Genomic DNA, 57,671 nt, shown 5'->3' with positions numbered 1-57,671 from the left:
GTACGGAAACCGCGACCGGGAGGCCGGCCTGCCCGTCGAGGCCGACACCCTGTGGCGCATCTACTCGATGACGAAACCGATCACGTCGGTCGCCGCGATGATGCTGTGGGAGGAGGGCGCGTTCGAGCTCACCGACGAGGTGAGCCGCTGGATCCCGGCTTTCGCCGACGTACGTGTCTACGACAAGGGCAGCGCGCAGCGGCCGTTCACCGTCCCGACCACCGAGCCGATCCGGATCTGGCACCTGCTCACCCACACCGCCGGGCTGACGTACGGGTTCATGTACACCCACGTCGCCGACGCGCTCTACCGGGCGGCGGGCTACGAATGGAGTACGCCGCCCGGGGTCGACCTGGCGCAGGCGTGTGAGCGCTGGGCAAGTCTGCCGCTGCTCTTCCAGCCCGGCAGCCGGTGGGGGTACTCGGTCGCCACCGACGTGCTCGGCCGGCTCGTCGAGGTGGTGTCCGGGCAGAGCCTCGACGAGTTCGTCGCCGACCGCATCCTGAGTCCGCTGAAGATGTCGGACACCCGCTGGTGGGTCGACGCTGCCGACGCGGATCGCCTCGCCGCGCTGTACCTCCCCGACCCGGCCACCGGGCGGGCCGTACGCGAGGACCGGTTGTCGGCCGGCGCCCGTCGCCGGCCGACGATATTCTCGGGCGGTGGTGGTCTCATCTCCACGGCCGCGGACTACCACCGCTTCACCCAGATGCTGCTGCGCGGCGGGGAACTGGACGGGGCCCGGGTCCTCGGCAGCCGGACGGTGCGACTCATGACCGCCAACCACCTGCCGGGCGGCCTCGACCTGGGCCAGCTGTCGACCGGCGGCTTCGCCGAAAGCACCTTCGACGGCGTCGGCTTCGGGCTCGGCTTCGGCATCGTCCTCGACCCTGTCCCCGGCCGGACCCACGCCAGCCGTGGCGAGTACTTCTGGGGCGGTGCCGCCAGTACCGCATTCTGGGTCGACCCGGAAGAGGAGCTGACCGCGATGCTCTTCACTCAGCTACTGCCGTCCAGCACCCATCCGATACGGCCGCAGTTGCGGCAGCTGGTGTACTCCGCGCTGGTCGACTAAATCTAGGATCCTGTTTGGTAAAAGGCCCTTTTGTACGCCCTGAGCGCTGTCTGCGGCGATCTAGCCGCAGTTAGCCTCGGGCTCCATGACGACCTTTCGTTCCGTGTGGACAGTCAGAAACGCACCTCCCATGCGGAGTCGCCTGCGGGTACGTACGGGGCCGCGCCGCCCGCAACGGTTAGAACGCCGTCGAGGCCAGGGAGTGCAATGCCTTCGGCCGCTGGCACCCGAATGCGGTCAGGCCGCACCGACACCATGATGAGGCGACGCACCAGGGTCGGAAGATGGCCCTGAGAGTCACGCCGCCGCGACCACTCGTCTAGATCGGTGGCGGTGAGGTGTGCACTCAACTTGTGGCCTCCCCGCCTTTCGGTGCCAACCATGCCCAGCGACAACAATACCGACGCGCAAACGCGCCTGGTCGGACAGATTGCAGCGCCATTCCTGGAGGTGAAAGGCTGTGCGGTAGCCGCGATCGCGTACCGAGATCAAGTGCACTCATCTGGCCGCAGACACCGCGCGGCCAGCACTCCACAGCTCGCTACCTTGGGTAAGCAGCTGGCTTGGACCGACCACAGGCGGAAGTCGGCTTCTGGGTTGGCGCTAGACCCTCCTGGGGCCGCGATGTCGTGGTAGCGCTTAATCACCACTGCGGTCACGCACTGCGGTGCCACCAATGTGGACTGTTTAGTCGCATCCCACCGCTCGCCGGTCGAGGGAGTGTCTTCATTCCGACGGGTGGAATGCCGGCGACCTACACACCGACGATCAGAGGAAGCAGCGGACCTCCGAAGTACCCGCCGCAACAGCAGCAGAGGACGACGAACGCCGCTATCACCAGCAACGTAACCACGACCCGCGGGTCCTGCCAGGAGGTCCGGTCCGGCGGTCGGCTCCGTTTCAGGCTTACCCACCACGCGCTGAGCCAGATACCCATAACCACGGTCAGCACCAGCACCGTAACCATGATCAGGACGAGCGTCTTCGAGCTCACCAGCGCGGTCAGCGGCCCGCTCCGCTCGGCAAGACAGTACGGCCCGAACTCCGGCGAACAGGGCGTCGACACATCCGCGGTCCGGTTCGACAGCCAAAGGATGGCGACTATCCCGCCGGCAACCGCCACCATCGATGCGACCATCGCCAGCGCGAGAATGCCGGCGCTCCCGCGCGGCGGCAACGGGCGCGACGCCGGATACGCGGGCGCTGCCGGCTGAGGCGAATCCGGCTGAGGAGAATACGGCGCCCCGGCCGGCACGTTCGTCGCGCGCGACCGTGCGACCGCCAGAGACGTAGAACGAGCTACGTCTGACGATCGCATGGCTTCGCGGGTCGCCCACCAGCCAGCCGGGGCGGCCAACCACGGCCCTGCCACCGTGGCGATGGTCACCGCCGTGCTCCGGTCCAGCCCGGCGAGCGCCTCGCACACCCACCAGGCCACGGCAAAACACGCCGTACCAATCACGAAGGTGGCAAGCCACCGCAATGCCCGTGCCACCGTTGGTCCCTTCTGAACACTGCCGGCAGCCATACTGCACCACATCGATATATCGGCGACACCAGTCGAACCGGGGACGTCCCAGTTCCCGCTCGGCCACGCACCGTTCGTCGTTTCCGAGGACTGACCGGACCGCAAGGTTCCGTTCGGACAGGCTCGATGCCCGGGCGGCGTGTGCTCCACCGTTGCCGCCGATTTCGGCGGCATTTCATCGCGATTAATGCCACCCGGCGTCAGGCTCCCCGAACCGGCTACCTGAGCGCGGGGTACGCGTGCCCTATTGACAGGCCATGTTAACCGCCCCACACTTCCCCTCATGTGTCCACGGTTTTCCACAAAAACGGTCAGGCATGCTGCCGGCTGAGCGCCACGCCCGCATCACCGATGCGGTGCGGTCGGCGCGCGTGGTGAGCACGGAGGAGCTGGCCGCCCTGACCGGCGCGTCGGCGGAGACGATCCGCCGCGACCTCATGGCGCTGGAACTTCAGGGCCTGCTGAAGCGGGTGCACGGCGGCGCCACCAGCGCGCTGGCCTCGTCCAGCGAGGAGGCGCCGTTCCAGGAGCGGTCCTCGGCGAACCGGGACGCCAAGGCCGCGATCGGCCGCGCCGCCGCGGAGCTGGTGCAGCCCGGTCAGACCGTCATCCTCGACGTCGGCACCTCCGCACTCGAGGTCGCACGCGCCCTGCCCGGCACCTTCCGGGGCACGGTCGCCACCTGCTCGCTGCTGATTGCGGCGGAGCTGGCCGGCCGCAGCGGCGTGGAGGTACTCGTCTCCGGCGGCCGGGTCCGCAGCGGTGACCTGGCCTGCTCGAACGCGCAGACCGTGGCGTTCTTCGCCGACCTGCACGCCGACATCGCGTTCCTGGGCTCGGGCGGGCTGGACGCGACCGCCGGTCTGACCGACTTCCACCTCGACGAGATCGCCACCCGCCGGGTGATGCTGGCGCACTCGGCCCAGTCCTACGTGCTGGTCGACTCGTCGAAGTTCGGACGGGTCGCACCGCACCGCGTATGCGGCCTGGACGCGATCACCGGGGTCGTCACCGACGCCCGCCCGCCGAAGTCCCTGGCGCTTCACATCGAACGGGCCGGTGGCGTCACCGTCACCGGATAACCGAACACAACGAAACAAGTGGTCAGGCGACGCGGCAACGTCGCCTGACCAGGATCTTTCCCCGCCTGTCAGAACAAGGAGCCGACCCGTGTCCCAGTCTGTCACGCCGCCGCAGCGGCCAACCGAGTCGTCGCGTCCCCCCTTATCAACGACCGACACCGCAGCGGACAGCACCATCGCGCACGCCGGCTACACCCAGCAGCTGGCCCGTACGCTGGGCCGCTTCGAGTCCTTCGCGGTCGCGTTCTCGTTCATCTCGATCACCACCGGCCTGTTCAGCACGTACGGGACGGTGCTGGGCTCGGGTGGTCCGGCCGGTATCTGGACGTGGCCGATCGTCACCGTGGGCACGATCTTCGTGGCGCTCGTGTACGGCATGCTGGCCAACCGGATTCCACTGTCGGGCTACAGCTACCAGTGGGCCAGCCGGCTCGCGTCGCCGGTACTCGGCTGGTGGTTCGGCTGGGTGTCGTTCGCGTTCCTGGCCATCGTGGCGGTCGCCGTCGACTACGGGCTGACGCAGGTGGCGCTGTTCCCGCTGCTGGGCATCGAGTACACCGCCGGCCGGGGTGCCGTCGTGACCATGATCGTGCTGCTCGTGCAGATGGCGCTGATCATCTGGTCGACGCCGATCATCACGAAGATCAACAACTGGGCGGTCGGCGCCGAGGTGCTCGCCATGATCGGCCTGACCGTGCTGATCGCCGGCGCGGTGATGTTCACCGGCAAGGGCGACTGGGGCAACCTCACCGCGTACGGCTCGATCCCCTCGGACGGCTACTACGGCTGGCTCGGCCCGTTCATGCTCTCGGCCCTGCTCGGCGCGTTCACCCTGGTGGGCTGGGAGTCGGCGGCCAACCTCGCCGAGGAGACCCACAACCCCAAGAAGGTCGTACCCGCCGCCATGGTCCGCGCCCTCCTGGTCAGCGGCGTGATCGGCATGCTGTTCCTGATGGTCATCACCGCCGGTATCGGCAAGAACCTCGAGGCGATCAGCGGGAGCTCCTCCCCCGTGGCCGACATCATCCAGGGCACGGTCGGCGGCGCGGTCGCCAAGGCCATGCTGGTCGTGGTGTGCGTGGCGATCTTCGCCTGCGGTCTGGTCATCATGGTCAGCTGCAGCCGCCTGGTGTACGCGATGGCGCGCGACGGGCGCGTACCGGCGTCGAACCTGCTGTCCCGGGTGCCCCGCCCGACCGGCGGCCCGACGTTCGCGACCCTGCTCGCCGGCCTGACCTCGGTCGTGATCGTCCTCGCGTTCGCCTCGAACACCGACGCGCTCGCCCAGCTGCTCGGCGCGGCGACCCTGATGCCCGCGATCCTCTACGCCGGCACGGTGGCGCTTTACATCGCCACCCGCCACAAGTACACCCCGCGCGCCGACGACTTCAGCCTCGGCCGCTGGGAGAAGCCGGTCGTCGCCGGTGCGGTCATGTGGCTCGTCATCGAGCTGTGCATCTTCATGATCCCGGCCCAGTTCCGGGACGCACAGTACTACGCGCTGGGCACCCTCGCCGTCGGCGCGGTGCTGTTCGCCGTCGTGTGGTTCACCCGCCGAGCCCAGCTGACCAGCGAGCGCGGAGAGTCGGTCGACGCGCTGTGACCGTACTGGCCATCGACCAGGGCACCTCGGGCACGAAGGCGATCGTCGTCGACCAGGCCGGAAAGGTCCTGTCGATAGCGGAGGAAACCGTCCGCCCGGCATACCTTCCGGGTGGTGGCGTCGAGCAGGAGCCTGCGGACCTGCTGGCCTCGGTCCTCGACGCCGGCCGGCGAGCCATCGCGCTCGCCGGCCGGCCGGTCGAGGCGGTCTCGATCGCCAACCAGGGCGAGACCGTCCTCGCCTGGGACCCGCGTACCGGACAGCCGCTGTCGCCGGCGATCGTCTGGCAGGACCGGCGCGCCGAGCCGTTGTGCGCGGAGCTGTCCACGCACCGCGACTCGGTGGCTCAAAAAACCGGCCTGGTGCTCGACCCGTACTTCTCCGCGCCGAAGATGGCGTGGCTGCGCCGCAACGTCACCGCCGACGGCGTGGTGACGACCACCGACACGTGGCTGGTCCACCGGCTCACCGGCGAGTTCGTCACCGACGTCTCCACCGCCAGCCGCTCCCTGCTGCTCGATCTCGACGCGGTCGACTGGGATCCGGAACTGCTCGACCTGTTCGGCCTCGCCGGGGAGGCGCTCCCCCGGATCGTCGCCTGCGACGAGATCGTGGGCTCCACGACCGCCTTCGGCTCGACCATGAAGGTCGGCGGGCTCGTCGTGGACCAGCAGGCCGCGCTGCTGGCCGAGAGCTGCCTCGAGCCGGGCACGGCCAAGTGCACGTTCGGTACGGGGGCGTTCCTGCTCGCCAACACCGGGCCTACCGCGGTCCGCTCGACCTCCGGGCTGACCACGTCGGTGGCGTGGCGCGCCCGCGGCGAGACGCCGTACTGCGTCGACGGCCAGGTCTACACGGCGGCCTCGGCCGTGCGCTGGCTGCAGGATCTCGGTTTCGTCGGGTCGGCCGCGGACCTGGACCGGGTCGCCGCGGCAGACCCGCAGGGTGTCCTGTGTGTACCGTCGCTGGCCGGCCTCGCCGCACCGTGGTGGCGCCCGGACGCCACCGCCACCTTCACCGGAATGACCCTGTCCACCCGGCCGGAGCATCTCGTCCTCGCCGTCCTGCAGGGCATCGCCGCGCAGGTCGCCGAGATCGGGGCGCTGGTGGAGAAGGATCTGGGACAGCCGCTTACCCGGCTGCGCGTCGACGGCGGCCTCACCCGGAGCCGGACGCTGATGCAGGCCACCGCCGACCTCATGCAGATCCCGATCGACGTCTACCCGTCGACGCACGCCACCGCGCTCGGCGCGGCCACCCTGGCCCGGCTGTCGGTACACCCGCAGCTCACCGTCGCCGAAGCCGTCCCCGCCTGGGTGCCCGAAACAACGTACGAACCGGCGTGGTCGCTCGACCGAGCGTCAGAGCACCGCGCCCGCTGGCGTGCCGCCGTCGCCGCCGCCCTACCTCAGGAGTAACCACCATGAGCCACCCGGAGGCCACCGGGTCAGCCAACAACGCCGGGCCATCCAACAACGCCGGGTCAGGAAACAGCGCCGGGTCGACCAGCCAGCCATTCGACGTCGCCGTCGTCGGCGGCGGCATCGTCGGCGCCGCGATCGCCCGCGAACTGGCCGGCTACGAACTGTCCATCGCCCTGGTCGAGGCCCGCGACGACGTCGGCGACGGCACCAGCAAAGCCAACACGGCGATCCTGCACACCGGCTTCGACGCCAAGCCGGGCACCCTGGAGTCGCGCCTGGTCCGCCGGGGCTATCACCTGCTGGGCGAGTACGCGAAGCGGACCGGAATCCCGGTGGAGCGCACCGGGGCCCTGCTGGTCGCCTGGACCCCCGAGGAGTTCGACGCGCTGCCGAGCCTCGCGGAGAAGGCCCGGGCCAACGGGTACGAGCACTGCGAGATCGTCGACGCCGCCGAGGTGTACCGGCAGGTGGCCGCACTCGGCGAGGGCGCGCTCGGCGGTCTCACCGTCCCGGACGAGTCGATCATCTGCACGTGGACCACCAACCTGGCCCTCGCAACCGACGCGGTCGGCCGTGGCGTGCGCCTGCTGCGCAACCACCGGGTCGAGGCGGTCACCGTCGCCGAGGACGCGACGACGCTGCACACCTCGGCCGGTGACGTACCGGCGCGCTGGGTGGTCAACGCCGCCGGGCTCGGCGCCGACGTGCTCGACCGGTTGTTCGGCCACGACCGGTTCACGGTCACGCCCCGGCGTGGCGAGCTGCTCGTCTACGACAAGCTGGCCCGACCGATGATCGACAAGATCGTGCTGCCGGTACCGAGCAAGGTCGGCAAGGGCGTCCTGATCAGCCCGACGATCTACGGCAACGTCATGCTCGGCCCGACCGCCGAGGACCTCACCGACCGGACGGCCACCGGCACCTCCGAAGGCGGCTTCGAGTTCCTGCTCGACAAGGGCCGGCGCCTGATGCCGCGGCTGCTGGCGGAGGAGGTGACGGCCAGCTACGCCGGGCTGCGCGCGGCCATCGACCACGGCGACTTCCTCATCCAGGCCGACCCGACCCAGCGGTACCTGCTCGTCGGCGGCATCCGCTCGACCGGCCTGACCTCCGGTATGGCGATCGGCGAGTACGTCCGGGACCTGATCGCCGAGGCGGGCCTGACGCTCGTCCCGAAGGCCGAACTTCCCGACCCGCCCCGGATGCCCAACCTGGGCGAGGCGTTCCCCCGCCCGTACCAGCGGGCCGACCTCATCGCGGCCGACCCCGCGTACGGCAGCGTGGTGTGCTTCTGCGAGCGGGTCACCGCCGGCGAGATCCGCGACGCGTGCCGGTCGGTGATCCCGCCGGCGAGTCTGGAGGGCCTGCGCCGCCGCACCCGCGCCATGAACGGCCGCTGCCAAGGGTTCTACTGCGGCGCCGAGGTCAGCGACCTGTTCACGAACTCCCGCAACGAGGCGACCCGATGACCGACCCCAGCCTGCCCGTCCGCACGCCCGACGTCCTCATCATCGGCGGCGGCCCGGCCGGCCTCACCGCGGCCCGCACGCTCGCCCCCAAGGTTCCGGGGCAGGTCCTCGTCCTCGACCGGGAGAAGACCGCCGGTGGCATCCCCCGGCACAGCGACCACACCGGGTACGGCCTGCGCGACCTTCGCCGCGTGATGAGCGGCCCGGCCTACGCCAGGCACCTCGTCACCGCCGCCGAGCGGGCCGGAGCGACCATCCGGACCGAGGCCACCGTCACCGACTGGGTCGACGACCACACCGTCGAGGTCACCACCCCGCAAGGGCGCCTGCGCGTCCACGCGCCGGCGATCATCCTGGCGACCGGAGCCCGCGAACGGCCGCGCCCCGCCCGCCTCATCCCCGGCGACCGGCCGCGCGGCGTCTACACCACCGGGCACCTGCAGAACCTCGTCCACCTCCACCACGCGAAGGTCGGCAGGAAGGCCGTCGTCGTCGGCGGTGAACTGGTCAGCTGGTCGGCGGTCCTGACGCTGCGCGAAGCCGGTTGCCGGACCGTTCTGATGACGACGCGGTACGCGTCACCGGAGTCGTACGCGGCGTTCAACCTCCCGGGCCGGACCGTCCTGGGCGTACCGGTCGCCACCCGGACGCGGGTCACGCGGATCATCGGCCACGGCCGGCTGCAGGCCGTCGAGTTCGAGAACGTCGACACCGGGCAGCGGCGCACGGTCGAGTGCGACACACTCGTCCTCACCGGGGACTGGATCCCGGATCACGAGTTGGCCCGGTGGGCCGACCTCGACATCGATCCCGGCACAAGAGGTCCGGTCGTGGACACCGCCCTGCGCACCAGCCGCGCCGGTGTGTTCGCCATCGGCAATCTCGTGCACGCCGTCGACACCGCCGATGTCGCGGCCCTCGACGGGGCGCACGTGGCCGACCAGGTCCTCGCCTGGCTCGCCGACCCCAAGCCGCCGGCGGGCGGTGTGCGGATCGCCGCCGACGAGCCGTTCCGCTGGGTGGCGCCGAACCTGCTGCGCCCCGGCGATCCGGCGCCGGCCCGGCGACGCCTGCTGCTGTGGACCGACGAGCTCGTGCGGGTACCGCACGTCGCCGTGCGCCAGGGCGGAACGGTCCTCGCCCAAAGGCGGTTGCCCTGGCCGGCGTCGCCCGGCCGCGTCTTCCGCGTCCCGTCGTCCCTGCTTCGCGACGTCGACCCGAGCGACGGCGACGTGCACGTTGGGCTCGTGTAACTACGCGTGTCCCGGACGTTCGTGGTCGACGTGGCTGCCGGGCTCCAGCTGGAACGTGGAGTGCTCGACGTCGAAGTGCCCTGCGATACACCCCTGCAGGGCGTCGAGCAGTTGCGGAGCATGCCCGTCGTGGAAGCAACTGTCGTCGACCACCACGTGCGCGGTGAGGATCGGCAGGCCCGAGGTGATGGTGTAGACGTGCAGGTCGTGTACGCCCCGGACGTGGTCGAGCTCGAGGACGTGGGCGCGGATCTCGTCCAGGTCGATGCCGGCCGGGACGGCTTCGAGCAGGACGTTGACGGCGCTGCGCAGCAGTTGCAGGGCGCGGGGCGCGATGATCAGGCCGATGAGGACGGACACGATGGCGTCGGCACGGGTGAATCCGGTCGTCGCGATGACGGCGGCGGCGACGAGCACGCCGACCGAGGCGGCGGTGTCGGTGGCGACCTCCAGGAACGCTCCACGCAGGTTGAGGCTGGCCTCGCGGCCCCGGTACAGCAGGGCCATCCCGACGATGTTGCCGATCAGGCCGATGATCGCGAACAGCGCCATCCCGCCGGCCTCGACGCCGGACGGGTGGAACAGCCGCCGCACCCCTTCGACCAGCACGTAGATGCCCATGCCGGCGAGGACGAGCCCGTTGGCGGCGGCGGCGAGGATCTCCGCGCGGGCCCAGCCGAACGTACGCCGGCCGGTGGCGGGCCGGGCGGCCAGCAGCGCGGCGCCGAGCGCCAGCGCGACCCCGCCCGCGTCGCCGAGGACGTGGCCGGCGTCGGCGAGCAGCGCGAGGCTGCCGGACAGGAGGCCGCCCACCACCTGGACCACGAAGATGACGGCGGAGATCACCAGTACGCCGATCAGGGCGTTGCGGTGCTGCCCGGTCGCGGTGACCGGGCCGGGGTGGTGATGGTGTCCGTGCGCTGAACTCACGTTACCGACGGTAGGTGATCTGTCGAGCCGGCAAGATGCCGCACCGCCGGGGGCGGGTGCATGAGGAAATTTTGGTGGCTGATGTTCCAGGCGTACGCGCCGGCCATAGCGAAGACGACCACGTCGCCGATCGCGAGCCGGACCGGGACGCGGCGGGCGAGGACGTCCTTCGGGGTGCACAACTGGCCGACGACGGTGACCGGAGCGCCATCGGCGACCGGAGCCCCGCCACCGGGCAGCGCGACCAACGGCTGGCTGTGGCCCTTGGCGGCCGGGGTACGCAGGTGGTGGGTGCCGCCGGCGACGATCGCGAACCACTCGCCGTGGCTGCGTTTGAGGTCGAGAACGCGGGTGGCGTACCAGCCGGAGTAGGCGGTGACCGCTCGGCCGGGTTCGATCCGCAGGGTGCGGGCCGCCTGGGCGTCGAGCAGCCGACGCAGGGTGGCCCCATACATGACCCAGTCGAACCGGCTGTCCGGCCGGGCGTAGTCGACGGCCATACCGCCACCGATGTTGACCTCCGTGGCGGTGAGGCCAACATCGGCGGCGAAGCGTAGCGCCCACTCAACGATCGTCCGGGCGACGACTCCCGCGCCGGCTGCGTCGAGGCCGCTGGCCAGGTGCGCGTGTACCCCACGCAACCGCACGCCGGACAAGTCAGGTATCCGCCGGGCGCAGTCGTCGGCGTCGGCCGGGTCCATGCCGAAGGGCGACGGACGCCCGCCCATCATCAGGGCCGCGCCACCAGGAGCAGAGACCGGTAGGTTCACCCGCAGCAACACGTCCGCGACGCGGCCGGCCGCCCGGGCGAGCCCGTCGAGCCGGTGCAGTTCCCACGGGCTCTCGACGTGGAACCGGCGCACCCCGGCGGCGAGCGCCTCCGCGATCTCAGCGTCGGTCTTGCCCGGCCCGCCGAACGCCGCGGCCGGTGTGCCGGGCAGCGTACGAGCCAGGTGGGCCAGTTCGCCGCCGCTCGCGACCTCGATACCGCCGGTGTGCCGGGCGACGATGCCGAGCAGCGCGGGATCGGGGTTGGCCTTCATCGCGTACAAAAGCTCGACCTGCGACGGCAGGGCGGCCCGGATCGCCGCGACGTGGGCGTCGAGGTGGCCCAGGTCGTACAGGTACGTCGGGCCGTCGACGGCGAGAGCTTCGGCGCGGACCGCCGAGGTGATCACTGGACCTCCAGCGGGACGCCGAGCGGGTTCGGGAACGGGACGTACCCGGAGTGCCGGTCGGCGCGGCGTTCCCAGCGCACCAGCAGGTTGGCCTTGGCCGGCAGCGGCACGCCGGCCAGCAGCGCCCGCAGCGGTGGCGGGGTGCCGAGGTCGGCCGCGGTGGCGGCGACCACCTCCCCGGTGACATCCCAGAGCAGCGGCTCGATGCCCGGTCGGGCGTCGGCCAGGGCACCGGCCAGCTCGACCAGGTGGTTGACGAACAGGCAGTACGCGACCCGATGCCAGGCGCGTTCCGGGTCGTACCCGACGGCGGCTGCCACCTCCGGCGGTAGGGCGGCGAGGGTAGCCGCGTGCCGGTCGGTGACGAGCTTGGTGCCTTCCAGGTCACGCAGCAGCACGCGGACCGGCCAGCCGTCGGGGTCGACGACGACGAGGACGTTCTGCAGATGCGGTTCGAGCACCACGCCATGCTCGGCCCAGAGCCGCAGCACCGTGGGTACGAGCAGCTCCAGGTACGCGCGCCACCAGCCGGCCGGGTCGGCGTCGCCCAGCACCGCGCCGATCCCGGTGTGCGGGTCGGCGGTGGCCAACGCGCCTGCCAGCAGGGGTACCTGACCGGGCCGCAGGTGGGCGCCCAGACCGGTACGCACGATGACGCCGAGCGCCTCCGCCCCATCAGTACCGAGGTTGACGGTGCGGTATGCCGGCTCGGGCAGCAGCGCGAACCGCTCCCCCAGGTCCGCGGCGCACCGGGCGGCCACCGGCGCGAGCAGCCGGGTCAGGTGTACCGCGCCGGGCAGTTCATAGCGCGCGTTCTTGCGCAGGCAGTTGGTGATCCGGACGTGCAGGCTGGTCTTGACGAAGACGTCGGCCTCGGGTGAATACAGGGTCCGCACGCTCGCGGTGGGCACCACGGGCGGGCCGGCCTCGCCGAGGTCGACCAGGGTGCCGTCGGCCAGCGCCCGGGCGACCCGGGGCGCGATCTCGGCCCGGGCCAGCATCCGCCACTGCCACGGGTGGACCGGCAGCGCGACGTACCCGGACGGCGCGTCAGGCGGGGCGAGCCGCAGGTGCGCGGAGAAACCGGTGCCGTCGACGCTGTCCTCGTCGATGAGTTCCCGCGGCGCGCCGACCCACCGCAGCGGGAATGCGGTGCGCAACTCCGGCGCGTAGCTGTCCCAGGCGTCCGCGTCGCCGGTACGCCACTTCGGCGCGGGGTGGCGCGGGTGGCCGTACACGAGGGCCTGTTCGGACGCGACGTAGCGGGCGGCTGCCGGGTCGGCGATGCGGTGCGGGTCGCCGGCTGGCCGGTGGCGCAGTACCCGCGCCAGGGCATCCCGGCTGGCGGTGACCTGGTCGACAAACTCCTCGTTCGGAACTCCGGTGCGCAGCTCGAGTTCGGCGGCGACGAGGGCGGCGAGCGCCGGCGTGTCGATCACCTGCCAACCGGACGCGGTGAGCCGGTGCACCGGGCCGGTGAAGCGGTGCGCGCCGACGGTAGAGCGGCGGGCGACCGCGACCCGGAGCAGCGCGCCCTGCCGTGGCAGGCGGACCATCAGCCGGTCGTCGTCGGTGAGCGCGAGCTGGCCCTCCGGGCCGGCGAGCTCGCGGGTGAGACAGCCGAGCAGGGTGTGGCTGGCGGCCTCGTCGGCCGTGGTGCGGCGTCCATCCACTGTGGGCAAAGGTGTCATCGAGAGCTCCTGAACAGTACGGGTTCGCAACAGCAGGACGGCGGCGGTGGCGGCGACGGCGGCGCCGGCCACGGCCGGTGCGGCCGGACCGGCAAGCCCGGCGAGCAGGGAGGCGCCCAGACCGGCGGTGACCGCACCCGCCTTGGACCACGCCTCGACGGTGCCGAACAGGAGGCCGGGCCGGGCGGTCGCGGCGGCCCGGGCGGTGAGCAGGCTGAGCGAGACGAGGCCGGCGGTGAGCCCGGCGCCGAGCACCGCCCGGCCGGCGACGAGGACCGGCATCGAGCCGGCGGCCACGGCCACCGGGTGCGCCGCGGCGCCGGCTGCTGCGAGCGCGAACCCGGCGCCGAGGCCGGTCACCGGGCGCTCGCGCAGCAACCGCAGCGCCTGCGCGGCGGCGACCAGGTAGATGACGTGTGGCAGCGCGAACAGGACGCCGCCGGCTGCTGCCGGGGCGCCGGGCGCGACCGCCGAGACCACGGGCAGCAGATACGGGAACGTGACGACGGTGGCCAGGACGAACGCGGCTTCCGCGGCGCACACGAACCGCAGGCTGACTCCGCCAGCAACCGGAGCCGGCGCCCGAGGTGCGGCCGGCGAGCCCGGTTCGGGCAGCAGCAGTGTCAACGCGGTTGCGAGCAGCGGCAGCAGCGCCGCGTACGTGTACAGCCGCTGGGCGGGGACGTGGCCGGCGAGCAGGCCGGCGGCGGTCGGGGCGGCGGCGAGTGCGAGCCGGGCCGACGCCTGCGCGAGCGTCAGCGCCCTGGCCAGCGGCGCACCGGACAGCCCGGTCGCAAGGTAGGCGCCGGTGGCGGCGAACGTCCCGCCGAGCAGCCCCTGCAGGGCGAGCGCGGCGGCCAGTTGCCAGACGCTGCCGGCCTGCCCGGCCAGCCAGAACGCGCACGCGAGGCCGAGTTGGGCGCGGATCAGCAGCCGGCGGCGGCCGAACCGGTCGGCGAGCCGCCCCCACAGCGGCGCGGACACCGCCGTCGCCGCGGTCGGGATCACATACAGGGCACCGGCCCACCGCGCGTGCGGGTCGCCGAGGGCGGGCAGAATCGCCGGGAGGTACGGCGGCAGGCCGAGAGCGGCGAACGCGGCGGTGCAGTGCCCGGCGACCGCCGCGAGGATGTGCCCCCGAGACAGACCAATCGGTGCGGCAGCGGGGCGCTCGTCGACGACGGTCACCGCGGCACACCTGCCAGGTAGTTGGGCCCGGTGCGCCGGTAGTACTTGTTGACGTCGGCGCAGCCCAGCCGCTGCTTGGGCAGCAGGGTTCCCGCGGTCACCATCGCCTTGACCGGCAGCCGTGGGGCTTCCAGGACGCGCTGGACCAGCAGCGTGGCCGCGGCGACGCTGGCCGGATCGGCCGGATCGGTCCACCGGCCGAGCGCGGTCAGCAGCCGTGACCGCAGGGCGGTGGTGGGGTCGACGACGTCGAGACCGCGCTCGCGCAGCGCGTACAGGGGAGCGGCTGCGCATAGGTGCAGCGTGATGGTGGTGAACACGTCCGCCAGCTCGGCCGGGTCGGCCACAGCGATCCGGTGGTCGGCGAAATTGTCCGCGGTGACCGGCTGTCCCAGCGCGGCGGCCAGGCGATCGACGTGGATCCGGGCGCCGTCGTTGTCCTTGTACAGCAGCGACACTCCTCCATCAGTGGCGAGGACGAGGCTGATGTTCTGCTGGTGCGCTTCCAGCGCGACGCCGTACCGCAGCCAGAGCGCGACGTGCCAGTCGATGAGCAGGTCCAGGTACGCGTCGAGGACGCCGGCCGGCAGCCTCCCGGCGAGCGGGCCGCCCGGGCCGTCGGCGGCGAGCGCGGCGACGGGCAGGACGGTCGCGCCGTCGAGGTCCGACGGGTACCGCCGCAGCAGCCAGGCGAGGTTCTCGTCGCCGGCGTGCCCGTACGTGGACTCGTCGGCGTGCCGGATCCGGCCGGTGAAGCGGGGTTCGCGGGTGACGATCGTCTCCAGTAGACGCTGGACGGCCGCCCCGTCGGCGAGCGTGCCGGGCGCGATGGTGCGCCGGTTGCGGGCGCCGAGGGTGGCCGTCGGCAGCGGCAGCTTGAGGTGCGCGGTCGGATCGGCGAGCACCGCGACCGTACGCATGGACAGCGTCGGGGTCACGTCGAGGTACGGCTCGGGCGCCAGTGGAAGGTCCAGCCGGGCGGCGGTCAGCGGGTGTACCGGCAGCAGCGGTCCGGCGTCCTCGGCCAGGCCGACAGTGGCTGGGGCGGGCCACCAGTGCGGTAGCGAACCGACCACCGTCGCACCGGGCACCGCGGCCCACCGGAGCGCGAACCGCGGGGCGAACTCGGGGGCATACGCGCGCAGTTCGTCGTCGGTCAGCCCGTGCCGGCAGCGGCTCGTCGGATGTACGGGGTGATCGGCGTGCGCGGCGATCGCCTCGGCCAGCAGCGCGCCACGCGGGCCGGCCGGCAGCCGGTCGCCGACCTTCCGCCACAGCGCCGCCTCGGCCGTCGCGGCCAGGCGCCGGGCGGCCAGGTCGGCGTGGCACTCGGCCACGAACGCCGCCCAGCCGGCTTCGGCTTCCTCGTCGCCGCGCGGGGTGAGCGCCGCGAGGATGTCCGGCAACCGGTCGAGCGAGACCTCGCCGTAGGGGTCGCGTATCAGCACCAGCGGGGCGGCGACGCGCCGGTCGGCGAGGAACCCGTCCGGGCGGATCGCGAGCAGCAGGCTGGCGCCGGCCGGCACTCCGGGCACCTCCCACCAACCCTCACCCGCCGGGTGGCCACGGCTGCTCAGGCCGAGGTGGTCCTCGCGCAGCAGCGCGTCCAGGACCCGTACGATCACCTGCCGCTCGTACCGATCGGTCACGCGATCACCCACCGGTGCTCGGCGCGGAACCCGGCGATGGCCGCGTCGACGGCGTTCTGGTCGGGTCCGATCGCGTGGATGGCCGCGAGGTAGTCGCGGTTGGTGCCGTACCACGGCGCGGTGGCACCGATCGTCCGCAGTGGACTGCAGGCCAGCCGGACGGCTCCGACCTCGATGTCGATCCGGCCCGGAGCGGAGCGCAGCGTGCCTGCCCGGTCGGCGCAGACGTACTCCACGGCGGCGTGCCGCGGCACGGTTGCCGGATCGGGCAAAGCCAGCGCGGTGACCGGCTCGCCGAGGTGGAGCCGGATGAGGTACTCGAACAGCGGCACGTCCAGCAGTTGCGCCAGGACGAGGTCCATCCGGTCGCCGATCAGCCGGTAGTTGACCTCGATGATGCGCGGCCGGCCGTCGCTGAGGACGAACTCGGTGTGGCAGGCGCCCAGCCCCACGCCGAGCGCGCGCAGCGTCGCCAGCAACGTCTCCCGGACGCCTCCGTCGAGCTCCGGCGCCCAGTCCAGCCGCTGCTCGACGAAGGTCGGCGGGGGTCCGAGCGTGGTCCGCCAGGAGCCGGCGACGGCGAGGCCCGCGGCGTCGCCGAGCGTGTCGAAGGTGTACAGGTCGCCGCTGAGGCACTCCTCCACGATCAGCGCGACGTCCGGGCGCCGGCGGCGGATCTCACCGAGGCGGGCGGCGAGGTCCCCGGCGTCGGCCACGAGGTACGCGTCCTCGCTCGCGACGCCTTCGCGGGGCTTGATCACAGCCGGGTACACCAGGCCGGCCGGCGGCCCCTCCCCCGGCGCGAGCACCGCCGAGGCGACCCGGTCGAGCCCGGCGTCTGCGAGGGCCCGCCGGGTCAGGGCCTTGTCCTTGCAGCGCAGCGCCGCTCGCCAGTCCTTGCCCGCGAGCCCGAGGAAGGACGCCGCCTGCGCGGTGGGCACCTGCAGGTGGTCGCTGTTGCTGAGCAGCGCCGCGGCCGGTCCGTGCCGGTACACGGCGTCGATGAGCTCGCGCGCCTGCCGGACGTCGCAGGCGATGACGGCTTTCGGCGGATGTGGATGGTCGGTGTACGCGGCGACGTGCGCGTCGGGCTGGTCGGTGAGGACGACGACCGGCAGGTCGAACCGTGCGGCGGCCGGTAGGAATCCCTCGGTGACCGCGTCGGTCGGGTTCAGCGCGGCGATATAGAGCAAGATGGACCTCCGATTAGGGTAGGCTTACCTAATACATAGGACGGCGACGGCGTCAAGGCTCGACCGCGCGTAACGGAGATCACCGCATCGCGGGTTGCGAATTTAGGTAAGGCTTACCTTACTGTCAGGACTGTGAACGTGCGAGCCCGAGACGTGGGAAGCCAAGCTGCCGGTCGCCACCGGCGAGCGCTGACCGTCGCGCTGCTGCTGGCCGTCCTCGCGGGGACCGCCGTCGGCAGCGTGGCGATCGGCGCGAAGGCGGTGGCGTTCGGCGACGTGCTGCGCGCCCTCGCCGGCGCCGACGACGGGGACACGCTGGTCGTGTCGTCGCTGCGGCTGCCGCGTACCGCGCTGGGCCTGCTCGTCGGCGTGGCCCTCGGGGTGGGCGGCGCGCTGGCCCAGGAGATCACCCGCAACCCGCTCGCCGACCCCGGACTGCTCGGGATCGGCGCCGGGGCCGCGGTCGCCGTCGCCGCCGGCATCGGGCTGCTCGGCCTGACCTCCCCGTACCAGTACGTGTGGCTCGCGTTCGCCGGCGCGGCGGCCGCCGCCGCCGTGGTGTACGCCCTGGGCGCCACCGGCCGTGGCGGCGCCGGACCGGTCAAGCTGGCCCTCGCCGGCGCCGCCGTCACCGCGCTGCTCGACAGCCTGACGAACCTGTTGGTACTGCTGGACATCCGCACGCTCGACCAGTACCGCTCCTGGGCGGTGGGCTCGCTCGCCGGACGGGATCCCGGCCTGGCCGGCGACCTCGCGCCGTTCGTGCTCGCCGGCCTGCTGCTGGCCCTCGCTCTCGCGCCCCGGCTCAACAGCATCGCCCTCGGCGACGACCTGGCCGCGTCCCTCGGCACCGACGTACGCCGGACGCGGCTGGCCGGCGCCCTCGCCGTCACCGTGCTCACCGGGGCCGCCGTCGCGGCCGCCGGACCGGTCGTGTTCGTCGGCCTGGTGGTGCCGCACCTCGTCCGGATGGTCACCGGGCCGGACGTGCGCTGGCTGCTGCCGTGCAGCGGGCTGGCCGGCGCGGCCCTGATGCTGGGCGCGGACACCCTCGGCCGGGTGGTCGCACCGCCGGGCGAGCTCGAGGCGGGGGTCGTCACCGCCCTCCTCGGCGGGCCCTTTCTGGTGGCCATGGTGAAGCGCGGCAACTTCCGGGAACAGCGGTGACAACGCTTCCGGGCAGACGGCTCGGCGTCCGCATCGGACCGGTCGGGGCCGCCGTACCGCTGCGCCTCGCCGTCGCCGTGGTGGGCACGATGGCCGTCGGGCTCGCCGGATTCCTCGCCTCGCTGACCCTCGGCCAGTTCAGGGTGCCGCTCGGCGACGTGGTCGACGCGCTGCTCGGCCGGGCCAGCGCCGACGCCGTCCTGGTGGTGGTCCAGCTCCGGCTGCCGCGCGCCGTCACGGCGGTGCTGGTGGGCCTGGCGTTCGGGCTGGCCGGTGCGCTGATGCAGGCCGTGGCGCGCAATCCGCTCGCCAGCCCCGACCTGCTCGGCATCAGCGCCGGCGCGGCCGCCGGTGGTGTCACGGCCATCCTCGCCGGTGGCGCCACGGCCGCGGGAGCCAACTCGTACGGCGTCGTGCCGGCCGGCGCCCTGGCCGGAGCGCTGGCTGCGGCTCTCGTCATCTACCGCATGGCCCACCGCGGCCGGGAGGTCTCCGGCTACCGGCTGGTGCTCGTCGGACTGGGCGTGCAGGGCGCGCTGGTGGCGCTCCTGCGCTGGCTGCTGGCCCGGGCCGACATCGATCAGGCGTCGCGGGCCATGGTCTGGCTCACCGGCAGCCTCAACGGGCGCGGGTTCGAGCACGTCTGGTGGGTCGGCGTGGCGCTCGCGGTGCTCACGCCGCCGGTACTGGCGCTGGCCCGGCCGTACGCGCTCCTCCAGTACGACGACGACACCGCCCGGGCGCTCGGCGTACCCGTGGGCCGGAGCCGCGGCGCGCTCCTGCTCGCGGCGGTCGGGCTGACCGCCGTCGCGGCGGCGTCGGCCGGCCCCATCGGCTTCGTCGCCCTCGCCGCGCCGCAGATCGCCCGGCGGCTGGCCGGCACGGCCGGCGTGCCGCTCGTCACGAGCGGGCTGGTCGGCGCGGCGCTGGTGGTGACCGGGGACCTGGTGGCCCGGACCGCGTTCGCGCCGATCGAATTGCCGGTCGGGGTCGTCACCGGCGCGGTGGGCGCGCCGTACCTGCTGTGGCTGCTGGCCCGTACCAACCGGGCCGGGACGGGAGGCTGACATGTCACACGTCCTGCGGGGCGAGAACCTACGCCTGGCGTACGGGCAGCGCACCGTCGCCGACGGCCTGCACCTGAGCGTCCCGACCGGCGAAGTCACGGTCCTGGTCGGCCCCAACGCCTGCGGCAAGTCCACCGCGCTGCGCGCCCTCGCGCGGCTGCTGCGCCCCGCCGCCGGCACCGTCTACTTCGATGGGTCGCAGCTCGCCACGCTCTCCGGCCGGGACCTGGCTCGCCGGCTGGCGCTGCTGCCGCAGACTCCCGTGGCCCCGGACGGCATCACGGTCCGGGACCTGGTCGGCCGGGGACGGACGCCGCATCAGCGCTGGTGGCGGCAGTGGTCGCCGGCCGACGAGGCGGTCGTCGACGACGCGCTCGCCGCCACCGGGCTGGACGACCTCGCCGATAGGTCGATCCAGGAGCTGTCCGGGGGCCAGCGCCAGCGGGCCTGGCTGGCCATGGCCCTCGCCCAGGACACCGAGGTGCTGCTGCTCGACGAGCCGACGACGTACCTGGACCTGGCGTACCAACTCGACGTCCTGGAGCTGGTGGTCGGGCTCAACCGCAGCCGTGGCCGAACGGTGGTCATGGTGCTGCACGACCTCAACCAGGCGGCGCGCTACGCCGACCACCTCATCGCCATGCGTGCCGGTCGGGTCGTCGCCGCCGGCCCGCCCACCGAGGTAGTCACCCCGGACCTGGTCGCCGCGGTCTTCGACCTCGACGCGAAGGTGCTCACCTGCCCCGTCGCCGGCACCCCGCTGGTGGTGCCGGTCGCCCGCCTGACCCCTAGGAATGGAGAAACCGAATGAAAGCATGGACACGCGGTATCGCCGCCGTCACCGCAGCGCTGCTCGCCCTCTGGCTGGCCGCCTGCGGGAGCACCCAGGAAGAGCCATCCGCCGCGAACTCGAGCGCCGGCTTCCCGCGCACCATCCAGCACGACAAGGGCACCACGACGCTGACGAAGAAGCCGGAGCGGATCGTGGCGCTCGACAACAGCCTCGTCGAGGCCGTCGTGCTGCTGGGCCGCCCCGTCGTCGGCGGCGTCGGCAGTTACCGCAACCAGCAGGGCTTCCCCAGCTACCTGGGCGACGCGGTCAAGGACACCAAGGACCTCGGCCCCCTCGACAACCCGAACCTCGAACTGCTGGCCACCCTCAAGCCGGATCTGATCGTCTCGGCGACGGTGCGCCACGACGCGCTCTACGACAAGCTGTCGGCGATCGCGCCGACGGTGTTCGTCAAGACGACCGGTCCGATCTGGAAGGACAACATCCGCCTGCTGGGGCAGGCGCTCGGCGAGGAGACCAGGGCCACCGACACCCTGGCCAAGTACGAGTCCCGGGCCAAGAAGATCGGCGACGCCATCAACGCCAAGCACAACAAGCCCACCATCTCGATCGTGCGCTTCGTCGACGGCCCGACCCGCATCTACCTCAACAAGTCGTTCAGCGGCATCGTGCTCAAGGACGCGGGCCTCGCCCGGCCGGCCAACCAGGACAAGGACGACTTCAACCTGGAGATCAGCGAGGAACAGATCGGCCAGGCCGACGCCGACTACCTGTTCGTCACCGCGTTCACCGGCGGCGAGGACCGCAAGAAGAGGTTCATGGCCAACCCACTGTGGCAGCGCCTCACGGCCGTGCAGAACGGCCACGTGTACTCCGTCGACGACGCGCTGTGGATGACCTCGGTCAGCGTCCAGGGCGCCCACGCCATCCTCGACGACCTGGCCGGGCGGTTCGCGGTGGATCCGGCCAGATAGACGACCACGCGCCGAGGCACATCCACTGAACGTCCGGGAGGGATAGACGAATAGTTGTCGATGGGTGCCTACGCGCTGGTTACCGGGGACGCGCCGCGGGCGATAGGCAGATAACGTGGAAGCGGCTTTCCTATTAAGGACACTCGGTCGGCGCGGGCTCCTCAGACCCAGCCGGCCGGACAAGGTCATCCGTCAGCTGAGCGCATTCCACCGGTGGGGCTTCACCCTCGCCGGTGAGATGCGCTCGGCCGCCGCGCGTGATCCCGACCGCGTCGCGATGATCGATGAGTCCCGCACGGTCACCTACCGGGAGCTCGCGGACCGGACACAGCGGCTGGCCCACGGACTTCGCAGCCGGCTCGGCGTGCGGGCCGGTGACCGGGTGGGGCTGCTGTGCCGCAACTCGATCGCGATGTTCGAGTCGATGCTCGCCGCCAGTACGATCGGCGCGGACACGTTACTGATCAACACCGGACTCGGCCCCGGTCAACTGGAGTCCGTCCTGCACGACCTGACCGTCCGCGTACTCATCCACGACGACGAGTTCTTCGAGCTCCTGGCGGCCGTGCCGCCGACGGTGGCACGGGTCAGCGCCGACGGCGGTGCGCGGCGGGCCAGTCTCACCGTCGCCGGCCTGACCGCCGCCGCCCCCGACGCCGATCTACTGAGGCCGCCGGCACGGCCCGGTCGCGCCATCATTCTCACGTCCGGCACAACGGGCGCGCCGAAGGGCGCGCGCCGGCCGATCCCCGCCGGTTTCGGCCCGCTCGCGGCGCTCATCGGCCGCATTCCGATGCGCGTGCACGAGCGGATGTTCATCGCCGCACCCATGTTCCACACCTGGGGGTACTCCGGCCTGCAGGTCGCGCTCGCACTGCGCGCGACCGTCGTGCTGCGCCGGCGCTTCGAGCCCGCCGAGACGCTCGCCGCCGTCAAGGAACACGACTGCCGGACCCTGCTGGCCGTACCGGTGATGCTGCAACGGCTGCTCGACGCGGTACCGGCAGCGCCGTTCCCATCGCCGCTGAAGGTCGTGGCGACCAGCGGTTCCGCCCTGCCGGCGCCGCTGGTGCCGCGGTTCACGGCCGTCTTCGGCGACGTCCTCTACAACCTGTACGGCTCGACCGAGGCCGGCGCGGCAACGATCGCCGTACCCGCGGAGTTACGGGCCTACCCGACGTGCGCCGGCCGGTCGTCGCCCGGTACGCGCATGCTGATCCTCGACCCGAACGGCAACTCGCTGCCTCCGGGGCACATCGGCCGGATCTTCGTCGGCAGCGAGATGGTCTTCGAGGGGTACACCAACGGCAACACGGTCCGCGAGTCCCGACACGGCCTGATCGATACGGGCGACCTCGGCCACCTCACGCCGGACGGGTTGCTGCACGTGGACGGCCGCGCGGACGACATGGTCATCTCCGGCGGGGAGAATGTGTACCCGTCCGCCGTCGAGAACACCATCGCCGAACTGCCACAGGTCCGCGAGGTGGCCGTCGTCGGCGTCCCCGACGGTGAGTACGGGCAGCGCCTGGCGGCCTGGATCGTGCTCTACCCCCGCGGTTACCTCGACGCCGAGGCCGTCCGCGAGTACGTGCGCCGGACGATGGCCCGGTTCAGCGTTCCGCGCGACGTGTACTTCGTGGCCGAACTGCCACGCAACGCGACGGGCAAGGTCATGCACCGTTACCTGAGCGCCCCGTACCTGAACATGCTTCCCGCCGCGCCGCGGGCACCACTGCCCAGGCAGCCCCGCGCCGGCTCCGGCAGCGTGACGTCCGGTGACGTGACGATGCGCTTGCCGTACATCATGGACTGAACGCGCTGCCGCGGCGCGGCCGCGTGTTGACGCCCGCCTATGCGTGAGACAAACTCATGGCCTGTCTCATCGACCAGCGGAGGCTGCGATGGCAACGGTCCAGACGGTCAGGGGCCCGGTCGACTCGGCCCAACTCGGCAGCGTGCTCATGCATGAGCACGTGTTCGTGCTCAGCGAGGAGATCCGGGAGAACTATCCGGATTACTGGGACGAGGAGGAGCGCATCGCCGACGCGGTGCGCAAACTGACCGAGCTGGCCGCCCGCGGCATCTCCACCATCGTCGATCCCACCGTGATCGGATTGGGTCGCTACATCCCGCGCATCCAGCGGATCAACGAGCAGGTGGACATCAACATCATCGTGGCGACCGGGGTGTACACGTACAACGACGTGCCCCTGCACTTCCACTTCCAGGGGCCCGGCCTGCTGTTCGACACGCCGGAGCCGATGGTCGATCTGTTCGTCCGGGACCTCACCGAGGGCATCGCCGGAACGTCGGTGAAGGCCGCGTTCCTCAAGTGCGCCATCGAGGCCGAGGGGATGACTCCCGGAGTGGAGCGGGTGATGCGGGCGGTCGCCCAGGCACACCGGCAGACCGGGGCGCCCATCACCGTCCACACCAACGTGCACAACCAGTCCGGCCTGCTCGCCCAGAAGCTGCTCGCCGACGAGGGGGTCGACCTGACGAAGGTCGTCATGGGCCACTCCGGGGACAGCACGGACCTGGAGTACCTGACCCGCCTCGCCGACGCGGGATCACTGCTGGGCATGGACCGCTTCGGGCTCGATCTGCTGTTGCCGTTCGAGCAGCGGGTGGACACGATCGCCGAGCTCGCGCGGCGCGGCTACGCCGAGAAGATGGTGCTGTCCCAGGACGCCTCCTGCTTCATCGACTGGTTCCCGCACGAGCTGCGACTGCAGGCGGCGCCGAACTGGAACTACACGCACATCAGCGACGACGTGCTGCCCGCGCTCCAGCAGCGGGGCGTGACCGAGGAACAGATCACGACGATGCTGGTGGACAACCCGCGCCGCTATTTCGACAGCGCCGGTTGAAAATCATGAGCGCCTACGACGAGCGCCCCTGGTTGTCCGGTTACGACGAGGGAATGCCGGCGGAGATGACCCCGGAGTACGCCAGCGCGCTGGAGATGTTCCGGGCGGCCGCGCGACGGTCTCCGGACGCTCCGGTGCTGAAGTACTTCGACGGCCGCATCACCATGGCCGAGCTCGACGAGGTCTCCGACGCCTTCGCAGCGGCCCTGCTGGCCCGCGGTTTCGCAGCCGGCGACCGGCTCGCGCTGTTCCTGCAGAACGTGCCGCAGTTCGTCATCGCCACGGTCGCCGCGTGGAAGGCCGGCGGCATCGTGGTGCCGATCAACCCGATGTACCGGGAACGCGAGCTTGCCACCGTGCTCACCGACTGCGGCGCGAAAGCCGTGGTGTGCCTCGAGAACGGCCACCCGGTGGTGTCAGCGGCCGTGCCGGGCACCGCGGCCGAACTGGTCGTCAGCACCTCGGAGCTGGAGTACCAGACCCGCAACGATCCCCGGATCTTCAGTTCACCGCCCCGGGTCCGGCCCGACGGCACGCTCGACATGGCCACCCTGATCGCCGAGCATCGCGGCGGAAGGCCACCCGAGGTGCGGCTCCAGCCGGACGACATCGCGTTCCTGCCCTACACCTCCGGCACCACCGGCCCACCCAAGGGCTCGATGAACACCCACCGCAACGTCGTGTTCAACGCCCAGGTGTACCGGGACTGGATGCGCCTCGGGCCGAACGACACGGTCTACGGAGTCGCCCCGCTGTTTCACATCACCGGACTGATCGGCCACCTCTCGCTGGCGCTGCTGCTGCCCGCGCCCCTGGTGCTGACGTACCGGTTCGAACCACTGGTTGCTGCGGAGGCGATCCAGGAGCACCAGGCCACGTTCACCATCGGCGCGATCACCGTCTTCATCGCCTGGACCAACACCGCTCAGGTGTGCAAAGAGGACCTTTCCAGCCTGCGGGTCGTCTACTCCGGCGGCGCTCCCCTGCCGAACGCCGCGGTGGAGGCATTCGAGAAGAAGTTCGGCCACTACATCCACAACGGCTACGGACTCACCGAGACCACCAGCCCGTCACACGCGGTGCCGTTGACGAAGACCGCACCGGTCGACCCGGATTCCGGCGCGGTCTCGGTGGGCGTACCGGCGCCCAGCACGGTGGTGCGCGTGGTCGGCGAGGACGGCCGGGACCTGCCGCCGGGCGAGATCGGCGAGATCGTCACCGAAGGGCCACAGGTCGCCGCCGGGTACTGGAACAACCCCGAGGAGACGGCGAACGCCATGCCCGGCGGCCGGTTCCACACCGGCGACGTCGGCTTCATGGACGAACAAGGCTGGTTCTACCTGGTCGACCGCAAGAAGGACCAGATCAACGCGGCCGGCTACAAGGTGTGGCCACGGGAGGTCGAGGACGTGCTCTACGAGCACCCCGCGGTGCGGGAGGCCGCGGTGGTCGGCGTCGCCGACCGGTACCGCGGGGAGACGGTGAAGGCGTTCGTCAGCTTCAAGCCAGGCGCGTCCGCGACGGAGGAAGAGGTCATCGAATTCTGCCGCCAACGCTTGGCCGCGTACAAGTACCCGCGCCAGGTCGAGATCCTCGACGACCTACCCAAGACCGTCACCGGGAAGATTCTCCGGCGGGAGCTGCGCCCCGGCGGTGCCGTCAACCAGTAGGGCGATCACCTCCAGAGCGGTGTCGATTCGGGGCTGCTCATGGCCGAGCAGGTGCGCGTACATGAACGAGTCCGCGATGCGCACGATCGCCTGCGCCATCACGTCGGCGTCGACGCGTAGCTGGAGGTGCCCGGCCTCGGCCTCCTCCCGGAGCACGTCGGCGAGGATCTCGGTGGAGCGCTGCTCGATCGGCCCGGGAGCGGTCGCGACCCGGATGTAGAGCACCGGGTCGCGGGCGATGAAGAGCTTGAGCGGCTCGGTGGCCAGCACCGCGTGCATGAACCGGTCGAGCACCGCGAGCACCCGGGCAGGGCCGCGCTCGCGTACGCCCGCTGCCGCCTCCCGGTAGGTACGCTCGGCCCGCTCCGCCAGGACCAGTCCCACCAGCCGATCGTGGTTGCCGACCCGGCGGTACAGGGTGGCCCTGCTCATGCCGAGCTCAACAGCCAGTTCCGACATGTCGATCGGTTCGCCACGCAGGTAGTGGCGAGTGGCGGCGCGGATCACCTCGTCCGCGCTCGGCACCGGCCTCGCCCGCGCCGCGCGGTCGGCGGCGCCCCCCTCGTCCATGCTCACTTGCCCATTGTCACCATCGGCCAACCCGGCCTTGCCAGCCCGGCAAACAGCGAAACAAAATTGATGTCCGCCTCATTGGTTCGACGGTCTGGAGGCACCGGTGCCCACTGCAACGGTCAACGGAACGACCCTGTCCTACGACGACACCGGCCCGCGCAACGGCGTCGCACTGGTCTTCAGCCACTCGCTATTCTTCAATCGCAGCATGTTCCGGCATCAGGTCGAGCGCTTCGCCGCCGACTACCGGGTGATCGTGTACGACCACCGCGGCCAGGGCGACAGCGCACCGGCATCCTTGGGCTTGCTGGACATGGACACCCTCACCGAGGACGCGGCGGCACTCATCGAGCACCTCGACCTGGGGCCCTGCCACTTCCTCGGCAACTCGATGGGCGGGTTCGTCGCCCTGCGTCTGGCCGCCCGGCGGCCCGACCTGCTGCGCTCGGCCGTCGCCCTGGGCTCCTCCGCTGAGTCCGAGCACAAGCTCGCGGAGTTCGCCCCGCTGGTCGAGCACATGCAGCGACACGGCACCGCGGAGGTCATCGACGCGCTCATGTACATCATGCTCGGCGACGCCACCTTGACCGACCCGGCAAAGGAGGAGCTGCGCCGGGAGTGGCGCGCGTACATGCTGAGCCTGCCACCCGCGATCGGGGATGCCGCGTACGGCGTGATTCACCGCAAGAGCGTCGTCGACGAACTCGCCGCCGCGACCGTGCCGGTGCTCGCCATCGCGGGGGCCGAGGATCACGCCTATCCACCGCCGCTGTCGTCCCAGCTCATCGCCGACGTGGTCGCCACGGCCCGGCACGTCACCGTGCCGCAGGCCGGTCACTCGGTTGCGCTGGAACAGCCCGAAGCCGTCAACGACCACCTCGCGCGGCACTTCGCCACCGTGGACGAAGACCGAACACGCGCGTGTGCGCGACAACCACGATCGCGGCCAGGGCGAAGGCTGCGGTGAGCACGACCGCAGGGCGACGGACCCGGAACCGGATCAGGCCGGCGGGGCCGTACCGGCGGGGCCGCTGGGCGTGGTCTCCGTTGCGGTCGGCGTGGTGGGCGTCGTCGTCGTGACGTCCGGCGGCGGCGACTGGGTCTGGGGCTGGGACTGGGCCGGAGCCGGCGGCGTGGGCGTCGGGAGCGGGGTCGGTGCCTGGGTGGTACGCCGGGGCTGGCGCGGCGCGGTGTACGTCGACGGCGCCTGCGGGCGGCGGACGGGCACGGACGGCCGGGGCACGACCCTGGCGAGCGCGTCCGGCGCGGCGGAGGCGGACGCGGCGGGGCTCGGCTGCGCCGAAGCGGACGGGCTTGCCGACGCCGGCGCCGGGTCACTCGGGAGCGCATTGCTGGGGGCGGGGACGGGCTGGGGCCCGGGCATCGCGACCGCGTCGGGGATGAAGCTGGCAGCGGCGACGCTGCCCGCCAGCACGCCGGCGGCAAGCAGCGCCACGGTATACCGGCGGCGTCCGGGCCTGCGGTGCAGCCCAGCGGGCATATGCGTATCCCCCCACCCACGGACCGACAGCCCGCCACAGATCTGAAGATTTCAGATCATTTTGCCCGCCGTATCAGTTAATACCGGGCATAGCCACGCCATGTCACCCGAACGGGATCCTCCCGTACGTGACGCACGCGCTTCGCGAACCCGCCGCCCCCGGGGCGCCGTCCGCGCTGGGGCACAATCACTTCGACCCGGACCCTCGCGGACACGAAAAGGGGCCTGCACCACCATGGGCCGAGAGATCAACAAGGACACCGTCCTGTGCATGTCGCTGGCCGCCCGGCCGAGCAACCACGGGACGCGATTCCACAACTTCCTGTACGACGAACTAGGCCTCAACTACATCTACAAGGCCTTCACCACCACGGACCTCGGGGCCGCCATCGCGGGCATCCGGGCCCTGGGCATCCGCGGCTGCGCCATCTCCATGCCGTACAAGGAGGAGTGCATCCAGTACGTCGACGCCATGGACGATTCCGCGGCGGCGATCCAGTCCGTCAACACCATCGTGAACGCCGAGGGGCATCTGCGCGCCTACAACACCGACTACCTCGCCGTCGCCCACCTGCTCGCCGAGCACGAGGTGCCGCGCGAGAGCACCTTCGCCGTTCTCGGCAGCGGGGGCATGGCGAAGGCGGTCGTCGCGGCGCTACGGGACGCCGGATTCCGCGAAGGCACGGTCGTCGCCCGTAACGGGCAGACGGGTGCCGCCCTCGCGGAGCAGTACGGGTTCGCATGGCAGCCCGAACTGGGCGACAGCCGGCCGCAACTGATCGTCAACGCCACACCCGTCGGGATGGCGGGCGGTCCTGGCGCCGACGACCTGCCGGTCCCGCCCGAGGCCGTCGACGCCGCCAAGACCGTCTTCGACGTCGTCGCGATGCCCGCGCTGACGCCGCTCATCCGGCGCGCGCAGGCGCAGGGCAAGAAGGTGATCACCGGCGTCGAGGTCAGCGCGCTCCAGGCCGCCGAGCAGTTCGTGCTGTACACGGGCGTACGCCCGACCGAGGACCAGGTGCGCCGGGCGTCGGAGCACGCCCGCAGGTCCAGCTGAGACAGCAGGGAGCCACATGATTCGCGTCCTACTCACCGGCTTCGCTCCGTTCGACGGCGCCTCCCTGAACCCGTCCTGGGAGGCCGCCCGCCTGGCAGCCGCTGCCCCGCTCGACGGGTTCTCGCTGACCGCCGTCGAACTGCCCTGCGTGTTCGGGGACTCGATCGCCGAGTTGTACCGGCAGGTCGCCCGCGTCGAGCCGGACATCGTACTGGCGGTCGGCCTGGCGTCCGGCCGTACGGCGGTGAGCGTGGAGCGGGTGGCCGTCAACGTCGACGATGCCCGGATCCCGGACAACGCTGGCAACCAGCCGATCGACACGCCTGTGGTTCCGGGCGGTCCGGCCGCGTACTTCTCCACGCTGCCGATCAAGGCGTGCGTGGAGGCCGTACGCGCGGCCGGCATCCCGGCGGAGGTTTCCCCGACCGCTGGCAGCTACGTGTGCAACCACGTCTTCTACGGGCTGATGCACCTGCTCGCCACGGAACGCCCCGCGACCCGGGGCGGGTTCGTACACATGCCCTGCGCGCCCGGGCAGGTACTCGACGGCGGCCTGCCGTGCCTGCCGGTGCCGGCGGTCGCCGAGGCGCTACGACTGATCGCGGCCACCACGGCGACCGTCGACACCGACGCGCGGCTGGCCGCCGGAACCATCCACTGAGGACAGACCAGCTAGGGCACCAGGATCAGCTTGCCGGTCGTACGCCGGCCCTCGATGTCGGCGTGCGCCCGGGCGGCGTCCTCCAGCGGGTACCGGCCGGTGATCCGCACCGTCAGCGTGCCGTCGCGCAGCCAGCCGAACAACTCCTCGGCGCGCTGGAGCAGTTCGGCGCGCTCGGCGACGTAGTGGGCCAGGGTGGGCCGGGTCAGGAACACCGAACCCGCCTGCGACAGGCGCAGCGGGGCGAACGGCGGCACCGGCCCGCTGGCGTTGCCGTACGAGACGAAGTACCCGCGCGGGCGCAGGCTGGCCAGGGTCGCTTCGAAGGTGCTCGCCCCCACGCCGTCGTAGGCGACCGCGACGCCCCGGCCGTCGGTGAACTCCCGTACCGCCGCCGGCACGTCGTCGTAGCCGACCACGACGTCGGCGCCGGCCTTACGTGCCAGGTCGGCCTTTTCCGGCGTCGACGCGGTGCCGATCACCCGGCCGCCCAGGTGCTTGACCAACTGGGTGAGCAGCAGCCCCATGCCGCCGGCGGCCGCGTGCACGAGCACGTCGTCGCCGGAGCGCACCGGGTACGTCGTGCGGACCAGGTAGTGCGCCGTCAGACCCTGCAGCAGCGCGCCCGCAGCGGTTTCGTCGTCGATCGCGTCGGACAGCGGGATCAGCCGGTCGGCCGGCACGACAGCCTGCTCGGCGTAGCTGCCGGGCACCATCACCCAGCCGACCCGGTCACCCACGCGCACGTCCGTCACACCCGACCCGACGGCGGACACGGTGCCGGCGCCCTCGGAGCCCGGCGTGAACGGCAGCGCGTTCGGGTAGAGCCCGGTGCGGCTGTAGACGTCGGTGAAGTTGACGCCACTGCAGGACACGTCGACAACCGCCTCCCCCGGGCCGGGCTGCGGCTCCTCGACGTCCCGGACGGTCAACACCTCGGGACCGCCGACCCGTTCCACCCGTACTGCTCGCATCACGCCTCCAACGGTTTGCCATCCCCGACATGCTCCGGGCGCAGCCCGACCCCGACGAGGCGGGCCACCGCCTTCTGCAGTGCGGGTACCCTACGCTGGATCCTCATCGGCAACGGCGCGGGGATCGGCCGTTCGGAGCCGAGCACCCGGCCGATCACCACCCGCTGGATGACGCGCTGCAGCAACTGCGTTCCGGCGGTCGGGAAGGCCCGCCGGGCGCGCACCCGGGCCAGGTCGTCCTCGGTCAGCCGCCTCGCGAGCAGCGGACCGGCCAGCAGGCGGGCGGTGGCCACCGCGTCCTGCACCGCAAGGTTGATGCCCACGCCGGCGACCGGTGACATGGCGTGCGCGGCGTCCCCGATCAGCAGCACGCCCGGCGCGTGCCAGCGCTTGAGCCGGTTGACCCGTACCGTCAGGACTTTGACGTCCGCGAACGAGCGGATCTCGCCGACCCGGTCGGCCAGGTGCGGCACCAACTCCGCGATGGCCGCGCGGAACGCGTCGACGCCGGCAGCCACCACCGCGTCGTAGCCGCCCTTCGGGATCAGGTACGCGATCTGCCAGTACGAGCCCCGGTCGATCCCGATCATCATCCGGCCGGTGGCGATCCGCGCGTTGATGCCCTCGCCGTCGTCGGGCCGGCGGGTGAGCCGGAACCACAGCACGTCCATCGGCGCACCGAACTCCCGCGGCACGAGGCCCAGCTTTTCCCGTACGGTCGAATGACGCCCGTCGGCAGCCACCGTGAGCCGCGCGCGGACCTCGACCGGCCCGTCCGGTCCGCGCGCCACGACCCCGCGGACCACCCCGTCGTCCGTCCACAGCAGATCCGCGACCTCGTGCGAGCGGAGCAGGGTGAACCCCGGCCAGCGAGCGGCCTCCGCGGCGAGCATCTCGAGGAAGTCCCACTGCGGCAGGAACATCAGGTACGGGTGGGCGACCGGGAGCCGGGAGAAGTCGACGATCGGATAGACGCCGTCGGCGAAGGTGAACTGCAGCCGCTCCACCTTGCGGTGCGGCAGGCCGGCGACCCGGTCACCCAGGCCCAACTCGTCGAGGACGTCGAGCGTCGACGGATGGACGGTGTCGCCGCGGAAGTCGCGCAGGAAGTCCCCGTGCTTCTCCAGGACGGTCGTCCGGATCCCCCGCCGGACCAGGAGCAGTGCCAGCATCAGGCCGGCCGGACCACCACCGACCACGCATACGTCGCTGTCGAACGCGCCAGCATCCATGGCAGCTCCCATATTTCAACGGGAAGTGAAATATTAGCGCGGCAACCGAGCAACGCGGAACAAATCGGGCGCTGCACCGTGATTACCATCGCTGCATGTACGTGCTGTAACTGTCATTAATACAGTGCGTCAATTGTCTGGCCTAGGTGGCGAAACTCTCAACTCAGGCGCACATCGGTCGATTTCCCGGTAGTTCACCCGGAAGCTCGTCGACACGGTTTGGGGGAAGCCTTGTTCTCCACTGCCGACGGCCTGACGCCCCAGGTCGGCGCCCTTGCGCGGCAGCGTGTCCGCGCCGCCGGACCGCCGTCCAGATCGAGCCGGATCGCGGTCAGCGGGCTGATCGCCGTGGTGCTGACGATGAGCGGCTTCGCCCTGTGGGCGTCCCAGAGCACAGCCAAGGCCGCGAGCCACGCGAGCGCCGCCAACCGCCTTGCCGGGTACTACCTGGAAGCCTCTCAGGCCGCGAGCGAAGAGAAGTCCCTGGAGCGCAGCTACCGGCTCAACGCGACCCCCGAGACCCGCGCCGCCCACACCGACGCCGAACGCGCGCTCATCGCGGCGCTGAACCGGGTGAAGGCGGAGGGCACTGCCGCCGACCGAGCCCAGGCCCAGGCCATTCTCCTGACCCACGACGACTTCCGCGCCACCGCGGCGAAGATGTTCGCCGCGGTGGACCGGGGGGACCTCGCCCTCGCGGGACGGATCGAGTACGGCCAGGCCGAGCCGCTGTTCCGGCTGCAGCACGCCGTCGACGAGGCAGCGGCCGGCCACCGCAAGGCGGCGCTCCGCGAACTCGCCGCGATGCGCCGGGTCAGCGACACCATGACCTGGGGCGTCCCGCTGGTCTTCCTGATCGGCCTCGCCATCGCGCTGGCGCTCTCGACGATCCTGCGCCGTTACCGGCGCGACCTCGACGCCGAGCGGGCACAGGCGGTCCACGACTCGTCGCACGACAGCCTGACCGGCCTGGCCAACCGGCAACTCCTGGCTACCCGGCTGCACAACGCCGTACAGCGCGGTGAGCGGGTCGGGCTCGTGCTCCTCGACCTCGACCGCTTCAAGGAGATCAACGACACGCTCGGCCACCGCTGCGGCGACGAACTGCTCACCCACGTCGGGCCCCGCCTCACGGCGACCGTCCGGGAGACCGACACCGTCGCACGGCTGGGCGGCGACGAGTTCGCCGTCCTCCTGCCCGACGTCACCAACCTCGACGCCGTACTCGGCGTCGTCGAGAAGCTACGCCTGGCCATCGAGAAACCGATCCAGATCGCCGGCGCCGACCTGTCCGTCGAAGCCAGCGTGGGTGTCGTCGTCTCCGGCGAGCACGGCGACGACGCGCAGACCCTGCTGCGGCGCGCCGAGGTGGCGATGTACGTCGCCAAGGCGCGCAACCGCGGGGTGGCCGTCTACGACCCGAGCGAGGACGCCCACGACCCGGACCGGCTGGCGCTGCTGACCGAACTGCGCCGCGCCATGGACCAGCGCGAGCTGGTCCTGCACTACCAGCCCAAGATCTCGCTGGCCTCCGGCGAGGTGTGCGGGGTGGAGGCGCTGGTGCGCTGGGAGCACCCGCAGCGCGGCATGGTGCCACCGGACAAGTTCATCCCCCTCGCGGAGCACACCGGCCTGATCGGGCCACTGACCCGCTACGTCCTCGACCTGGCGCTCTCCCAGGCCCACCGCTGGGCCGACATGGGCCACCCGCTTCAGATCGCGGTCAACCTCGCCGCCCGTAACCTGGCCGACCCCGACCTGGCCGACGACGTGCTCACCATGCTCGAAACCCATCAGGTGCCGGCGCACCTGCTGTGCCTGGAACTCACCGAGAGCGCCATCACCACCGAGCCGGAGAACGCGCTACGGCTGCTCACCCGGCTGCGCGCCGCCGGGGTCTCGCTCGCGGTCGACGACTTCGGCACCGGGTACACCAGCCTCGGCCAGCTCAAGAACCTGCCGATCACCGAGTTGAAGATCGACCGCAGCTTCGTCGGGACCATGACCACCGAGCGCAGCAACGGGTTGATCGTACGCAGCATCGTCGACCTTGCCCGCAACCTCGGCCTCACCACGGTCGCCGAGGGCGTCGAGGACGCCGAGACCTTCACCGCGCTCGCCTCGAACGGGTGCGCGGTCGCGCAGGGCTACCACATGTCCCGCCCGCTGCCGCCCAACGCCTTCGACCGCTGGTACGCCGACACCAGGGCCGTGTACGACGTGGCCTAACGCCTTACCACTCCACCAGGTCGGCAAGGTCCAGGTCGTCCATGGCGGTGCCGGGCGCCTCGCCGATCGGCACCCAGCGACCGAACTCGCCGTGGGCGTACAGCAACGGATCACCGCCGGCGCCGTTGCGCTCGGTGGCGAGCACCTCACCGACGACCAGGAAGTGGTCCCCCACCTGAACCACTTCCCGGCGCGCGCAGATCATCCGGATCGTGACGTCCTCGAGCAGCGGTACCCCACCCGGGCCGCTGCGCCAGCGCGTCGGCGGCGCGAAGCGGTCGGCCCCGCGGCGGGCGAACAGCGCACCGAGGTCGCGATGCGCCGCGCCGAGAAGGTGGACGCCGACGTGGTCGGCGGTCCGCAGCACCGGCAGGCTGCGCGAGTCGTGGTTGACGTAGAAAGACAACAGCGGCGGTCGCAGACTCGCCGCAGTCAGGGACGTGACCGTGAAACCCCTGGGCCCCTCCGGCCCGGCCACCGTTACCACCGCGACTCCCCCGCCGTGGTGACGCAGCGCCGCGCGGAACTCTTCTCCCGCTATCGGGCTCCCCGCGTCGCCGACGAGCCGGCTGTCATCCTCTCGCGTGCTGGCCACCGTCGACCGCCTCCCGTCATGCCGTCTAGGCGCAACGGTAGTTTGTCCGACTCCGGGTCAGCTTTCCGGATCGTGTGATGTGGGCTTCACGTCACCCGCGACCCACCCCCCGTACCGGTTACGAACGGCGCAGCAGCGCCTCGACCTCGCACGGCTCGGTCGGGCGGGCGAACAGGAAGCCCTGCCCGTACGTGCAGCCCAACGTTTCGAGCTGCGAGGACTGCGCGGACGACTCGATTCCCTCGGCGAGCGTCAGCAAGTTCAGCGTCCGGCCGAGCTCCACGATCGTCCTGGCCAGCGCCGCGTCCTCCTGGTTGGTCACGATCCCGTCGACGAACGACTTGTCGATCTTCAGTACGTCCACCGGGAAACGCCTGAGGTAGCTCAGCGCCGAGTACCCGGTGCCGAAGTCGTCGACGGCCAGCTTCACACCCAGCGTCTTGAGCGCGGCCAGGGCTTCGACCGTCGCCGCCGTGTCCCGCATGAGCAGGGTCTCGGTCAACTCCAGGGTGAGGTTCGCAGCCGGAATGCCGGTGTCGGCAATCGCGGCGGCGACGTCGTCGATCAACCCCGGCGCCTGGAACTGCCGCGCCGACAGATTGACGCTCATGTACACGTTCGCGGCTTGCGGGAACGTGGCCCGCCACCGCGCGAGCTGCAGGCACGACTGGCGCAGCACCCACCGCCCGAGCGGTACGACCAGTCCGGTCGCCTCGGCCAGCGGGATGAACGCGCCCGGCCCGATCAGGCCCCGCTCGGGGTGGTTCCACCGCACCAGGGCCTCGACGCCGACCAGCCGCGTGCTGCTCAGCTCCACGATCGGCTGGTAGTGCACCACGAACTGCCCCTCGACGAGCGCGCGCTCCAGCTCGGAGCGCTGGCGCGCCTCCGCGAGCAGGTCGGCGTGCATCGCCGGGTCGAAGATCGCGTACTGGTTGCCACCGCCGGCCTTCGCCGCGTACATCGCGAGGTCCGCATCGCGAAGCAGTCCGTCGGCGTCGGAGCGCGCCGGCCGGTCCGGTCCCTGGATCTTGAGGATGGCGACGCCGACGCTCGCCGACGCCACGATCTGCTGGCCGTCGATGACGGCCGGCAGCCGGACCGCCTCGACGAGCCGCTGCGCGACCCCGGCCGCGGACAGCTCGGTGACGTCGTCCTCCACGAGGACCGCGAACTCGTCACCGCCCAGGCGCGCGACGGTGTCGCTGGGGCGCAGCTCGTCCCGCAGCCGCTGGGCGACGGTAGCCAGGAGCTGGTCGCCGGAACCGGGCCCGAGGCCGTCGTTGACGAGCCGGAAGTTGTCCAGATCGACCAGGAACAGCGCGATCGAACTACCGGTGCGCTGGCCACGGGCGATGGCGTGGTCCACCCGGTTGCGGAAAAGCGCCCGGTTGGCCAGCCCGGTCAACGGGTCGTGGAAGGTGTGGTGGCTCAGCTGCTCCTCGAGCGCCTTGCGCGCGGTGACGTCGTGCGCGTTGAGGACCAGGCCACTCAGGTCACGGTCGTGCAACTGGTTCGCGCCGGCCAGTTCGACGTGCCGCCAGCCGCCGTCACCGCCGCGCAGCCGGACGTCCAGCCGCGCGACCGTACCCGGTTCGGACCGGCTCACCTGTGCGAACCACGCCCTGGTCCGGGCGACGTCGTCGGGGTGCACGAGGGAGAGCGACGACCGTCCGATCAGCTCGTCCGGCGCGTACCCGAAGATCCGGGTCATCGAGGGGCTCTGGTAATGGATCCGCCCGGCGGCGTCGACCACGACGACGCCGTCGGAGGCGTGGTTCACGAGGGCGAGGGCCCGCTTGTCGTCGCGCCGCCAGTCGGCGTCGCGCGTCTCTCGGCTGGCCGCGAGCGCCACGGACAGGATAGCCAGCACGAGCAGGGTGCCGGCGAGGCCGATCGTGGATCCGTCGTCGACGAGGCCTGTCGCGGTCGCCAGACCGACGAACCCGAGCACGCACAGCGCCCCGTAGCCGGCGACCACCCGCGCGGAGTACCCGACGCAGGCGTAGAGCAGGACGATGGTGTAGGCCCCCGGGTAGAACACGGGGCCCTGCGGGTCGTTGGCCGCGAGCGCGGTGATCCCGGCCCACTCCATCAGGCCCAGCACGTACGGGGCCAGGCGGGCGAGCGGGTATCGGTACAGCCGGCGCCAGGGCAGCCGGAGCGCGGCGGGAAGCAGTACACCGACGGTGAGCATCGGCGCGACCCAGGGCTGCTCAGCCGGGTAGGCGCCGATGACGACCAGCACAGCGCCGAGCGCGGACAAGGCGCCACACACCACGAGGCCGAGGCGAACGTGGCGCAGCCATGCCTCGACCTGGTGCTCGTCTACCACCGTGGTCCTGTTCCGCACACTGCGCCATCGGAATTCACCGACCAAACTTGAGCGGAACGACCAGAAGTTATTGCGCGTAGTGCACGACACCATCAGGCCCCCGGAACGGCCGAGGCGCCGGGTGGCGGGCCCGCCACCCGGCGCCGGGTCTAGCTATAGATCAGGCGCGCACCGCACTGTAGTCCAGACCGAGGCCCTCGGCGACGCGGCGACCGTACTCCTCGTCGCACTGGGAGAAGTGCCAGACCATCTTTTCCTGGATCACCTTCTCGCACTGACTGAGCAGCGTGACGAAGTTCTTGATCAGCTCGTCGCGCTCCCAGTCGTCGAACTTCCGGTACTGCTCACCGGCCTGCTTGTAGTTGTTCTCCCGCTCGATCGGGGCCCGCATGATCTGACCGGAGACGAACGGCCGGTACTCGCGGTAGGACTCGTCGGCCTCACGCAGACCCGCGATGGTGGACGGTTCGAAGTTGATGTGCGGGTTGGCGCCCCGCTTGTCGACGTGGTACGACATCTGGCCGCCGTCCTGGTTGGTGCTCACGACGACGTCCTGCCGCGGCGCGTTGATCGGCAGCTGCAGGTAGTTCGGGCCGACCCGGTAGCGCTGGGTGTCCGAGTACGAAAACGTCCGGCCGACCAGCATCTTGTCGTCGGAGAAGTCGATGCCGTCGACCAGCACGCCGGTGCCGAACGCGGCCTGCTCGTTCTCGTTGTGGAAGTTCGTGACGTTCCGGTTGAGCGTCATCATGCCGACCGGCAGGTACGGGAACTGCTCGCGCGGCCAGATCTTGGTGTCGTCGAGCGGGTCGAAGTCCAGCTCCGGGTGCTCGTCGTCGCTCATGATCTGCACGTTGAGCTCCCACTTGGGGTAGTCACCGCGCTCGATCGCCTCGTACAGGTCCTTGGACGCGTGCCCCAGCTCGGTGGCCTGGATGGCGTCGGCCTGCTCCTGGGTCAGGTTGTGCTCACCCTGCTGGGTCAGCCAGTGGAACTTGACCAGCACGCCCTCGCCCTGCGCGTTGACGAAGCGATACGTGTTGACGCCCGAGCCACGCATGGTCCGGTAGTTCTTCGGGATGCCGTACGGCGAGAACAGCCAGGTGATCATGTGCATCGCCTCCGGGGTGTTCGACATGAAGTCGAAGATCCGGTTGGGCTCCTGGCGGAACGTGACAGGGTCCGGCTTGAGCGAGTGGATCACGTCCGGGAACTTGATCGCGTCGCGGATGAAGAAGACCTGGAGGTTGTTGCCCACCATGTCCCAGTTGCCGTCCTCGGTACGGAACTTCACCGCGAACCCGCGCGGGTCACGGGCGGCCTCGGAGGAGTCGCGGCCGCCGATGACGGTCGAGAACCGGATGGTGACCGGGGTCTTCTTGCCCTTCTCCTGGAAGAGTTTGGCGCGCGTATAAGTGGAGGCCGGCACCGCATCGTCACCGGTTCCGATCGTCCCGTACGCCTCGAACTCGCCGTGGGCGACGAAGCCGCGGGCGTGCACCACGCGCTCCGGGATGCGCTCGCGGTCGAAGTGGCTGATCTTCTCGAGGAACTGGTAGTTCTCCAGCGTGGCGGGGCCCCGACTGCCGACGGTGCGCTGCTGCTGGTTGTTGTGGACCGGGTGGCCCTGTCGGGTAGTCAATACCGGCTTTTCAGACATGCCCGTCTCCTGACCTCTCGTGCCCGCATTCGACGCGGCCCATCCGGTGAACGCGGTCAGCGTTCACCGGATGGGCCGCACCGTGGCAGGGCGGATTGCTGACTCGCAAGTCCGCCCCAGCCCATCGCGTTTTCTTGAATCAGTCAAGAGTTACCGACGATTGGCGCCAGCACGGCCATGATCAACACAACGCTGCCACCCCCTCTTACCCACTCCCGCTCCTCTCTCCACCCATGATCACGGAGACTTTTCCGTGCCCGAGGGCGGAAATACCTCCGTGATCATGGATCGCGAACCGGTGGGGCGGGACGGGATCAGGCCTCCCCCACGCTGCGCACGACCAGACCGATCTCCCGCAGCGCGTCCTCGCGCTGCTTGCGCTGCAACTCCTCGATGCCCAGCAGCGCGGCGTACTCCGCCTCCTGCTGCGGGTCAGGCACCGCCGACGTACGGTCGAGGAAATCCACCATGTCCTGGCTCGCCGCCGCGTACGCGCGCGCGGCCGCACGCGCCCGCCGCAGCGCCTCGATCTCGTCTGCCATCTACGCTCACCATCCCGGGGAGTAACGCGGTCCCGGTGGCCTTACCCGCGCGCCAGCCGGCCAACCTCGGGCCGCGACCGGGGCCCACTGCCCGGTCCGTCCGGGAAGTACCCGTGCCACAGTTGCGCGTCGTCCAGCCGGGCGAGCGCCGCCTCCACTGCCGGGCGCGGCGCCCGGCGACGCCACAGCGCCCGGGGCAGCCGAGCGGCGAGCTGGCCGACGGCGGCCCGCGCTGCCGGCTCGCGCGCCACCCGCACCTCCGGGAACGCCCGGTGGATCCGGTACGGCGTGCCGTCGGAGGAGCCGTTGTCGACCAGGATCACGGGCGGCCGATCGGGTAGCGCGCGGAGCCGCGCGATCGTTCGCGGCAGGACATCGGCACGATTGCGGCTGGCGATAACTACCGTGATTTGATTCACGACCTTGGTTGTTACCGAGGTCGATGCGCCCAAACGTGATCACCGGGAGTCTGCGGCGTCAGGACACCGCGAACTCCCGGCGATCACGGACAACGTTCGCGGGCTCGGCCGCCCGGCGCAGGACGAGCAGGCAGACGTCGTCTTCGCGCGGGCCGTTGGCCAGCATTTCGGTGGAGACCGAGCCGAGCAGCTCGGCAGCCCCGCCCGGCGCCCGGGCGTACGCGCGGCGCAGCCGCTCGAGGGCCTCGGCCGGATCGATCGACCGGTGATCGACGATACCGTCGGTGTACCACAGGACGGAGTCGCCGGGGCCCAGCCGGAGCCGGTGTTCGGGGTAGGACTCCCCGTCCGGGACGACACCGAGCAGAAGCCCGCCCTCCAGGGTCAGCAGCGTCGCCGTGTCCCCCCGGCGCAGCAGCGGCGGTGGGTGCCCGGCGTTGCTCCAGACCAGCTCGTGGCCGATCGGGTCGTAGACGCCGTAGAGCATGGTCACCAGGTCCAGCTCGGGCAGGCGGGCCAGCAGCGTGTTCACCCGCGCGAGGACCGCGCCCGGGTCGGGGTGCTCGGTCGCGTACGCGCGTACGGCGTTGCGCACCTGCCCCATCACCGTCGCGGCACGCAGGTCGTGGCCGGTCACGTCGCCCACGGCCAGGGCCAGGCGCCCGTCGGGCAGTCCGAAGGCGTCGTACCAGTCACCGCCGATGTCGATCCGCTCGGCCAACGGCAGGTAGACCGCTGACACGTCGACCGTGCCGAGGCGGGGCAGCTCGGCCGGCAGCATCGCGCGCTGGAACATCTGCAGCGCCTGGTGCTCGACCTCCAACTCAGCGCGGGTCTGCTCGGCGCGGCGGGCCGCCTCACGAGCCGCCCGCTCGGCGGCGCGCTGCTCGGTGACGTCGTGGATCGTCCCCCACAGCCGCACGACCCGCCCGGACTCGTCGCGTACGGCCTCGCCGGAGCTCAGGATGTCGAGCACCCGACCGTCCCGGCGGACCAGCCTGAACTCCAGAGTGAAGGGCTTGTGCCGTGCGACGAGGTCGTCGCGCGCGGCCCGTACCCGGGCGATGTCATCGGGATGCACGTGGGCGCCTGCGGCCGCGAAGCTGCCGACGACGTGGTCGACGCCGACGATGGCGCTCAGCTGCCGGGAGAATCTCATGGTGGCCGTGGCCAGGTCATACTCCCAGCTGGCGAAGCCGGCCAGCCGCTGGGCGTCCTCGAGTCTCTGCTCGGCGGAGTCACGGGCGACCTCCGCCACCGCGCGCACCCACCGCCACGCGGCAACCGCGGAGGCGCCACCCAGCAGCAAACCGGCGAGCGCACCCCCGGCAACCCGCCACCTGGGCATGTGTCCTCCTTGACGCGTAGCGTGACGTGCCGCCGCCCGGCGGCGGTCGCCGCCAGCGGTTACCACCGGTGGACCATTCGAACGGGCGGGTCAGCGGGTCGGGCTCTCCTCGCCTGCGGCGTGAACCGGGAACACCCGATTGAGCCCGGTGATCATCAGCAGGTGCTGCACCCGCTGGACGGGCGCGTACAACTCCAGCCCGCCACCCAGCGCGGCGAGACGCTTGTGGAAGCCGACCAGGACGGCCAGACCGGTCGAGTCGCAGAAGGTCACCCGGGACAGGTCCAGCACCAGCCGACCGCCGGCGGCCAGGTGGGGCGCCACGGCGTGGCGTAGCTGCTCGGCGGTGCTGATGTCGAGCTCGCCGTGGATACGCAGCACGGTGCCACCGTTCAGCTCACCGGTCAGCTGTTCGACCAGCAGCGGGGTGCGGGGGGTCGCCATCACTACTCCAAACGGCCGCTTCTGCTGGCTCCCATGATGTCAGTGCGGGGCGGTAAAACCACCCCCACGGGCCGGACGAGACGTTACCCCTGCACTCCGAAGGCATCGGTCAGGCCCATCATGCGCAACTGCTGGCGTACGAACGAGGCCGGGTTGGTGACCGCGAACCCCACCCCCACCGTGCGGGCGGCGTTCTGCCCCGCGGCCAAGGCCCCGATGCCACTGGAGTCGACGAACGTGACATGCAGCATGTCCACCACGATCCGCACCGGCCGCAGGTTCGTCGCGATGCCGATCAATTTGGTGCGTAGCTCGTCGGCGTGGGAGACGTCGATCTCACCGCGAAGCTCGATGGCGACCGCGCCGTCCGCGAGACGGCGGGTGTTCATCAGCCATTCGACCACGGCGCGGCTCCTGGATCCGGGTTATCGTGTCCCTGACTTCGTACCGTAAACAGAGCCGACCGCGAAGGCTGGGGCGTCGTCGGTCACCCACGGCCAGCGTGAGCTTCACGGCACCGGTTTCGGGGTACCAGTCCGCGCATGAACGAATCAGCTCGTGGCGTGCTCTTCGACGTCGACGGCACCCTCGTCGATACCAACTACCTGCATGCGGTCTCCTGGTGGGAGGCCTTGCGGCAGAACGGGTACACCGTCCCGATGGCGCGCATCCACCGGGCGATCGGGATGGGGTCGGACAAGCTCGTCGATCACCTCCTCGGCACCGACCGCGATCGGGGCTCCGACGACACCATGCGCGGCGCGCACCTGGCGCTCTACGCCACGTACTGGGAACGGTTGCGGCCCCTGCCCGGCGCCGCGGACCTGCTGCGCGCCTGCGCGGACCGCGGCCTGCGCGTCGTCCTCGCCTCGTCGGCGTCGAAGAAGGAGTTGGGCGTGCTGCGGAGCGTGCTCGATGCCGATGCCGCCATCCACGCCACGACCAGCAAGGACGACGTGGGCACGAGCAAGCCCGACCCGGACATCATCGCGGTCGCGCTGCAGGCCGGCGGCCTGGCGGGCGATCACGCGCTGCTGGTCGGCGACTCGGTGTGGGACGTCCAGGCCGCGGCACGCGCGGGGATCATCTGTATCGGGGTCACCTGCGGCGGTACGAGCGCCGCGGAACTGCGCGAAGCCGGCGCGGTGGAGGTCTACGACGATCCGGCCGCGCTGTGCGCGAACCTGGACCGCTCCGCGATCGCGAAGATCGCCAGGTGACCCCTGCCGATCCCCGTTTCGAGGTGTCGGAAACGGGGCGGTGGGTAAATCAGCCACATGGTGCGACTACTGGACAACTACCCGGAACCCATCTCCGACCCGGAGTCCCTGGGACTGCCGGAGGTGGCCGACGACGACCATATAGCGATGGAGGAGAGCAGGGCGGAGTCGCCGCGGGAAGCCGACGGCCCGGACCCGGCTCCCCTGCCCGGACGCGCTCCGATGGCGATCGACCGGTACGGGGTCACGCCGGAGGAGGGCCGCCTCGGCGAGTCGCTGGAGTACAAGCTGGCCCGTGAGGAACCGGTCGAAGAGGGCGGCGAGCTGGCCAGCCCGTCCGGGAGCGCACAGGCCGCACTGGTCGACAACCTGCCGGGCGACAACGTCGACCTGGGCAACGACCAGGTCGACCGGCCCCCGCAGGAGGTCGGGCTGGCCGAGGAGCCCCCATTGGAGGCCGACGACTCCCCCGTCTCGCTGTACGACCGGCCGGATGTGACTCCCGGCCTGATCCGGCCGATCGGCCGTCTCGTCGAACCCGACGAGGGAGCACACGAAGACAAGATCAAGGAGGCGGTCGCCTGGGACGCGGGCCCGGACGGCGGCGGGCCGACCGCCGAGGAGATGGCGATCCACGAGACCACCCAGCCGTAAGCTCCCTTTCCATGATCATGATCTCCAATCGGTGAATCTCTACCTGCCGCCGTACGCCCGGACCGCGCAACCGGTTAGTGGGCCAGCCGGGGCGGGCATCCTGTCCGGGTGGCCACAACTGAGTACGTGATCAATACGACCCCGGACCGGGTGTTCGCCGTCCTCGCCGACGGGTGGACCTACAGCGACTGGGTGGTCGGCAGCGCCCACATCCGCTACGTCGAACGGGGCTTCCCTTCGCCCGGCACCGCGATCCACCACAAGGTCGGGCCGTGGCCGCTGTCCGTACGCGACAAGACCGTCGCGGTCGACTGCGAGCAGGACCGGATGCTGCTGCTCCGGGTGGGATTGTGGCCGTGGGGCGCGGGCCGGGTGCACCTGTCGCTCACCCCGGTCGGCGCCGACTCGACCCGGGTCACGATGGTCGAGGACTTCCCCGAAGGGCCGTTGCGCTGGCTGCACACCAAGCTCAACGACTTCGCTCTGCACTGGCGCAACAAGGAGTCGCTGCGCCGCTTGGCCGATCTGGCAACCCGCCGCCAGTCGGTCCATTCTGGACGATGTGCTCCGCCGGGTTCGGCTCAACCGTAGTGCGGCTCACCGTAGTTCGGCTCAACCGTAGTGCGGCTCACCGTAGTTCGGCTCAGCTGTAGACGGCGCGCTGGGCGGCCTTGACGCCGGCCGCGTACAGGTCGCCGGCCACTACCCGGTGGCGCGCCAGGGCGGCCCGCGCGGCGTTCGCACCCGGACCACCGTGTACGCCCCCGCCCGGGTGGGCGCTCGCGCTCGCCAGATAGAGCTTGTCGACCGGGGTGTCGGCCCGCCCCAGGCCCGGTACGGGCCGCAGGAACAGCAACTGGTACAGCGCGGCCGTGCCACCGTTGATCGCGCCGCCGACCAGGCTGGGGTTTTCCGCCTCCATCCGCTCCGGCCCGGTCACGTGCCGGCCGATGACCAGATCCCGGAACCCGGGCGCGGACTGCTCGATGACCCTCTCGATCCGCTCGACATGCCGGTCGATGTCGGCGGCCGTCCACTTCTCGCGGCGCGGCACGTGCGTGTACGCCCACATCGCCTCCGTGCCGGCGGGCGACCGGGTCGGATCCGCCGTGGTCATCTGGCCGACGAGCACGAACGGCCGCTCCGGTACCCGCCCGGCGGCGAGGTCGGCCGAGAAGTCGACCAGCCCCGGCGTGTCCACGCGCAGGTGCACGGTCCCCGCTCGGCGCGCCGCCTCGTTGACCCAGGGCACCGGCCCCGACAGCGCCCAGTCCACCTTGATCGTGGCGTCGTCCCAACGGAAGTGGCGCAGGTCGTCAACGAAGCGATCGGGCAGCCGGTCGGCGCCGACCAGGTCGAGAAAGAGGGCCGGCGCCGGCACGTCGGCGAGGACCGCCCGGCGGGCCCGCCAGTGACGGCCGTCGGCGCTGCGGACGCCGAGCGCCCGCCCGGCGCCGACGATCACCCGGTCCACCGGCGCGTCGAGCAGGATCTCCCCGCCCCGGGCGCGCAACCGGTCCACCAGGGCGTCCGCGAGCCGGCCCGCACCGCCCACGGGCACCGGAAACCCGTACTGCTGGCCGAGCATCGCCAGCAGCCACCCGTACACCCCGCTGCCGACCTCGACGGGTGACAGGTTGGTGTGCAGCGCCAAGCCGGCGAGCAGCGCCCGGCCGCCCTCGCCCTCGAACATCTCCTCACCGAGGATCCGGGCCGGCAGCAGGAACCAGCGGGCCAGCCGCAGCAGGCCGGCGGTGCGCAGCCGCCGGTACAGGGCGAGGCCCGGGCGTACCGGCGGGAACGGCGTCAGCAGCGCGCCGAGCAGTTCGTCGCTCACCTCGGCCCACCGCGCGTACTCGCTGCGCCAACGCCGCCCGTCGCCGGGCGCGAACTCCTCCAGCGAGGCGGCGGTGACGTCGAGGTCCCGGTCGAGCACGGCGGCGCGGCCGTCGGGTAGCAGGTGGGCCAGCACATGCGGGGCGTTGGTCCAGCGCAGCCCGTACTCGTCGAGGCGCAGCGCGGCCAGCGGCGGTGACGCGTACCCCAGCGGGTAAAACGAACTGCACACGTCGGACAGGAAGCCGGGCGCGGCGAGGGGCGCCGAGCGCACCGCGCCGCCCAGGTGGTCCGTGGCTTCCAGGACGATCACGTCCCAGCCCGCGTCGACAAGCATGTTCGCCGCGACCAGACCGTTGGGACCGGCCCCGATAACGACCGCGTCTACCGTCTCACCCATCAAAACGTCCGTTGGTACAGCGCGCAGCCGCGGCACACGTCGGGTGGGTCGTCGGCCGCGAGCCGCCGGCGGAAGTCCCGGTACGCCGGTGAATGCCAGATCTCGGCGAAGCTGGACTCGGACAGGCGCCCGAGCGCGACCCGGTCGTCCCCCATCACCATGCAGCACGGCTGAACCACGCCCTGACTCGTGATGTAGACCGACTCCCAGGGCCAGGTGCAGCCGGGCCGGCCGGGCTCGTGCGGCACCGTCTCCAACCGGGGCAGGCGCAGGGTCAGCCCGTGCTCCTCGGCCGCGCGCTCAGCCGCGTCGAAGGCCTTCCGCGCGGCCGCTGCGGACTCCGGGGAGGTCCACAGCCCGTCGGCGGCCGCGAACTCGCGGATGCCGGCGTACTGCCCGGACGGATCGGTGTCGGAGAAGTCGTGGCTGAGGTTCTGCACCCGTAGCTCGTTGACGCCGATGTCGGCCAGCAGCCGGACCAGGGCGGACAGTTCGGCGACGTTGCGGCGCATCGCGACGAAGACGACCCGGAGCCACGGCGTCGCGCTCCCCGCGGCCCGTTTCGCCGCCACCAGGCCGGTGAGGTTGGCGACGACGGTGTCGAAGGTCGACCCCTTCCGGATGCTCTCGTACGTGTCGGCGGCGGCCCCGTCCAGGGAGACGTGCAGCCAGTCGAGGCCGGCCGCGACGAGTTCGTCGGCCCGCCGCCGGCTCAGCAGCGTGATGTTGGAGTTGAAGCCGACCGTGATCCCGCGCCGCTTGGCCTGCCGTACCTGGTCGACGAGGTACGGCGACAGCAGCGGCTCACCGAGCCCTTGCATGGTCAGCCGCTGCAGCGTCGGCACCCCGTCGAGGATGCCCGCGAACAGGTCCGGTGCCATCGCACCGACCAGCTTGTTGACCGGCGGCCGGTAGCTGACCAGGCACATCGTGCAGCGCAGGTTACAGGCGGAGGTGATCTCCACCTGTAACTCGGTGGGCAGCGGAGGCGCATCGATCCAGGTTTCTGCCGTCGCCACACCCATCCTCGCTCTCCTCTCGCCGCCGGGTGCCTTCCGGCCCTTACCCCACTGCGTCGCCACGAACCACTGAGGGTTTGGCGAGTCCTCTTCCGGGTACGGCGCATAGTCGATGGACGTCACCTCTCAGCTGCGCGCCGCCGCGCGCGAGCGATTCGGCTGGGACGAGCTGCGTCCCGAGCAGGCCATCGCCATGCACGCCCTGATGGCCGGGCGCGACGCCCTCGTGGTGGCGCCGACCGGCGGCGGCAAGTCGGCGATCTACCAGGTACCCGCCACGCTGCTGCCCGGCCCGACCGTCGTGGTCTCCCCGCTGCTGGCCTTGCAGACCGACCAGATCGCCGGGCTCGCGGAGCGCGGCGACGACGCCCTCGCCGCGGTACGGCTCAGCTCGGCGGAGGGCGCGACGGCACAGCGCGCCGCGCTGGAGCGGCTGCAGTCCGGACAGGTCGAGTACGTCTTCGTAACCCCCGAACAGCTCGCCGACCCCGAGAAGCTGGCGGCGATCCGGGCCGCGCGGCCCAGCCTGATCGCCGTCGACGAGGCGCACTGCATCTCCGCCTGGGGCTACGACTTCCGCCCCGACTACCTCCAGCTCGGCCGCGCGATTCGAGAACTGGGGCACCCGCCGGTCGTCGCGCTGACCGCGACCGCCTCCCCGCCCGTACGCGAGGACATCATCGGTCGGCTGGGCCTCGCCGACCCGGAGGTGGTGATCACCGGGCTGGACCGGCCCAACCTGTTCCTCGAGGCGGTGCAGTGCGTCGACGACGAGCAGCGCCGGCAGCGCCTGCTCGACCGCCTCCAGCAGTCGTCTCCGCCCGGCATCGTCTACGTGGCCACCCGGCGGGCGGCCGAGGAGCTTGCGGCCTGGCTGACCGACACCGGGATCCCGGCGACCGCATACCACGGCGGGATGGCTGTACGCGAGCGTAGGCGCCGCCACGAGGCGTTCGCAGCCGACGAAGTACCCGTGATGGTCGCGACCAGCGCGTTCGGCATGGGCATCGACAAACCGAACATCCGCTGGGTCAACCACGTCTCGCTGCCCGACTCCCCTGACAGCTACTTCCAGGAGATCGGCCGGGCCGGCCGGGACGGCGAACCGGCCCAGGCGCTCCTGTTGTACCGCGCCGAGGACACCGGCCTGCGCAAGTTCTTCACCGGTGGGCTGCCGGCGACGAACGACCTCATCCGGCTCGCCGAAGCGCTGCACGCCGGCCCGAAGTCCCGTACGCAGCTTCGGGAGAAGACCGGGCTGGGCCCCCGCAAACTCGGCGAACTGCTCTCGCTGCTGGAGGAGGTCGGCGCCGCGGCGGCGGCCGGCCGGGGCGGCAAGTGGCGGTCACCCGCCTACACCCCGCCGCTGGAACAGGCCGCCGAGGCGGCGCTCGAGCAGGCGCAGCGGCGGCAGACCGTACAGCGCTCCCGCCTGGACATGATGCGCAATCTGGCCGACACGACCGCGTGCCGCGGGCAGACCCTGCTCGCCTACTTTGGCGAGCATCTGGACCAACCGTGCGGGCACTGCGACAACTGTCTGACGGGCGCGGCGCGCGAGGTGGAGGCCTCCGGCGAGGCGGGCCCCTATCCGGTGCACAGCCGGGTCACGCACCCGGAGTGGGGCGGCGGAACCGTCCTGCGCTACTCCGGCGATCAGATGACGGTGCTGTTCGACGACGTCGGGTACAAGACCCTGTCGGTCCCGGTCGTCGAGGAGCAGGGACTACTCACCTAATCGGGAGGAGCTTCGTGGCGACCTTCGGCTACACCATGATGTGCGAACAGGCCGGACCGACCCAGCTGGTCAACGACGGAATCGGCGCCGAGCGGGCCGGCTTCGACTTCGCTGTCATCTCCGATCACTACTACCCCTGGCTGGAGGAGCAGGGCCACTCCCCGTACGCCTGGTCGGTGCTGGGCGCCGTCGCGTATTCGACATCGACCATCAAACTGATGTCGTTCGTGACCTCGCCGATCCGCCGCTACCACCCGGCCGTGGTCGCGCAGCGGGCGGCGACGATCGGCGTCATGTCCGGCGGCCGGTTCACCCTCGGCCTCGGCGCCGGTGAGAACCTCAACGAGCACGTCGTCGGCGCCTGGCCGCACGTGGCCCAACGCCACGACATGCTCGTGGAGGCGCTCGACATCATCCGTCCGCTGCTCGCCGGCGAAACGATCCACCACGGCGGCGAGTACTTCGAGGCGCCGGAGGCCAAGCTGTGGGATCTCCCCGAGAACGGCGTGCCGATCGGGATCGCGGTGTCCGGCCCGTCCTCATGTGAACTCGCGGGCGAGTTCGCCGACGTCATGATCGCCGTCGAGCCCCGGCGCGAGCTGTGCGAGATGTTCGACGCGGCGGGCGGCACCGGCAAGCCGCGGTACGGGCAGGTCGCGGTCTGTTACGGCCCGGACGAGGCGCAGTGCCGCAAGATTGCGTACGAGCAGTTCCGATGGTTCGGCCTGAGTTGGCCGGTCAACGCCGAGCTGCCCAATCCCCGGTCGTTCGCGCGGGCCAGCGACGCGGTGCGCGAGGAGGACGTGGCGGCGGGGATCCCCTGCGGGCCCAATGTGGACAAGCACGTCGCCGCGGTGCGTAAGTTTCTCGACGCCGGCTTCACGCACGTCGCCCTGGTACAGGTGGGCGCCGAGGGCCAGGGGCAGTTCCTCGAGTTCGCCGAGCGCGAGCTGCTGCCCGCGCTGCGGTCGCGCTGAGCCGCTCCTCAGGTAACGGTTCCGGGAGGTCGCCATCCCACGGCACTGTGGGATGGCGACCTCCCGGATGCCGTTGTGGTTTTCACGTCAGACGCGCGTCTCCTCGTTGTGCCCGCCGAGGGCGGCCCACACCTGGTTGACCGTCTCGAACACCTGGTCGGCGGGGAGCGCGCTAAGCATCTCGATGACGTCGTCCGGCGCCTCCATCTCCTCGGCTGCCGCGAGCAGGTCGTCGCGATCGCCGGGCAGCGCCGACAGGGGGATGTACCGTCCGATGCGGCTGCGCGTATCGACCTCCTCCGGTGTCATGCCAGGCGGGGCGCCGGCCCGCTCGAACCCGTGCGGCGCGCGCGTCGGATTCGGCTGGTCCTCGCCGGGCGGCTCAGGATCGCGCCACTCCTCTACCCGGTCGTTGACCAACCCCTGGAGGATGCCGCGAACCTCATGTTCCATCTCGTTGTCGAGCCGTGGCCCATGCTTCGAATTGCCGCGTTCCATGGGGTGTGGGTACCCGCGCCCCAGCTAGCGCAAACCATGGCACAAACGGCCAACCGGTCCGTGTAGCCGTCCGCCGGGATGGGTAATTCATCAATATCCCGCCCGTGACGCGCCGTCGCAGACGGGCGACCCATAGGAGGTGTGCAATGGCTACTGGCCTGTTCCCCCGACGGTCCCACGATGGGCGACGTGCCGCCGATCACGCTATGCCCGCCGAGTCGACGCCCACCGGCGGGATTCCCAGCGGCATGACCACCGCCGGCTCCGCTGGCCCCGCCGGCTCCGCTGACCCCGGCGCGACAATCCCGCAGCGCCGGAGGGCGCCCGGCCATCCGGTTCCCCCGGGCGGCGCGGTAGCGCCGGTCCCGCCCGGTGGCGCGGTAGCGCCGGTCCCGCCCGGTGGCGCGGTAGCGCCGGTCCCGCCCGGTGGCGCGGTAGCGCCCGACACGACGAGGCCTATGCGTCCGTCGATGGCCGACCGACCGGTTGCCGAGCGGGACCGGGCAGAAACCGTCGCCGAGCGGGACCGAGCCGACGCCGTCGCTGATCGCGACCGGGTCGACGCCGTCGACGCCGAGCGGGCCGAACCGGCTCGCTGGGCGCATACCAGTTTCACCTCGACGCTGAGCCTGATCCTCGGGGTGTGTGCCACCCTCGCGGCGCTCAGTGGCCGGCTCGCGCCGCTCGGCGTCGCGATCGGCGTGGTCGGCCTCGTATTCGCAGCAGCCGGGCTGTCCGCGGTGGCGCGCCGGCACGTGACCGGTCACCACGTCGCGCTGCTCGGACTGGCGTTCAGTATCGCCGGCGTCGTACTCGGGATCCTCGCGATCACCAAGGCACTGCCTTGGCTCGATGGCGGCGCCGACCAGGCCGCCCAGCTACGGGACTGGCTCGACGCCCACCTGCCCTGGATGCGCAACTGGTAGTTCTCCATGATCATCGAGAGGTCGGGGCGTCATGACGCCCCGACCTCTCGATGATCATGCCGAGCTAGCCGGCCAGCTACTCCGCCAGCAGGCCCTCCCGGAGCACTCGCAACGAGTGGCCGAGCAGCCGCGACACGTGCATCTGCGAGATGCCGGTCTCGGCGGCGATCTGCGCCTGGGTCATGTTGGCGAAGAAGCGCATCTGAAGAATCCGCTGCTCACGGCGCGGAAGGCGGGCGATCAGCGGACGGAGCGACTCCCTCTGCTCCACCCCTTCCAGCAGCGGATCGGTGCCACCGAGCACCTCGATCAGCTCCGCTCCTGCCGCGGTACGCAGTGGCACTTGCAGCGACAGCACCCGGTACGCCGGAGCGCACGCCAGGCCGGCGATGATGTCCTCCTCCGGTTCGCACAGCGAGGCGGCCAGATCCGCCACGGTCGGCGACCGCCCGAGCCGCTGGGTCAACGGCCCCACCTCACGCGCGATGCGCAGGCGCGACTCCTGTAGCCGCCGCGGTACGCGCAGCGCCCAGCCCTTGTCCCGGAAGTGGCGCTTGATCTCACCCACAATCGTGGGTGAGGCGTAGTTGCCGAACGGCACACCGCGGCGCGGGTCGTACGCGTCCACGGCCTTGATGAGCCCGACGGTGGCGACCTGCACCAGGTCGTCGAGCGGTTCCCCCTTGTCTCGGTATCGCCGTGCCAGGTACGCCGCCAGCGGCCGGCACAGACTGATCAACTCGGCGCGCGGTTCCGCCCGGGCGGGATCTCCCGGTGTGAAGGCGCACATCTTCTGCAGTAGTACGGGAATGCGCTCGTCGAGGTCCCCACCAAACAGGGACGGCCGGTGAGCATGGTCAAGCGCGACGGACATCGTGGTTCGCCCCCTTGCGCACGCAAACCAGTCCGTAGGGCAGGCGCCGCTCCGGGTAGGGCCCCCGACCTACCCATCCGGCCCCGGCCTACGGACTGGTCACTTCGCACAACATCGCAACGCACAACACGTGGCAACGCCCCGCGTCCGATCTGGACGCCCTGCTGGCGGCCACCCCGGCACGGCTACGCCCAGTCGCTACGGCGTCACCGGCACGGGCACGACTCGCTGCCGGTCGGTCTGTTACCGAACCGGCGCGGGCAGCAGCAACTACCGTACGCCCCAGCGCATGATCAGCGAGTAAAGATGCCTGATACGGGTAGCTGGTCTGCGCCTGCCGGCCGGCACCGAGGAGGCGGTACCCGTGACCGATTCGCCGAAGCGCCTTCCCCTCCGCTTCGGCGCGCTGCGCGGATCCCGCCCAGTCATGACCGAACACGCCCAATTAGTCGGCCGTACGCAGGTCGCTTCATTCGCCCGGTACGCCGACGCGCGGCGTACCGTCGACCTGCTCGCCCTCACCCACTTCCCGATCCACCGGGTGACTGTCGTCGGCGGAAACCTGAAACTGGTCACCGACGTTGACGCCAGGATCACCGCTTGGCGCGCGGCGACCCTCGGCGGGTGCGGTGGACTGTGGATCGGCGCACTGATGGTACTGATCGCGGTCCTCGACCGGGCACGTGTCGATGCGCTGCTCCTGGGCCTGTCGTGGGGGCTCCCGCTCGGTGCGGTGTTCGGCGCCGCGCTGGGGCTGAGCGCGTACGCGATCCTCAGCGACCCCCGGGGTCTCCCCTCGCGCTGCCATCTGGTCGCAACGCGCCACGAACTCCACGTCGACGCCGAGATCGCCGCGTCGGCATGGCGCCTTCTCCTCAAGCTCCACCCATCCGGCATGACGCTCATCGATCACGTACCCGCTGAGGTGATCGCCCAGCCCACCGAGCTCGTGCTGATCGAAACGTTCGCCCCGGTCGAGGCGGTGCCTGAAGCGGCCGAGGAGGCACCCGAGCTGGCTGAAGTGCCACCTGAGCCGGCTGAAGCGGCGCCCGAGCTGGCGGGCAGGACCGGCGCGCCCACCCCCCCGCCTGCCGGTCAACATGCCGGCCAGCGCGGTCTGACCACGCCCTGCCGAGCTGACGATTGGACGGTGACCGGCATCGGCGCCGCCATGACTTGATCGTTTCACCAGGTGGTCGATGGGTACGACGTTGACACCTGAGAATCTGGAGGAGTCATGGCGTCAGATGCTGTCACCTTGATCATGAATGACCACCGGATGCTGGAGGACCTCTTCGAGCAGGTCCAAAGCGGCAAGGGCGACCGACGGGCCCTGGTCGAGGAGATCGCCGCGCGGCTGATGGCGCACGCGCAAGCCGAGGAGAAGAAGGTCTATCCGGCGCTGACCAAAGCGGACCCGAGCGAGAAGGACGAGGTCCATCACGGGTACGAGGAGCACGACGAGGCCGAGCAACTGCTCAAGAAGGCCCAGCAGAACATTGACTCGCCACAGTTCGAGCAGATGTTCACCGAGTTCGTGAACGCCGTCAAGCACCACGTGGAGGAAGAGGAGAGCGAGATCCTCCCGGCCCTGCGCGACGCCGTTGACAAGGCCAAGCTGGAGCAGCTCGGCCAGGCATTCACCGAGCTCAGGCTCGACGAACTGCGCAAGGCCGGCTTCGACGCAGAGACCGAGCACGCGGCGGCCTACGCCCGGGGCCGGTCGGACCTTACCGACGCCACCCGGGATGAGCTCTACGAGATGGCCAAGGACGCCGACATCTCGGGCCGGTCGTCGATGTCCAAGACCGAACTGAGCAAGGCGCTGCGCCAGCAGAGCTGAAAGCTTCATCAGCAGCTTCGTGTGGCCGGGGTGGGCGGTTCTCCGCCCGCCCCGGCTCTCTGTCCCATTTCCGTACCAGGGGCCGGGTAGCGGACCGCGAGCGTGAACGGGCAGCATAGCGGCGTGTCCGTGCCCGATCACCTCGCCGCCGTCGTACGCAACGCACACGCCCTCGCCAGCCGCGGTGACCTGCGCGGCGCACAGGTCAAGCTCGAGCAGGCGCTCGACCCAGCCGCCGCCACGCTCGGCGCCGACCATCCCGAGGTCCTCGCCGGCACCCGCCTGCTCGCCTCACTGCACCGCGAACTCGGTGACCTGATGCACGCGCGCCGCCTGCTGGAAGAGGCCCTGGCCGCCGGGCAGTTCACGCTTGGCGAGGACAGCCCGGCGCTGCTGCCGCTGTCGTACGACCTCGCGACGCTCGCTGATGAGCTGGGCAACCGACACGAGGCGCGGCGCAACTTCACCACGGTGCTGCGTCACGGTCCGGCGGCGTTGGGCCCCGACCACGAGTACGTCCAGGCCGCGAGTAGCTACCTTGGCGCCTCTCCGCCGGGAACGGCGGGCCCCGCCGCGCCGCCTCCACCCACCGAGCTCCCGGTTCCGCGCACCGACGCACCGGTTCCGCGCGCCGAGACACCGGTTCCGCGCGCCGAGACACCGGTTCCGCCACCGGCCACCGGTCCGTTCCCGCCACCGTCCGCACCGCGACCAGTCCCACCGCTACCCGCGCCGGAGGTCGCGCCCTCGTGGCCGCCTCGCAACACCGACGAACATCGCCATTCGCGGCTTCCGATGCTGGTACTCGTGCTCGTCGCGGCCATGGCGCTGGTTGGCGGCGGCGTCGCGGCGCTGCTGGTGCTGAACGCGCCTGACCGCCGGGAGGGTGGACGTCCCCAGCCGAGCCCGACGGCTGACGCACTGCGGGCACCCGGCGACCTCAAGCTGCGTGACGACGGCACGTCCGTCACGCTGACCTGGACGGATCCCACAAACGGCAGCGTTCCTTTCGTCATCGCAGGCGGCCGCCCCGAGAGCGGGTACAAAACGCTGGGATCGGCCGGATCCGGCGAGACGACCTACACAATCAACGGTCTCAGTACGAGCGCGACCTATTGCTTTCTGGTCGCCGCAGTGTACTCACCGCAACAGACCGCGCCGTCCTCCCTGACCTGCACCAGGCGCGGTCCGTCCGCCAGCCCAAGGCGCTGACCTGCGCATACAAAGTTTTCCACAGGTGTAGCTCAGGGGTATCGACGCCGCTCGACCTGCGCATAGGATGAGCGCCGGCCATGGGGAGGTGCATCGATGTTTAGCGCGCGTATTCGACGGCTGGCGCAGGGCCGGGGCGGCCTGGTAACGGTCGGGATCGTCGCGGCGCTCCTGGCGGGTATCGGCGCCACCCTGTTCGGTCTCGGCGCGGCGGACAACGCGATCGCGAACTTCGACGCCGCGTCCTGGCTGTGGAGCAGCAACAAGGGCGAGGTGGCTCGGGTCAACGGAGTCACCGGCCGGGTCGACACGCGATACAAGGTCTCCGACTCGCTGGGCCACACCGTGCAGGTCAGCCAGACCGACCGGTACGTCATCCTCCGCGATGTCACCACCGGCAAGGTGAGCGTGCTCGACCTGTCCAGCCTGCAGTTGGCCGCGAGTTCCCAGACCACCGCGGGCATCGGCGTGACCGTCGCTCTGCACGGGGACTCCGCGTTCGTCATCGACTCGGTGCAGGGCGCCGTGAGCCAACTCAACCCCGCCACGCTCACCCCGATCGGCGCGCCGCTGCGGTTCATGCCGGGCCTGGCCGGCGGCTCCTTCGATGCAGACGGCCGGCTGTGGCTTCTGGTGCCTGGCGAAGGAACCGCCGTCGCAATCCAACCCACCGCGGTTCCGAAGGGAACAACGAACAGGAACGGCGGTACCGGCGGCGCGGCTTCGGCAGATCCGAAGATCGTCAAGACGTTGTCCATCGCCGATCCCAGCCACGACCTGACGCTCTCAGTGCTCGACGCCGGGGTGGCCGTGCTCGACAAGACGGCCGCCGTGCTCACGACCCTGCGCGGCGACGTCACCAAGAAAACGACACTGTCGCTTTCCGGCCCCGGCTCGATGCCACTGCGCACCACCGGCGCCGACGTTCCGGTCACCGTCATCGACGGTCGCACGGTGTACGTGGTGAGCGGCGACAAGGTCAACCAGTTCACGGTGCCGGGCGAAGGTCCCGAGCTCTCGCCGTGCGTGGCCTGGTCCAAGCGTCTGTACTGCGCCGACGAGGCGACCGGCAACGTGTACGTGCTGGATGGCTCCGGCCGGCTCGCCAACACCATCACGCTGCCCAACTCCGCCGGCGGCCCGCTCGACCTCGAGGTGCGCGAGGACCACCTGTTCATCAACGCGCCCAGCACGTCGAAGGCCCAGGTGGTCGACGACCGGGGACGCGCGAAACTGGTCGACAAGTACGCCAACAACATTCTCGGCGGCGACCCGCCGCCGCCCCCGCCTCCCCCACCGCCACCGCAGAAGCCGCCGGTCGGCCCACCCGGCGCGCCGGTCAACGTACGCGCCGCCGCCGGGAACGCTGCCGCGCGGATCACCTGGGGCCCCGCTACGGCCAACAACGCGCCGATCCTCAAGTACGTGGTGGAGGGTGACGGCAAGCCCCACGAGGTGGGCGCCGACCAGCGGGCGCTCGACGTGACGGGTCTGACCAACGGCCAGTCCTACACCTTCACCGTGTACGCGGTGAACGCCAAGGGCAACGGCCCGAAACGGGCGGCGAACCCGGTGGTCCCCACGTCCGAGGTGCCCGATCCGCCGGCGAGCGTCACGGCCGCCGAGAACAAGGACGGCACGGTCACGGTCACGTGGCCGGCCGCCAACGGTCAGGGTCGACAGATCGTCAGCTACCAGATCACGTCGACTCCGGCCGCGCCCAAGGACCAGGCCTTCAGCGCCACCTCGACGACGCTGACGATCCCGGCGGGCGCGCTGAGATACGGCACGCAGTACGCGTTCACCGTGACGGCGGTCAACGACAAGGGTGCCAACTCGAAGGCGTCGCCGATCAGCAACACCGTCGTGCCGTACACGGTGCCGGAGACGCCTCCGAACCCGCGAGCGAGCACGGTGACCAACCAGCCCGGGGCTATCCAGGTCTCCTGGCAGCCGGCCAAGGACAACGGCCGCCCGATCACGAAGTATGTCGTGGACGCGAACGGCACCAAGCGGGACGTCACCGGCGCCACCAGCGTGACGATCACCGGGCTGCCCGACGGCACCAACATCCCGGTGAAAATCACGGCGGTGAACGCGGCGGGCAGCAGCCCACCGGCCGCCACCACGGCGAAGACGCTCTCCCCGCCAACAGTGACGGTGACCGACCAGAACGGCGCGCTGAACTCCATCACCGTCACGTTCTCCGCCGACGGCGGCGGAGCGACGCCGAAGTGCACGCTCAGCGTCGCCGGCGCGGGGCAGGATGACCGGAACTGCAGCAGCCTGACGGTGGGTGGGTTGTGGCCGGGCAGAAACTACAGCTACAGCCTCACCGTGTCCAACGCGGCCGGAACCGCCACGAGGAACGGCTCGGTGGCCACCCCAGCGCTCTTCGGATCCGTCTACTGCGTCACCGCCGACCCCGGGGTCAACTGCAGCAGCGGGATCGGCATCTACCGCAACTCCCGCCAGCAGGACAACGAGGCGGTGGGCGACGCAGCACACGGAACCCGCTTCCAGGCCTCCTGCAAGAAGCAGGGCACGGCGGGCAACCAGGGTGGCCCCACGATCAACGCGGCCAACTCGAACCACGGCAAGCAGAGCTCGATGTGGATCCAGATCCCGTTCGGGGGCAAGCAGCGCTACATACCGTTCGCCTGGCTCAACCTTGAAAACGGCGACAACATCAACGCCCTGCCCGACTGTCCATAAAGGATCCTGAGGAGCACCGCCCCGTGACGCAAGCACCACCGCACAACACTGTCGGGCGCAGCACGGTCACGCCCAACACCGCGCTCAGCGCCGAGGAGATACACGCCTTCGCCGGGCTCTTCGCCCGGCTGGCCGCCAACGTCGAGTCGGTCGTGCTCGGCAAGCCGCAGGTCGTGCGGCTCGCCCTCACGGCCCTGCTCGCCGAAGGCCACATCCTGCTCGAAGATGTGCCGGGCGTGGGAAAGACGACCCTGGCCCGGGCGGTCGCCGCGTCGGTGCAGGGGCAGTGGCGGCGGATCCAGTTCACGCCCGACCTGCTGCCATCCGACGTCACCGGCGTCACGATCTTCAACCAGGCCACCCACGGCTTCGAGTTCCA

50 protein-coding genes (2 of these 50 running past the window's edge) are annotated in these 57,671 nt (G+C 71.0%); 29 read left to right on the top strand and 21 right to left on the bottom strand.

Annotation, left to right across the window (positions count from 1 at the left end):
- A protein-coding gene (locus HC028_RS13220) for a serine hydrolase domain-containing protein (RefSeq protein WP_168076954.1) crosses the window boundary here: on the top strand, positions 1-1,075 show its 3' portion. The gene continues 152 nt to the left of window position 1, outside the view; the window shows 1,075 of its 1,227 coding nt (coding positions 153-1,227); its start codon lies off the left edge, out of view; the stop codon is at positions 1,073-1,075.
- A 754-nt stretch (positions 1,076-1,829) separates the two neighbouring features.
- Here the strand turns inward: HC028_RS13220 and HC028_RS13215 are convergent.
- Positions 1,830-2,570 carry a hypothetical protein gene (locus tag HC028_RS13215; protein ID WP_168076952.1) on the bottom strand — a complete coding sequence of 247 codons (741 nt, stop codon included), beginning with the start codon at positions 2,568-2,570 and terminating at the stop codon, positions 1,830-1,832.
- Between the two features lie 350 nt (positions 2,571-2,920).
- On the opposite strand from HC028_RS13215, the gene HC028_RS13210 reads away from it, so the two are divergent.
- The 5 genes from HC028_RS13210 to HC028_RS13190 all read left to right on the top strand — a co-directional run bounded on the left by HC028_RS13210 (position 2,921) and on the right by HC028_RS13190 (position 9,434).
- Positions 2,921-3,685 carry a DeoR/GlpR family DNA-binding transcription regulator gene (locus HC028_RS13210; protein ID WP_168076950.1) on the top strand — a complete coding sequence of 255 codons (765 nt, stop codon included), beginning with the start codon at positions 2,921-2,923 and terminating at the stop codon, positions 3,683-3,685.
- 88 nt (positions 3,686-3,773) lie between these two features.
- Positions 3,774-5,288 carry an amino acid permease gene (locus HC028_RS13205; protein WP_203981525.1) on the top strand — a complete coding sequence of 505 codons (1,515 nt, stop codon included), beginning with the start codon at positions 3,774-3,776 and terminating at the stop codon, positions 5,286-5,288.
- On the top strand, positions 5,285-6,706 hold the full coding sequence (locus HC028_RS13200; protein ID WP_168076948.1) for an FGGY family carbohydrate kinase: 1,422 nt from the start codon (positions 5,285-5,287) through the stop codon (positions 6,704-6,706). Before HC028_RS13205 ends, HC028_RS13200 begins: the two co-directional genes overlap by 4 nt.
- Before the next feature lie 5 nt (positions 6,707-6,711).
- Positions 6,712-8,181, top strand: a complete 1,470-nt coding sequence (locus tag HC028_RS13195) for an NAD(P)/FAD-dependent oxidoreductase (RefSeq protein WP_168076946.1) — start codon at positions 6,712-6,714, stop codon at positions 8,179-8,181.
- Complete coding sequence (locus HC028_RS13190; RefSeq protein ID WP_168076944.1) at positions 8,178-9,434, top strand: NAD(P)/FAD-dependent oxidoreductase; 1,257 nt, start codon at positions 8,178-8,180, stop codon at positions 9,432-9,434. Before HC028_RS13195 ends, HC028_RS13190 begins: the two co-directional genes overlap by 4 nt.
- Here the strand turns inward: HC028_RS13190 and HC028_RS13185 are convergent, their stop codons facing one another.
- From HC028_RS13185 to HC028_RS13160, 5 genes are read right to left on the bottom strand one after another with little or no spacing between them, the layout of a single operon-like run.
- Positions 9,435-10,364 (bottom strand): cation diffusion facilitator family transporter, encoded by a 930-nt coding sequence (locus HC028_RS13185; protein ID WP_168076942.1) that lies wholly within the window; start codon positions 10,362-10,364, stop codon positions 9,435-9,437.
- Positions 10,361-11,542 (bottom strand): type III PLP-dependent enzyme, encoded by a 1,182-nt coding sequence (locus HC028_RS13180; protein ID WP_239075670.1) that lies wholly within the window; start codon positions 11,540-11,542, stop codon positions 10,361-10,363. Before HC028_RS13180 ends, HC028_RS13185 begins: the two co-directional genes overlap by 4 nt.
- A complete protein-coding gene (locus HC028_RS27555; protein ID WP_239075671.1) occupies positions 11,539-14,421 on the bottom strand; it encodes an IucA/IucC family protein in 2,883 nt (960 codons plus the stop codon). The genes HC028_RS13180 and HC028_RS27555 overlap by 4 nt, the downstream gene beginning before the upstream one ends.
- The gene (locus HC028_RS13165; RefSeq protein WP_168076940.1) at positions 14,418-16,070 is read right to left on the bottom strand and encodes an IucA/IucC family protein; all 1,653 of its coding nucleotides are present in this window, start codon (positions 16,068-16,070) and stop codon (positions 14,418-14,420) included. The genes HC028_RS27555 and HC028_RS13165 overlap by 4 nt, the downstream gene beginning before the upstream one ends.
- On the bottom strand, positions 16,067-17,263 hold the full coding sequence (locus tag HC028_RS13160; protein WP_205861361.1) for an ATP-grasp domain-containing protein: 1,197 nt from the start codon (positions 17,261-17,263) through the stop codon (positions 16,067-16,069). The genes HC028_RS13165 and HC028_RS13160 overlap by 4 nt, the downstream gene beginning before the upstream one ends.
- A gap of 207 nt (positions 17,264-17,470) precedes the next feature.
- Here HC028_RS13160 and HC028_RS13155 point away from each other — a divergent pair, with 207 nt between their 5' ends.
- The 7 genes from HC028_RS13155 to HC028_RS13125 all read left to right on the top strand — a co-directional run bounded on the left by HC028_RS13155 (position 17,471) and on the right by HC028_RS13125 (position 25,807).
- The gene (locus tag HC028_RS13155) at positions 17,471-18,430 is read left to right on the top strand and encodes a FecCD family ABC transporter permease (RefSeq protein WP_203981529.1); all 960 of its coding nucleotides are present in this window, start codon (positions 17,471-17,473) and stop codon (positions 18,428-18,430) included.
- Positions 18,427-19,497, top strand: coding sequence for a FecCD family ABC transporter permease (locus HC028_RS13150; protein WP_239075672.1), 1,071 nt, complete (start codon positions 18,427-18,429; stop codon positions 19,495-19,497). Before HC028_RS13155 ends, HC028_RS13150 begins: the two co-directional genes overlap by 4 nt.
- Before the next feature lies 1 nt (position 19,498).
- A complete protein-coding gene (locus HC028_RS13145; RefSeq protein WP_168076936.1) occupies positions 19,499-20,308 on the top strand; it encodes an ABC transporter ATP-binding protein in 810 nt (269 codons plus the stop codon).
- Positions 20,305-21,264: an ABC transporter substrate-binding protein gene (locus HC028_RS13140; RefSeq protein ID WP_168076934.1), complete on the top strand. Its 960-nt coding sequence runs from the start codon at positions 20,305-20,307 to the stop codon at positions 21,262-21,264. Before HC028_RS13145 ends, HC028_RS13140 begins: the two co-directional genes overlap by 4 nt.
- 115 nt (positions 21,265-21,379) lie before the next feature.
- Positions 21,380-23,080, top strand: coding sequence for an AMP-binding protein (locus HC028_RS13135; RefSeq protein ID WP_168076932.1), 1,701 nt, complete (start codon positions 21,380-21,382; stop codon positions 23,078-23,080).
- A gap of 88 nt (positions 23,081-23,168) precedes the next feature.
- Positions 23,169-24,137: a phosphotriesterase family protein gene (locus HC028_RS13130; protein WP_168076930.1), complete on the top strand. Its 969-nt coding sequence runs from the start codon at positions 23,169-23,171 to the stop codon at positions 24,135-24,137.
- A 5-nt stretch (positions 24,138-24,142) separates the two neighbouring features.
- The gene (locus HC028_RS13125) at positions 24,143-25,807 is read left to right on the top strand and encodes an AMP-binding protein (protein WP_168076928.1); all 1,665 of its coding nucleotides are present in this window, start codon (positions 24,143-24,145) and stop codon (positions 25,805-25,807) included.
- Here HC028_RS13125 and HC028_RS13120 read toward each other — a convergent pair.
- Complete coding sequence (locus HC028_RS13120; protein WP_168077023.1) at positions 25,739-26,377, bottom strand: QsdR family transcriptional regulator; 639 nt, start codon at positions 26,375-26,377, stop codon at positions 25,739-25,741. The genes HC028_RS13125 and HC028_RS13120 overlap by 69 nt on opposite strands.
- A gap of 106 nt (positions 26,378-26,483) precedes the next feature.
- Between HC028_RS13120 and HC028_RS13115 the strand changes: the two genes are divergently transcribed.
- From HC028_RS13115 to pcp, 4 genes are all read left to right on the top strand, one after another.
- Positions 26,484-27,347, top strand: a complete 864-nt coding sequence (locus HC028_RS13115) for an alpha/beta fold hydrolase (RefSeq protein ID WP_168076925.1) — start codon at positions 26,484-26,486, stop codon at positions 27,345-27,347.
- The gene (locus HC028_RS13110; protein WP_168076923.1) at positions 27,304-27,927 is read left to right on the top strand and encodes a hypothetical protein; all 624 of its coding nucleotides are present in this window, start codon (positions 27,304-27,306) and stop codon (positions 27,925-27,927) included. The genes HC028_RS13115 and HC028_RS13110 overlap by 44 nt, the downstream gene beginning before the upstream one ends.
- Before the next feature lie 189 nt (positions 27,928-28,116).
- Positions 28,117-28,941, top strand: coding sequence for a shikimate 5-dehydrogenase (locus HC028_RS13105; protein WP_168076921.1), 825 nt, complete (start codon positions 28,117-28,119; stop codon positions 28,939-28,941).
- Between the two features lie 16 nt (positions 28,942-28,957).
- Entirely contained in the window at positions 28,958-29,602 is a 645-nt protein-coding gene (pcp, locus tag HC028_RS13100) for a pyroglutamyl-peptidase I (RefSeq protein WP_168076912.1), read from the top strand.
- Between the two features lie 11 nt (positions 29,603-29,613).
- Here the strand turns inward: pcp and HC028_RS13095 are convergent, their stop codons facing one another.
- Together HC028_RS13095 and HC028_RS13090 are read right to left on the bottom strand one after the other, a co-directional pair.
- Positions 29,614-30,576, bottom strand: a complete 963-nt coding sequence (locus HC028_RS13095; RefSeq protein ID WP_168077021.1) for a quinone oxidoreductase family protein — start codon at positions 30,574-30,576, stop codon at positions 29,614-29,616.
- Positions 30,576-31,808 carry an FAD-dependent oxidoreductase gene (locus HC028_RS13090; protein WP_168076910.1) on the bottom strand — a complete coding sequence of 411 codons (1,233 nt, stop codon included), beginning with the start codon at positions 31,806-31,808 and terminating at the stop codon, positions 30,576-30,578. Before HC028_RS13090 ends, HC028_RS13095 begins: the two co-directional genes overlap by 1 nt.
- Positions 31,809-32,039: 231 nt before the next feature.
- Here HC028_RS13090 and HC028_RS13085 point away from each other — a divergent pair, with 231 nt between their 5' ends.
- Positions 32,040-34,037 (top strand): putative bifunctional diguanylate cyclase/phosphodiesterase, encoded by a 1,998-nt coding sequence (locus HC028_RS13085; RefSeq protein ID WP_168076908.1) that lies wholly within the window; start codon positions 32,040-32,042, stop codon positions 34,035-34,037.
- Positions 34,038-34,041: 4 nt separating this feature from the next.
- Here the strand turns inward: HC028_RS13085 and HC028_RS13080 are convergent, their stop codons facing one another.
- The 8 genes from HC028_RS13080 to HC028_RS13045 form a co-directional block, all read right to left on the bottom strand.
- Entirely contained in the window at positions 34,042-34,632 is a 591-nt protein-coding gene (locus HC028_RS13080) for a flavin reductase family protein (RefSeq protein WP_203981528.1), read from the bottom strand.
- A 118-nt stretch (positions 34,633-34,750) separates the two neighbouring features.
- Complete coding sequence (locus tag HC028_RS13075; RefSeq protein ID WP_168076906.1) at positions 34,751-36,985, bottom strand: putative bifunctional diguanylate cyclase/phosphodiesterase; 2,235 nt, start codon at positions 36,983-36,985, stop codon at positions 34,751-34,753.
- Between the two features lie 142 nt (positions 36,986-37,127).
- Positions 37,128-38,627 carry a catalase gene (locus tag HC028_RS13070; protein ID WP_168076904.1) on the bottom strand — a complete coding sequence of 500 codons (1,500 nt, stop codon included), beginning with the start codon at positions 38,625-38,627 and terminating at the stop codon, positions 37,128-37,130.
- Positions 38,628-38,941: 314 nt separating this feature from the next.
- The gene (locus tag HC028_RS13065) at positions 38,942-39,169 is read right to left on the bottom strand and encodes a hypothetical protein (RefSeq protein ID WP_168076902.1); all 228 of its coding nucleotides are present in this window, start codon (positions 39,167-39,169) and stop codon (positions 38,942-38,944) included.
- Between the two features lie 41 nt (positions 39,170-39,210).
- The gene (locus HC028_RS13060; protein ID WP_168076900.1) at positions 39,211-39,588 is read right to left on the bottom strand and encodes a glycosyltransferase family 2 protein; all 378 of its coding nucleotides are present in this window, start codon (positions 39,586-39,588) and stop codon (positions 39,211-39,213) included.
- Positions 39,589-39,646: 58 nt separating this feature from the next.
- The gene (locus tag HC028_RS13055; RefSeq protein ID WP_168076898.1) at positions 39,647-40,936 is read right to left on the bottom strand and encodes a PP2C family protein-serine/threonine phosphatase; all 1,290 of its coding nucleotides are present in this window, start codon (positions 40,934-40,936) and stop codon (positions 39,647-39,649) included.
- A 90-nt stretch (positions 40,937-41,026) separates the two neighbouring features.
- On the bottom strand, positions 41,027-41,380 hold the full coding sequence (locus HC028_RS13050) for an STAS domain-containing protein (protein ID WP_168076896.1): 354 nt from the start codon (positions 41,378-41,380) through the stop codon (positions 41,027-41,029).
- 83 nt (positions 41,381-41,463) lie between these two features.
- On the bottom strand, positions 41,464-41,784 hold the full coding sequence (locus HC028_RS13045; protein ID WP_168076894.1) for an STAS domain-containing protein: 321 nt from the start codon (positions 41,782-41,784) through the stop codon (positions 41,464-41,466).
- A gap of 138 nt (positions 41,785-41,922) precedes the next feature.
- On the opposite strand from HC028_RS13045, the gene HC028_RS13040 reads away from it, so the two are divergent.
- From HC028_RS13040 to HC028_RS13030, 3 genes are all read left to right on the top strand, one after another.
- Complete coding sequence (locus tag HC028_RS13040) at positions 41,923-42,600, top strand: HAD family hydrolase (protein ID WP_168076892.1); 678 nt, start codon at positions 41,923-41,925, stop codon at positions 42,598-42,600.
- 57 nt (positions 42,601-42,657) lie between these two features.
- Entirely contained in the window at positions 42,658-43,254 is a 597-nt protein-coding gene (locus HC028_RS13035; RefSeq protein ID WP_168076890.1) for a DUF5709 domain-containing protein, read from the top strand.
- 108 nt (positions 43,255-43,362) lie between these two features.
- Positions 43,363-43,845 (top strand): SRPBCC family protein, encoded by a 483-nt coding sequence (locus HC028_RS13030; RefSeq protein ID WP_168076888.1) that lies wholly within the window; start codon positions 43,363-43,365, stop codon positions 43,843-43,845.
- 52 nt (positions 43,846-43,897) lie between these two features.
- Here the strand turns inward: HC028_RS13030 and HC028_RS13025 are convergent, their stop codons facing one another.
- Positions 43,898-45,490 (bottom strand): phytoene desaturase family protein, encoded by a 1,593-nt coding sequence (locus HC028_RS13025; protein ID WP_168076886.1) that lies wholly within the window; start codon positions 45,488-45,490, stop codon positions 43,898-43,900.
- Entirely contained in the window at positions 45,490-46,509 is a 1,020-nt protein-coding gene (locus HC028_RS13020) for a radical SAM protein (protein WP_239075673.1), read from the bottom strand. Before HC028_RS13020 ends, HC028_RS13025 begins: the two co-directional genes overlap by 1 nt.
- A gap of 112 nt (positions 46,510-46,621) precedes the next feature.
- On the opposite strand from HC028_RS13020, the gene HC028_RS13015 reads away from it, so the two are divergent.
- Both HC028_RS13015 and HC028_RS13010 read left to right on the top strand, forming a co-directional pair.
- Positions 46,622-48,247, top strand: coding sequence for a RecQ family ATP-dependent DNA helicase (locus tag HC028_RS13015; RefSeq protein ID WP_168076874.1), 1,626 nt, complete (start codon positions 46,622-46,624; stop codon positions 48,245-48,247).
- Between the two features lie 14 nt (positions 48,248-48,261).
- A complete protein-coding gene (locus HC028_RS13010; RefSeq protein ID WP_168076872.1) occupies positions 48,262-49,224 on the top strand; it encodes a TIGR03557 family F420-dependent LLM class oxidoreductase in 963 nt (320 codons plus the stop codon).
- An 87-nt stretch (positions 49,225-49,311) separates the two neighbouring features.
- Here HC028_RS13010 and HC028_RS13005 read toward each other — a convergent pair whose 3' ends face one another.
- Positions 49,312-49,722, bottom strand: a complete 411-nt coding sequence (locus tag HC028_RS13005; RefSeq protein ID WP_168076870.1) for a DUF2795 domain-containing protein — start codon at positions 49,720-49,722, stop codon at positions 49,312-49,314.
- 470 nt (positions 49,723-50,192) lie between these two features.
- Here HC028_RS13005 and HC028_RS13000 point away from each other — a divergent pair, with 470 nt between their 5' ends.
- Positions 50,193-50,648, top strand: a complete 456-nt coding sequence (locus HC028_RS13000) for a hypothetical protein (RefSeq protein WP_168076868.1) — start codon at positions 50,193-50,195, stop codon at positions 50,646-50,648.
- A 76-nt stretch (positions 50,649-50,724) separates the two neighbouring features.
- On the opposite strand, the gene HC028_RS12995 is transcribed toward HC028_RS13000, so the two are convergent.
- On the bottom strand, positions 50,725-51,522 hold the full coding sequence (locus HC028_RS12995; RefSeq protein WP_168076867.1) for a SigB/SigF/SigG family RNA polymerase sigma factor: 798 nt from the start codon (positions 51,520-51,522) through the stop codon (positions 50,725-50,727).
- Between the two features lie 364 nt (positions 51,523-51,886).
- On the opposite strand from HC028_RS12995, the gene HC028_RS12990 reads away from it, so the two are divergent.
- The 5 genes from HC028_RS12990 to HC028_RS12970 form a co-directional block, all read left to right on the top strand.
- Positions 51,887-52,702, top strand: coding sequence for a general stress protein (locus tag HC028_RS12990; protein WP_168076866.1), 816 nt, complete (start codon positions 51,887-51,889; stop codon positions 52,700-52,702).
- A gap of 57 nt (positions 52,703-52,759) precedes the next feature.
- The gene (locus tag HC028_RS12985; RefSeq protein WP_168076865.1) at positions 52,760-53,365 is read left to right on the top strand and encodes a hemerythrin domain-containing protein; all 606 of its coding nucleotides are present in this window, start codon (positions 52,760-52,762) and stop codon (positions 53,363-53,365) included.
- Positions 53,366-53,488: 123 nt separating this feature from the next.
- On the top strand, positions 53,489-54,577 hold the full coding sequence (locus tag HC028_RS12980; protein WP_239075391.1) for a fibronectin type III domain-containing protein: 1,089 nt from the start codon (positions 53,489-53,491) through the stop codon (positions 54,575-54,577).
- Positions 54,578-54,673: 96 nt separating this feature from the next.
- Positions 54,674-57,292 (top strand): fibronectin type III domain-containing protein, encoded by a 2,619-nt coding sequence (locus HC028_RS12975; RefSeq protein WP_168076864.1) that lies wholly within the window; start codon positions 54,674-54,676, stop codon positions 57,290-57,292.
- A gap of 98 nt (positions 57,293-57,390) precedes the next feature.
- Positions 57,391-57,671, top strand: partial view of an AAA family ATPase gene (locus HC028_RS12970; RefSeq protein WP_168077015.1) — the 5' end (the start) only. It continues 667 nt past the right edge of the window; 281 of the gene's 948 nt are visible here — the first part of the coding sequence; it begins with the start codon at positions 57,391-57,393; its stop codon lies off the right edge, out of view.

This window comes from Planosporangium flavigriseum (assembly GCF_011947225.1).
In the GTDB taxonomy this organism is placed as follows: domain Bacteria; phylum Actinomycetota; class Actinomycetes; order Mycobacteriales; family Micromonosporaceae; genus Planosporangium; species Planosporangium flavigriseum.
This window is presented reverse-complemented; position numbering and strand designations above follow the sequence as displayed.

Bases quoted from the DNA above. Each gene is read 5' to 3' on its own strand.
- HC028_RS13210 (WP_168076950.1), top strand. From the start codon at position 2,921: ATGCTGCCGGCTGAGCGCCACGCCCGCATCACCGATGCGGTGCGGTCG.
- HC028_RS13195 (WP_168076946.1), top strand. From the start codon at position 6,712: ATGAGCCACCCGGAGGCCACCGGGTCAGCCAACAACGCCGGGCCATCC.
- HC028_RS13190 (WP_168076944.1), top strand. From the start codon at position 8,178: ATGACCGACCCCAGCCTGCCCGTCCGCACGCCCGACGTCCTCATCATC.
- HC028_RS13145 (WP_168076936.1), top strand. From the start codon at position 19,499: ATGTCACACGTCCTGCGGGGCGAGAACCTACGCCTGGCGTACGGGCAG.
- HC028_RS13140 (WP_168076934.1), top strand. From the start codon at position 20,305: ATGAAAGCATGGACACGCGGTATCGCCGCCGTCACCGCAGCGCTGCTC.
- HC028_RS13130 (WP_168076930.1), top strand. From the start codon at position 23,169: ATGGCAACGGTCCAGACGGTCAGGGGCCCGGTCGACTCGGCCCAACTC.
- HC028_RS13125 (WP_168076928.1), top strand. From the start codon at position 24,143: ATGAGCGCCTACGACGAGCGCCCCTGGTTGTCCGGTTACGACGAGGGA.
- HC028_RS13120 (WP_168077023.1), bottom strand. From the start codon at position 26,377: ATGGACGAGGGGGGCGCCGCCGACCGCGCGGCGCGGGCGAGGCCGGTG.
- HC028_RS13105 (WP_168076921.1), top strand. From the start codon at position 28,117: ATGGGCCGAGAGATCAACAAGGACACCGTCCTGTGCATGTCGCTGGCC.
- pcp (WP_168076912.1), top strand. From the start codon at position 28,958: ATGATTCGCGTCCTACTCACCGGCTTCGCTCCGTTCGACGGCGCCTCC.
- HC028_RS13095 (WP_168077021.1), bottom strand. From the start codon at position 30,576: ATGCGAGCAGTACGGGTGGAACGGGTCGGCGGTCCCGAGGTGTTGACC.
- HC028_RS13090 (WP_168076910.1), bottom strand. From the start codon at position 31,808: ATGGATGCTGGCGCGTTCGACAGCGACGTATGCGTGGTCGGTGGTGGT.
- HC028_RS13070 (WP_168076904.1), bottom strand. From the start codon at position 38,627: ATGTCTGAAAAGCCGGTATTGACTACCCGACAGGGCCACCCGGTCCAC.
- HC028_RS13065 (WP_168076902.1), bottom strand. From the start codon at position 39,169: ATGGCAGACGAGATCGAGGCGCTGCGGCGGGCGCGTGCGGCCGCGCGC.
- HC028_RS13055 (WP_168076898.1), bottom strand. From the start codon at position 40,936: ATGCCCAGGTGGCGGGTTGCCGGGGGTGCGCTCGCCGGTTTGCTGCTG.
- HC028_RS13050 (WP_168076896.1), bottom strand. From the start codon at position 41,380: ATGGCGACCCCCCGCACCCCGCTGCTGGTCGAACAGCTGACCGGTGAG.
- HC028_RS13040 (WP_168076892.1), top strand. From the start codon at position 41,923: ATGAACGAATCAGCTCGTGGCGTGCTCTTCGACGTCGACGGCACCCTC.
- HC028_RS13035 (WP_168076890.1), top strand. From the start codon at position 42,658: ATGGTGCGACTACTGGACAACTACCCGGAACCCATCTCCGACCCGGAG.
- HC028_RS13025 (WP_168076886.1), bottom strand. From the start codon at position 45,490: ATGGGTGAGACGGTAGACGCGGTCGTTATCGGGGCCGGTCCCAACGGT.
- HC028_RS13015 (WP_168076874.1), top strand. From the start codon at position 46,622: ATGGACGTCACCTCTCAGCTGCGCGCCGCCGCGCGCGAGCGATTCGGC.
- HC028_RS13005 (WP_168076870.1), bottom strand. From the start codon at position 49,722: ATGGAACGCGGCAATTCGAAGCATGGGCCACGGCTCGACAACGAGATG.
- HC028_RS13000 (WP_168076868.1), top strand. From the start codon at position 50,193: ATGGCCGACCGACCGGTTGCCGAGCGGGACCGGGCAGAAACCGTCGCC.
- HC028_RS12995 (WP_168076867.1), bottom strand. From the start codon at position 51,522: ATGTCCGTCGCGCTTGACCATGCTCACCGGCCGTCCCTGTTTGGTGGG.
- HC028_RS12985 (WP_168076865.1), top strand. From the start codon at position 52,760: ATGGCGTCAGATGCTGTCACCTTGATCATGAATGACCACCGGATGCTG.
- HC028_RS12975 (WP_168076864.1), top strand. From the start codon at position 54,674: ATGTTTAGCGCGCGTATTCGACGGCTGGCGCAGGGCCGGGGCGGCCTG.